The sequence below is a fragment of the Xanthomonas sp. LMG 12460 genome (assembly GCF_009192895.1).
In the GTDB taxonomy this organism is placed as follows: domain Bacteria; phylum Pseudomonadota; class Gammaproteobacteria; order Xanthomonadales; family Xanthomonadaceae; genus Xanthomonas_A; species Xanthomonas_A sontii.
In genome coordinates this window covers 1-42,594 of the sequence record NZ_NKUH01000029.1, presented here as the reverse complement: position 1 = coordinate 42,594, position 42,594 = coordinate 1, and the positions used below count along the sequence as shown (strand labels likewise).

Below are 42,594 nucleotides of genomic sequence, written 5' to 3'. Positions count from 1 at the left end.
GCGGCTTCAGCCGCGACAGGGTTCACCGGGAAAGCCGTCGCGGCTGAAGCCGCTCCTACCACGTCGCAGCCGCGGCGGCGCGCTTCAACGAATCTCCACTCCCCACTCCCCACTTCCCAATCCCGGCTACTCACCCAGATTGATCCACGTCGCCTTCATCTCCGTGTACTTGTCGAAGGCGTGCAGCGACTTGTCGCGGCCGTTGCCCGATTGCTTGTAGCCGCCGAACGGGGCGGTCATGTCGCCGCCGTCCCAGTAGTTCACCCACACGCTGCCGGCGCGCAGCTTGCGCGCCACGCGGTGCGCGCGGCCGATGTCGCGGGTCCACACGCCCGCCGCCAGGCCGTAGTCGCTGTCGTTGGCCATGCGCAGGGCGTGCGCCTCGTCGTCGAAGGCGATCACCGACAGCACCGGGCCGAAGATCTCCTCGCGGGCGATGGTGTGTTCGTGGCCGACCTCGTCGAAGATGGTCGGCTCCACGTAGCAGCCGCCGGGCACCACTTCCACGCGCTTGCCGCCGAGCAGCAGGCGCGCGCCTTCGGCGTTGCCGCGGGCGATGTAGTCGAGCACGCGGTGGGTCTGGGTCTCATCGACCAGCGCGCCCATCGCCGCGTCGTCGTCGAACGGATGCCGCGGCTGCAGCGCGCGGCCGGCGGCGACCACGCGCTCGACGAAGGCATCTTTGATCGAACGCTCCACCAGCAGCCGCGAGGCCGCGGTGCAGACCTCGCCCTGGTTGTAGAAGATCGCCGCGGCGGCCGCCTGCGCCGCCTGTTCCAGGTCCGGCGCATCGGCGAACACCAGGTTCGGGCTCTTGCCGCCGCATTCCATGTACGCGCGTTTCATGTTCGACAACCCGGCGCACTGCAGCAGGCGCCGGCCGACCGCGGTGGAGCCGGTGAACACCAGCCCGTCCACGTCCATGTGCAGCGCCAGCGGCTCGCCGGCGCCCTTGCCGAAGCCCGGCACCACGTTGAACACGCCGTCGGGAATACCCGCCTCGGCGACCAGTTCGGCCAGGCGCAACGCGCTCAGCGGCGATTTCTCCGACGGCTTCAGTACCACCGAGTTGCCGGCGGCCAGCGCCGGGGCAATCTTCCACGCCGCCATCAGCAGCGGGAAATTCCACGGCACGATCGCGCCGACCACGCCCAGCGGCTCGCGGGTGATCAGGCCCAGTTCGTCCTGTCCGGTCGGCGCCACTTCGCCGTACAGCTTGTCCACCGCCTCGGCGGTCCAGGACAGGCAGCGCACCGTCGCCGCCAGGTCGACCCGGCGCGCATCGCGCACCGGCTTGCCCATGTCCAGCGACTCCAGCAACGCCAGTTCGTCGGCATGGCGTTCGACCAGTTGGGCCAGCGCCAGCAGGGTCTTCTTGCGCTGCGCCGGCTTGGCCTGCGACCAGTGCCCGGCCTCGAAACTACGCCGCGCCGCGGCCACCGCGCGGTCGATATCCGCGGCCTCGCCTTCGGCCACGCGGCCGAGCAGGCGGCCGTCGATCGGGCTGATGCAGTCGAAGGTCTTGCCACTGGCGGCATCGACGTAGCGGCCGTCGATGAAGGCCTGGGTCCGCGGACGCAGCGTGTCGGCCAGCGCCTGCCAGGCGTCGCGGGTGCGGGGTGCGGTCATCGGAAACTCCTGCTGCGGCGGAAGGATCGGAAGCACGCGACGGCCGGCGGCGGCGCGGCGCGCATGCGAGTCAGAAGGTGGCCGGCGTATTGGCGCTGACCAGCACCGCCGTCTCGCGGCCGACGTTGCGGAAGCGGTGCGGCACCCGGCTTTCGAAATAGTAGCCCTCGCCCGCGCGCAGCACCCGCACCTGGCTGCCGACGGTGATCTCCACCTCGCCGGCCACCACCACCCCGCCCTCTTCGCCGTCGTGCACCAGCATCGCGCTGCCGGTGTCGCTGCCCGGCGGCATCACCTCGCGCAGGATGCACATCTGCCGCTGCGGGCGATGCCGGCCGACCAGGTAGTAGTGGATGCCGTCGCTGCCGACGTCGGGCAGTTCGTCGGCGCGGTAGAACGGCGCATCGGCCTCGCCCGGGTCCAGGTCCTGGGTGAAGAATTCGGCCAGCGAGATCGGGATGCCATCCAGCACCTTCTTCAGCGAACTCACCGATGGGCTGACCTTGTTCTGCTCGATCAGCGAGATGGTGCTGTTGGTCACGCCCACCCGCTTGGCCAACTCGCGCTGGCTCAGGCCGTGGGCGGTGCGAACCCGATGCAGGCGGGCGCCGATATCCATCGCGAATGGGAACGCCGGTGGCGGTGTTGCCGGATACTTTACACACCCGCCCCGGACGGTCAATTTCGGGCGGCGCGCCCGTGTTGCGGCGCAACCAGGAAAAGCCCGCCCGATTCGCGCGCACTGCGACACGCCGGGTCACACCCGGCGCAGCGGCATGGTGTAAAGTTTTTTCAACATCCCTCGCGTGGAGCCTGCGATGCGCCCTCAGCCGCCCCTCTCGTCCCAGGCGCTGTCCGACCATTACGCCGCGCAGGCCACCCGCGCGCCGGACACGCTGGAGGCGTTCTGGATGCCGTTCACCGCCAACCGCCAGTTCAAGGCGCGGCCGCGGCTGCTGGCCTCGGCCGAGGGCATGCACTATCGCAGCGTGGACGGGCGCCAGATCCTCGACGGCACCGCCGGCCTGTGGTGCTGCAACGCCGGCCACGCGCGGCCGCGTATCGTCGAGGCGGTGGCACGGCAGATCGCCACGCTGGATTTCGCGCCGACCTTCCAGATGGGCTCGCCGTTGCCGTTCGTGCTCGCCGAGCGGCTGGTGGAACTGGCGCCGCCGGGCCTGGACCACGTGTTCTACACCAATTCCGGCTCCGAGTCGGTGGACACCGCGCTGAAGATCGCACTCGCCTACCACCGCGCCCGCGGCGAGGGCCAGCGCACGCGCTTCATCGGCCGCGAGAAGGGCTACCACGGCGTCGGCTTCGGCGGCATTTCGGTCGGTGGCCTGCCGAACAACCGCAAGGCGTTCGGCCCGCTGCTGCCGGGCGTGGACCATCTGCGGCACACGCTCGACCTGGAGCGCAATGCGTTCTCGCGCGGCCTGCCGACCCATGGCGCGGAACTGGCCGAGGACCTGGAACGGCTGGTGACGCTGCACGATGCCTCCACCATCGCCGCGGTGATCATCGAGCCGATCTCCGGCTCGGCCGGGGTGGTGCTGCCGCCGCACGGCTACCTGCAGCGCATCCGCGAACTGTGCGACAAGCACGGCATCCTGCTGATCTTCGACGAGGTCATCACCGGCTACGGGCGCGTCGGCCACGCCTTCGCCGCGCAGCGCTTCGGCGTGACCCCGGACATGATCACCACCGCCAAGGGCCTGACCAACGGCTGCGTGCCGATGGGCGCGGTGTTCGTGTCCCACGCCATCCACGAGGCGTTCGCGCACGGTCCGGCCAACGCCATCGACCTGTTCCACGGCTATACCTACTCCGGCCATCCGCTGGCCTGCGCCGCCGCGCTGGCAACGCTGGACACCTATGCCGAGGAACAGTTGTTCGACAAGGCGATCGAGCTGGGTCCGGTGTGGGAGGAGGCGATTCATCGGCTGCGCGACCTGCCGCACGTCATCGACATCCGCAACTTCGGCCTGATCGGCGCGATCGAACTGGCGCCGCGCAAGGGCGCGCCCGGCGCGCGCGCCTACGAGATCTTCGAGCGCTGCTTCCATGAAGGCGACCTGCTGATCCGCGTCACCGGCGACACCATCGCGCTGTCGCCGCCGCTGATCGTGGAAGCCACGCACATCGAGCGCATCTTCGCGGTGCTGGCGGACATGATCCGCAGCACACCCTGACCCCTCCCTCACCCAACCCACCGCCCGCGCTCCCCACGCGCTGCGTCTGCCTGGAGAACCGCTCATGCTGGTCGGCGTTCCGAAAGAGATCAAGAACCACGAATACCGGATCGGGCTGACCCCGTCCGGAGTGCGCGAACTGGTGCTGCACGGCCACCAGGTGCTGGTGCAGCGCGGCGGCGGCCAGTCCATCGGCCTGACCGATGCCGAGTACGAGCGCGCCGGCGCACGCATCGCCGAGGATGCGGCCAGCGTGTTCGCGCAGGCCGAGATGATCGTCAAGGTCAAGGAACCGCAGCCGGAGGAGTGCGCGATGCTGCGCCCTGGGCAACTGCTGTTCACCTACCTGCACCTGGCGCCGGATCCGCAGCAGGCCGCGGCGCTGCAGCGCTCCGGCTGCACCGCCATCGCCTACGAGACCGTCACCGACGGCCACGGCGGCCTGCCGCTGCTGGCGCCGATGAGCGAGGTGGCCGGGCGCATGGCGATCCAGGCCGGCGCGCATGCGCTGGAGAAGGCGCAGGGCGGCTCGGGCGTGCTGCTCGGCGGCGTGCCCGGGGTCAAGCCGGCGCAGGTGCTGGTGATCGGCGGCGGCGTGGTCGGCATCAACGCCGCGCGCATGGCGATGGGCCTGCATGCGCGGGTGACCGTGCTGGACCGCTCGCTGGAGCGGCTCAAGTACCTGGACGAACTCTACGGCCAGCAACTGACCACGCTGTACTCCACCCGCGATGCGATCGAGCAGTGCCTGCCGCACACCGACCTGGTGATCGGTGCGGTGCTGATCCCCGGCGCCGCCGCGCCCAAGCTGGTGTCGCGCGAGCAACTGGCGCTGCTGCGGCCCGGCTCGGTGCTGGTGGACGTGGCGATCGACCAGGGCGGCTGCTTCGAGACCAGCCACCCGACCACGCACCAGCAGCCGACCTACGAGGTCGACGGCATCGTGCATTACTGCGTGGCCAACATGCCCGGCGGCGTCGCCCGCACCTCCACCTTCGCCCTGACCAACGCCACCCTGCCGTTCGTGCTGCTGCTGGCCGAACACGGGCTGCAGGCGCTGCGCGACGACCAGGACCTGCGCAACGGCCTCAACGTGCACGCCGGCAAGCTCACCCACCGCGCGGTGGCGCAGGCGCTGGGCCAGGAGTTCGTGCGGCCGCTGGACGCGCTGGGCTGACGCTGTCCATCCGAGGATCGAACACGATGCGCGACACCCTGTCCCACTACATCGACGGCCAGCCCGTCGCCTTCCGCGGCGACGAGCACGCCGAGGTCTTCGACCCGGCCACAGGCGCCGTCCAGCGCCACGTGCCGCTGGGCGCCGCGCATGCGGTGGAGATGGCGGTGCACGCCGCCAGTGCCGCCTTCCCCGGCTGGGCGGCGACGCCGCCGCTGCAGCGCGCGCGGGTGCTGTTCCGCTTCCGCGAGCTGCTGGAACGCCGTGCCGACGCCTTGGCCCGCTGCATCAGCGTCGAGCACGGCAAGACCGTGACCGACGCACGCGGCGAAGTGGTCCGCGGCATGGAAGTGGTGGAGTTCGCCTGCGGCATCCCGCACCTGCTCAAGGGCGAGCATTCGCACGACGTCGGCCGCGGCGTGGACGCCTGGAGCGAATACGCGCCGCTGGGCGTGGTGGCCGGCGTCACCCCGTTCAACTTCCCGGCGATGGTGCCGCTGTGGATGCTGCCGGTGGCATTGGCCTGCGGCAACAGCTTCGTGCTCAAGCCCTCCGAACACGCGCCCTCGGCGTCGCTGCTCCTGGCCGAATGGCTGCACGAGGCCGGGTTGCCGGCCGGCGTGTGCAACGTGGTGCACGGCGCCAAACCGGCGGTGGACGCACTGCTGGCGTACCCGCAGGTGCAGGCGCTGAGCTTCGTCGGCTCCACCGCGGTGGCCGCCGACCTGTACGCGCGCGGCAGTGCGCTGGGCAAGCGCGTGCAGGCGCTGGGCGGGGCCAAGAATCACCTGGTAGTGCTGCCCGACGCCGACCTGGACGATGTCGCCGACGCCCTGCTCGGGGCCGGCTACGGCTCGGCCGGCGAACGTTGCATGGCGATCTCGGTGGCGGTGTGCGTGGGCGACGCGCTGGCCGATGCGCTGGTGGCCAAACTGGCGCCGCGCGTGGCCGCGCTGCGCCTGGGCGCGGGCCAGGCCGACGCCGGCCGCGACGAGCCGGACATGGGCCCGCTGGTCAGCGCCGCGCACCGCGAGCGCGTGCTCGGCTACATCCACAGCGGCGTGGCCGAGGGCGCACGACTGGTCGTAGACGGCCGCCCGGCGAGCGCGGCCGACCACCCGGACGGCTTCTTCCTCGGCGGCAGCCTGTTCGACCACGTGCGCAGCGACATGCGCATCTACCGCGAAGAGATCTTCGGCCCGGTGCTGTGCGTGGTGCGGGTGGCCGACGCCGCCGCCGCGCTGCGCCTGATCGCCGACCACGACTACGGCAACGGCGCGGCGGTGTTCACCCGCGACGGCGGCGCGGCGCGTGCGTTCGCGCGGCAGGTGCAGGCCGGCATGGTCGGCATCAACGTACCGATCCCGGTGCCGATGGCGTTCCACAGCTTCGGCGGCTGGAAGCGCTCGCTGTTCGGTCCGCTGCATGTGCACGGCCCGGATGGAGTGCGCTTCTACACCCGGCTCAAGACCGTCACCGCGCGCTGGCCGGAGGCCGCGGCCGGCGCCGAGTTCGCGATGCCGACGATGCGGTAAAGGGCTGGGAATGGGGAATCGGGAATAGGGAATCGCAAAAGCGCCGCGGCGCCCGCATCGGGCAACCCGGCAACCGCATCACTTGCTGTTGCTCTTGCTGTTGCGATTCCCCAATCCCCATTCCCCATTCCCGGCCCTGCGCCCACCGCAGCGCAACACACGCCGACCATTCCCGGGTGTAGCCTTGCGCCACCCGGCGCCCGGCCGGGACCCACCGCCGCCACAGGAGCCGCTCCATGATCAAGGTCAGCGTGATGTACCCGTACACGCCAGGCGCCCGTTTCGACCATGCCTACTATCGCGATACGCACATGCCGCTGCTGCAGGCGCGCATGGGCGCCGCCTGCCTGCGCTACACCGTGGACAAGGGCCTGTCCGGCGGCACCCCCGGCAGCGACCCGACCTACGTCGGCATGTGCCACATCTTCAGCGAGTCGGTGGAGGCCTTCCAGGCCGGCTTCGGCCCGCATGCGGAGGAGATCCTCGGCGACATCAAGAACTACACCGACCTGACGCCGGTGATGCAGATCAGTGAGGTGGTGGTGGGGTGAAGCCGGGAATGGGCAATCGGGAGTAGGGAATCGGAAAGCGCCGCATGCGCGAACGACTCAGGCCATGCGGCCGCGACACGCGCTGTTGCCATTCCCGATTCCCCGTTCCCGATTCCCGGCCTCTACAATGCCGCCCCCGTCGCCACGCCGCACCGCCCGTTGATGAACATCGTTGTCAAAGAAGACCTCAAGGCCTATATCGATCCGCTGACCGCCGACGAATACGCTGCCCTGGAACGCAGCCTGCTGGCCGAGGGCTGCCGCGACGCGCTGGTGCTGTGGGGCGACATCCTGGTCGACGGGCACAACCGCTACGGCATCTGCCAGAAGCACGGCCTGCCGTTCCAGACTGTGCAGAACACCCGCTTCCAGTCGCTGCAGGACGTGCACCTGTGGATGATCGACCAGCACCTGGGCCGGCGCAGCGTCTCCGACTTCCAGCGCGGCGTGCTGGCGCTGCGCAAGCGCGAGATCCTCGCCGAGCGGCGCGCCAGCGCGGCTGCCGCAGAGGCGCCCGCAGCCGACGCCACTGACCCGGACGCGGCTGGCGAGACCGCCAACGACACCGACACCGACACGCCACCCTGGGCCGACGCACCGGCACCGCTCAGCCGCGCCGAACTGGCGCGCGTGGCGCGGCTCAGCAACAGCCAGGTGGTGCAGATCGAGAAGATCCAGAAGCAGGCCGCGGCCGAGGTGGTGGAAGCGGTCAAGTCCGGTGCGATCTCGATCAATGCCGCCGCGGCAGTGGCCAGCCTGCCCGAGGAGGAACAGCGCGCCGCGGCGATGGCCGGCAAGGACGAGCTGAAGCAGGCCGCCAAGCGCGCCCGCGAGTCCAAGCGCAAGCCCAAACCGGCGCCTGCGGACGCCGCCGAGGACGCGGCCCCGGCGGCGGATGCCGAGGGCGACACGGCGGCCACGCTGCGCCAGCGCGTGGCCGAACTCGAGGCCGAGAACCAGGCGCTGCGCGAGGAAGTGGCGGCGCTGCGCGCGCAGTTGCCGGGCTGATCCACGCGCACCGGCCATCCGTGCCGCGGCCGGATGACCTCGCCGCCGCGCATGCAACCGCGCTCACCGCGCACTGCGTAGACTCGGCCGCATGAGCGTGTCTTCCGCCCCTGCCCTGCCCCCCGATCCGCGCCGCGCGCAGCTGCGGCGCATGAAGCTGCTGGCGGCGCTGTTGCTGCTGGCGATGCTGTGCGGCTTCCTGCTCAGCCATGCCATGGGCCTGCACGGGGTGTGGGCCTGGGTCGGCGCGTTCTGCGAAGCGGCCACGGTCGGTGCGCTGGCCGACTGGTTCGCGGTGGTGGCGCTGTTCCGGCACCCGCTGGGCCTGCCGATTCCGCACACGGCGATCATCCCGCACGGCAAGGCGCGCATCGCCGACAGCCTGGCGGTGTTCGTGCGCGATCAGTTCCTGGAACCGGGCGCGCTGCTGGCCAAGCTCAGCGCGTTCGATCCCGCGGCGCGACTGGGCCAGTGGCTGGCCGAACCGGCGCAGTCCGCACGGCTGGCCGATCTGGCCCGCGGCTGGGCGTTACAGGCGCTGGACCTGCTGGACGAAGCCGCGGTGCGGCGCCGCATCCATGGTTTCGTGGTGGCGCGGCTGCGCGACTGGGACGCCGCCGCCACCGCCGGCGAACTGCTCGGCCTGCTCACCGCCGACGGCCGCCACCACGCACTGCTCGACGAAGCGCTGACCCGGCTCGGCCGGCACCTGGACGATGCCGCGGTCAAGCAGCGGGTGTCGGCGATGATCGTCAAGTACGCGCGCCGCGAGTGGCCCAAGCTGGTCGGCACCGTGGAATGGGTGAAGCCGGTGGAAGGCATCGCCGACACCCTCGCCGAGCGCCTGGCGCACGCGCTGCTGGACGAACTGCAGGAGGTGCTGTCGCAGCCGCAGCATCCGTTGCGCCAGGACTACGAGCGCTGGCTCGGCGGCTACGTGCAACGGCTGCGCGCCGATCCCGCCACCGCCGAGAAAGTGCAGGCGCTGAAGCAGCGGCTGATCGACCACCCCGGCGTACAGGCGTACGTGCAGGGCCTGTGGGATCAGATCCACAGCGCGCTGCGCGAGGACCTGTCGCGCCAGGACGGCGCGCTGGTGCAGCACCTGCAGCGCGCCCTCGGCGCGCTCGGCCAGTCGCTGGCGCAGGATCCCGCCCTGCGCGAGGCGCTCAACCAGCACCTGCTCGGCGGCGCCGAGCGGCTGACCCAGCGCCTGCGCAGCGGCGTCACCGAGCACATCGCGCAGACCGTGAAGGGCTGGGACGAACGCCACCTGGTCGAGCAACTGGAACTGAGCGTGGGCCGCGACCTGCAGTACATCCGCTTCAACGGCACCCTGGTCGGCGGATTGATCGGGCTGGCGCTGCACGCTGCCGTCACGCTGCTTGGCTGAGCGTGCATGACAAGGATGCACTGCGCCGCTGGAGCGGCCGGCCCGCTGCCGACGCACGATGCGACGCACGCACCCCACGACGGACCGCCGACCCGCGGCACCCGGTGCCATCCACGCAGCAAGGTGTAGACACGCCTCGACTCTTTGGACCGAAGGGCTGGCGCGACAGCCACGCCCGCGCTAGCGTTGGGGGACGACCTGCGGGGCCTGCGTCGCCGCTGTGAACGCCATCCCGCAACCGGTCGGGGGGAAGCCGATGCGCGTGCCGAACGCGCGTTCGCCAGAGGAAAGGGGAGCATGTCGAAGAAACGCCGGACACCCATCGCCGGCCCTGCGCGGCTTGCGCGGCTCGCCGCCCTGGCCGTGCTGGCCGTCGGGCTGCTCGCCGCGCTGCTGATCGCGCATGGCGTGCAGCAGCGCAACCGCGCGCAGGCGCAGGCGCGCTTCCAGCAACTGGTCTCGCACGTGGCCGGCGATCTGCGGCAGCGCCTGGACATGTACGAGCATGGCCTGCGCGGCGCGCGCGGTGCGGTGATCGCGGCCGGCGGCGACCGCATCTCGCGCGAGCGCTTCTCCCGCTACAGCGCCTCGCGCGACTATCTGCGCGAGTTTCCCGGGGTGCGCGGCTTCGGCTACATCCAGCGGGTGCCGCGCGCCGACGAGGCGGCGTTCCTGCAGCAGGCCCGCGCCGACGGCGCACCGTCGCTGCAGATCCGCGAACTGGCCCCGCACGAGGGCGATCGCTTCGTCATCGTCTACATCCAGCCGACGCAGTCCAACACGCCGGCACAGGGCTTCGACATCGCCTCCGAACCGGCGCGACGCGACGCGGCGATCGCCGCCGCGCACTCGGGCAAGCCCACCATCACCGCGCCGATCCGCCTGGTGCAGCGGCCGGGGCTGGGCAAGAGCGGCTTTCTGCTGTTGTTGCCGGTGTATCGCGAAGGCCTGCCGCTGCAGACCCCGGAACAGCGCTGGCAGGCCACCAGCGGCTGGGCATACGCCCCATTGAGCATCGCCGAGGTACTGGCCTCCTCCGACGACCACCGCAACGAACTGCAGCTGAGCCTGGCCGACAGCCTGAACCCTGGGCAGCCGTTCTATCGCGACGACGCCACACCGATCCTGGCCGGAGGCCCCACCGCCGAGCGCACCCTGGCGGTCTATGGACGCCAGTGGCGTATCGGTGCACGCGCCACGCCGGGCTTCGTGCGCTCGCTCGACCAGACCTCGCCGCTGTTCGCCGGCGCGCTGGCCGCCGGTATCGCGCTGCTGCTCGCCACCCTGCTGTACGTGTTCCTGACCAGCCTGCGCCGCCGCGACCTGATCCTCAGCGAGCAGAGCCAACTGGCCGCCCTGGTCGCCGGCACCAGCGAAGCGATCGTCGCCGAAGACCTGAACGGCCGCGTGACCCACTGGAATCCCGCGGCCAAGCGCATCTTCGGCTACACCCCGGAGCAGGCCATCGGCCAGCCGCTGCAGCGGTTGCTGGGCGCGCACGTCCGCGATCCCATCGACAGCGGCGACGGCGTCCGCGAGCTGCGCCACCGCGATGGTCACACCGTCAGCGTCCTGGCCAGCGTCTCGCCGATCGCCGGCACCCGCGGCGGCACCATCGGCCATTCGCACCTGCTGCACGACGTCACCGAACAGGTGCGCGCGCAGGCGCGGGTGCTGGAGCTCAACGCCACGCTGGAGCAGCAGGTGGCCGAGCGCACCAGCGAACTGGTGACCTATTCGGCGCTGCAGCGCGCGATCCTGGCCAATGCCGGCTACGCGATCGTCGCCACCGACCCGGACGGCGTCATCACCCTGTTCAATCCGGCCGCCGAACTGCTGCTCGGCTACGCCGCGCACGAGCTGATCGGGCGCAAGGCCACCGGCCTGTTCCTGGATCCGGAACAGCTGAGCGCACGCGCCGAGCGCATGGCCGCGCAATCGGGCATGCCGGTGCAGCCCTCGTTCGAGTCGGTGGCCGCGCTGTCCACGCTGGGACGCAGCGACACCCGCGAATGGACCTACCTGAGCAAGGATGGCCACGCCTTCCCGGTCTTGCTGACCCTGAGCACGCTGCGCGACGACGACGACCGGGTGATCGGCTACCTCGGCATCGCGGTCGACCTGACCGAGCAGAAGCGGCGCGAGCGCGAGCTGCGCCTGGCGATCGACGCGGCCGAAAGCGCCAACCAGTCCAAGAGCGATTTCCTGGCCAACATGAGCCACGAGATCCGCACGCCGATGAACGCGATCCTGGGCATGCTGTACCTGCTGCGGCACAGCGCGCTGTCGCAGGCGGCGCAGGACATGATCCAGAAGATCGAGCTGTCCGCACGCAACCTGCTGGAGATCATCAACGACATCCTCGACTTCTCCAAGATCGAGTCCGGACGCATCGACCTGGAATCGGCGCCGTTCGATCTCAACGAGTTGCTGGAGAACATCGCCGCGCTGATGACCTCGGCGAACAGCGCCAAGCCGGTGGAGATGATCGTCGAGCCGCTGCCGCCGGGCTGCCGCTGGTTGCGCGGCGACGCGCTGCGCTTGAACCAGGTGCTGATCAACCTGGTGGGCAACGCCATCAAGTTCACCGAACAGGGCGAGGTGGCGCTGTCGGTGCGCGCCTTCCCCGGCGCCGAACCCGGCAAGCTCAAGCTGCTGTTCTCGGTGCGCGACACCGGCATCGGCATCCCGCGCGAGAAGCAGAGCCTGATCTTCTCGCCGTTCCTGCAGGCCGACACCTCCACCAGCCGCCGCTACGGCGGCAGCGGCCTGGGCCTGACCATCAGCCGGCGCCTGGTGGAGCTGATGGGCGGGCAACTGGAAGTGCAGAGCGCCCCCGGTCAGGGCAGCGATTTCTACTTCGTCATTCCGTTCACGGTGGCGCCGGCACCGGCCGACGACGCCGAACCGGCGCAGGCGCGGCGGGTGCTGATCGCCGACGACCACGACCTGGTGCGGCGCAGCCTGACCGACATCGCCAACGGCTTCGGCTGGCAGGTGGAAGCGGTGTCCAGCGGCACCGCCGCCTTGGCCGCGGCCGCGCCGGAACGGGCCGAGTTCGACGTGATCCTGCTGGACTGGCGCATGCCCGACCTGGACGGGTTGAGCGTGGCCCAGCGCATCCGCGCGCAATCGGCACCGGACCGGCAGCCCATCATCGTCATGGTCACCGCTTACGAGCGGCGCATGATCCAGGAGCAGCAGCCTGGCGTCGCCGACGTGGATGCGGTGATGACCAAGCCGGTCACCGCCTCGGCCCTGCAGCGCACCATCGCCATGCTGCTGGCGCGTCGCAACGGCGAGCTGCCCGCGGCAGCGCCCGGCGACGGCGTCGCACGCCTGGCCGGGGCCCGCTTGCTGGTGGTCGACGACAGCGACATCAACCGCGAGGTCGCGCAGCGCATCCTCGAAGGCGAAGGCGCGCTGGTCGAGCTGGCGCAGGACGGCGCCCAGGCGCTGCAGCGGCTACGCCGCGATCCCGGCCGCTTCCACGTCGTGCTGATGGACGTGCAGATGCCGACCATGGACGGCTACGAAGCCACCCGGCAACTGCGTGCCGATCCGGACCTGGCCGCCGTGCCGGTGATCGCCCTCACCGCGGGCGCCTATCGCCAGCAGCAGGAGATGGCGCTGTCCAGCGGCATGAACGGCTTCATCGCCAAACCGTTCCAGGTCGAGGACCTGATCGCGATCATCCGGCGGTTCCTGCCGCCGAACCTGACCTCGCTGCCGCTGCTGCCGCTGGCGGTGCCACCGCCGGTGCTGCCGGCGGACGACTGGCCGGTCAGCGACCCTGCGTTGCTCGATACCGTCCAGGCGCAGCGGCTCTGGGGCGAACGCGAGCCGTATCGGCGCTATCTGCTGAAACTGTTGCAGGAACATCCCGACCCGGCGGCCAGCGTCCGCACCCTGGTGGAAGCGCAACGGCCGGCCGAGGCCATGTCGCTGGCGCACAAGTTGCGCGGCTCGGCCGGATCGCTGGCCTTGCCGGCGTTGAGCATCGCCAGCGCCGCCCTCGAAGAACGCTTGAGCACGGCGCCGACGCAGGCCGATGCCGAGATCGCCGCGCTGGCCGCGGCGATGGCCGACACCGCGGCCGAAGTGCTGCGCTTCGCCGACGCCACCCAGGGTGCGGCGCCACCCGCGGCAGCGAACCTCGCCGCGGTCGATCCGGCGACGCTGCAGGCGTCCTGGTATCAGGTGCTGCAGGTGCTGGACAGCGACGATCCGGACCGCATCGACCGCACGCTGCGGCAACTGGCGCCGGTCCTGCCGGCGGCACAGGCCGCCGAACTGCAACTGTTGCTGGAGAATTTTTCCTTCCGCGAAGCCGAGGCTCAAGTCAGGCGATGGCTGGCCGATGATCAAAATCATAAGAGTGCGCCGCCCGCGCAGCAGCGCGTATCAGACGGGAACACGCCATGACCCAGCCTTGCATCCTCTGTGTCGATGACGAACCCAGCAACCTGGCGCTGATCCGCCAGCTCCTGCGCGAGGACTACGCGCTGGTGTTTGCCAAGAACGGCGCCGAAGCCCTGCGCGGGGTGGCCAAGCACCGCCCGGCGCTGATCCTGCTGGATGTCGACCTGCCCGACATCGACGGCTACACCCTCGCCCGCACCCTGAAGGAAGATGCGCGCAGCGCGGCGATCCCGATCATCTTCGTCACCGGCAAGGACAAGGACACCGACGAGAGCATCGGGTTCGACGCCGGCGGCGTGGACTACATCACCAAGCCCTACTCGCCGAGCATCCTGCGCGCGCGGGTGCGCACCCACCTGTCGCTGGTCAGCGCCACCAGCCTGGCCGACAGCCATCGCGACGCGATCCAGATGCTGGGCATGGCCGGCCACTACAGCGACTCGGACACCGGCACGCATATCTGGCGCATGGCCGCCTACGCCCGCGCGCTCGCGCTGGCCGCCGGCTGGTCGTGCGAGGACGCCGATCTGCTGGAACAGGCCGCGCCGATGCACGACACCGGCAAGATCGGCATCCCCGATGCGGTGCTGAAGAAGCCCGGGCCGCTGGACGCCGACGAGTGGCAGGTCATGAAGCGGCACCCGCGGATCGGCTACGACATCCTCAGCCGCAGCAGCGCGCCGCTGTTCCGGCTCGCCGCCGAGGTCTCCCTGTACCACCACGAGCACTGGGACGGCGGCGGTTACCCGGCCGGCGTTTCAGGCACGCAGATTCCCGAATCGGCACGGATCGTGGCGCTGGCCGACGTGTTCGATGCGCTCACCTCACCGCGTCCGTACAAGGACGCATGGCCGCTGGAACAGGCGATGGCGCTGTTCCGCGACAAGGCCGGCAGCCAGTTCGAGCCGCGTCTGGTCGAGTTGTTCGAGGCGATCCTGCCGCAGATCCTGCAGATCCAGGCGTACTGGAACGAGCGCGAGACCGAGGATGACCCGCCGCCACGCGGCAAGGCGCAGGCCGCGCTGGGGCATCACGGCAGTTGATACAAGCCCCTCTCCCCCCGGGACAGGGGTTGGGGTGAGGGGACGGCGCGAAGCGACGCGCAGAGATCGAGGACACGCGGCGTCGCCCGTCCCCTCACCCGCCCCTTCGGGGCCCCTTCTCCCAGATGGAGAAGGAACAGCGCACTACGCTCCGCGATGGGCGTGACCGGTCACGCCCATCGCGGCTGAAGCCGCTCCTGCAGAAAGACACACGAGGCACCGCTTCTCAGCGCCGCTGCAGACGCCAGGCGCGGTGGATGCGCGGGTTGCGCTCGAAATCGACGTCGATGGTCTGCGCGCTGATCTCCTCGCACACCGCGAATTCGGCCAGCGCGCTCTCGTCCAGCTTGAAGCGGCGGAAGTTGTTGGAGAAGTACAGCACGCCCTCGGGCATCAGCCGCGCCACCGCCGCGCGCAACAGCCGCACGTGCTCGCGCTGGATGTCGAAATCCTCGGCACGCGCGGAATTGGAGAAGGTCGGCGGGTCGCAGAAGATCACGTCGTAGCGGTTCTTCTCCGCCTCCAGCCAGCTCAGCGCGTCGGCCTGCACCAGCCGGTGCTGGGCGCCGCCCTTGCCGTTGAAGGCCAGGTTGTCGGCGCACCACTGCAGGTAGGTGCCGGACAGGTCGACGCTGGTGGTGGAATCGGCGCCGGCCACCGCCGCCTGCACGCTGGCCACGCCGGTGTAGCAGAACAGGTTGAGGAAACGCTTGCCGCGCGCCTGCTGCGCCATCACCCCGCGCAGCGGGCGGTGGTCGAGGAACAGCCCGGTATCCAGGTAGTCGAACAGGTTCACCCGCAGCAGCGCGTCGTGCTCGCGCACCACCAGGAACTCGCCGCGCTGCTCGAAACGGCCGTACTTGCTGCCGCCCTTGCCGCGTTCGCGGGTCTTCAGCGCCACCTGCTCGGCCGGCACCGCGAACACCTCGCGCGCGGCCGCCAGCAGTTCGTTGCGGCGGCGGCGCACGTCCACGTCGGGAATGCTGTCCGGCGCCGCGTACTCCTGCACGTGCAGGAAGGTGCGCGCCTGGCCGCCGTCCTCCTGGTACACGTCGATCGCCGCCGCGTACTCGGGCAGATCGGCATCGTAGGCCCGGTAGCAGCCGATCCGCGCGCGCGCGCGCCAGGTCTTGAACTTGCGCAGGTTCTTGCGCAGGCGGTTGGCGACCATCTGCGCACCGTCGCTGAGCGCACGCGGCTCCTCCGCGGCGCCGGCCCGCGGCGCGACCGCGATCGGGTCGCAGACGATCAACGGGCACTCCAGCGCGCCGTTGAACATCTGGTACTTCTTGGCCGCGCGCAGGCCGGTGGCGTAGGCCAGTTCGTCGCTGCCGCACAGCAGGCTGGCGCGCCACTGCGGCACCGCGCGCTTGAGCGCATCGCCCAGGCGCCGGTACAGCGCCGCGTCGGCGGCCAGGCGCTCGTCGTAGGGGGGATTGCACACCACCGTGCCCAACGCCTGCGCCGGCGCGGGCAACGCCGCGACGTCGTGCGCGGCGAAGGCGATCGCCTCGACCACGCCGGCCGCCAGCGCGTTCTCGCGCGCTGCGCGCAGCGCATGCGGGTCGATGTCGCTGCCGTACAGCACCGGCCGCAACGCGGCGCGACCGACCTGGGCGCGCTGCCGCGCCTCGGCCAGCAGCGAACGCCAGGACGCCACGTCGAACCCCAGCCAGCGACTCGGCGCGGCATCGGCATCGTTGTCGCCGCGCTGCTGCGCCGCCAGTTCGCCGCGCAGCAGGCCCGGCGCGACATCGGCGGCCATCAGCGCGCCTTCGATCAGCAGCGTGCCGCTGCCGCACATCGGATCCAGCAGCCCACCGCCCTGCGCATACAGCGCCGGCCACTGCCCGCGCAGCAGCACCGCCGTGGCCAGGTTCTCCTTCAGCGGCGCCTCGTTCTGCGCCTGGCGCCAGCCGCGCCGGTGCAGCGAGCCGCCGCCCAGGTCCACCGACAGCGTCGCGCGCCCCTTGCGCAGCGACAGGTTCAGGCGCAGGTCCGGGTGCTCCACGTCCACCGACGGTCGCTCCAGGCCCTCGCCGCGCAGCGTGTCCACCACCGCATCCTTGACCCGCTGGGCGGCGAAGCGCGCATGGGTGATGCCGGTGCCGGACACATGCGCATCCACCGCCAGGGTGTGTTGCGGCGCCAGATGGCTGCGCCACGGCAGCGCGGCCACGCCGGCGTACAGTGCCGCCTCGTCGGGGCAGTCGAAGGACTGCAACGGCCACAGCACCCGGCTGGCCAGGCGCGACCACAGCACCGCGCGCTGCGCGTCCTGCAGGCTGCCTTCGGCATTGACCCCGGCGACGGTGGCGGTGGCCTGCGCCGCGCCGAGCGCGAGCAGTTCATCGACGAGCAGGTATTCCAGGCCCTTGGCGCAGGAGACGAAGAATTTCACGGAAGGCGGACCAGGACGGACGGGAGGGAGGCACGGCGGACGCCGCGCGCGTGGCGCATCGCAGCGCCGGATCCGGCGTTACCGCGGCCGCGGCCGCGGATCGAGGGATGGGCACGCGCACGCACCGCACCGGAACGGCGCGCAGAATACCACAGGGTCCGTGCGCCCCTGCCTGCTGCGCGGTGCCCTGGCGCAGGGTGCGCCGCGGCCGTCACTGGCCTCGTGTGACGGGCACAGCGACGTCGCCCGCCGGCGTTCGCTTCGCGACCACCCCGCGCCGTGGCAGATGAAGCTGGCGCTGCAGACGCGCCCTCCTGCCGCCTTGGTGCGCGACGCATCGCGCAATGCGAGGCCACGAATCCGGCGCCGGGCATGCCCGGCGGCAGACCCCGTCGACGGCAGCGCAGGCCACTCACCACGGCGTCAGCCGCCACGCTTCGGCATCCGCCTGCAAGCGCTGCTGCAGGCGCAGCGTGTCCAGGAACTCCGCATCGTGCGAGACCACCAGCAGCGCGCCGGGGTACTGCAGCAGCACCGCGCGCAAGGCGTCGCGGGCTTCGCGGTCCAGGTGGTTGTCCGGCTCGTCCAGCAACAGCAGTTCGGCCGGCGGCGTGCGGTAGAAGGCGCAGGCCAGCGCAGTCTTCAGCCGCTCGCCGCCGCTGAGCTGGCCGCAGGGCACGCCGATGCGCTGCGCGTCCAGGCCGAGCAAGGCCAGCCGCGTGCGCAGGTCGGCGAGTGCGATGCCGGGCGCTGCGGCCTGCACCTGCGCCAGCGCGGTGGCGTCCGGGTCCAGCGACACCAGCGACTGGTCCAGATAGGCGCTGGCGGCGCGTACCCGGCAGGTGCCGGACAGCGCCGCCACCTGCCCGGCCAGCAGCCGCAACAGGGTCGACTTGCCGCTGCCGTTGGCCCCGACCACGCCGATGCGTGCGCCGCCCTGCACCACCAGGTCCAGCGGCTGCCGCGTCGCCGGCGCGAACGGCAGCCGCAGCGCGTGCAGTTCGACCAGGCGCCGGGTGGCCGCATCGGCCGGCGGCGGCGCGAACAGCGCCACCGGTGCGTCGGGCTGTACCTGACGCGCGGCCTCGGCGATGCGCTCCAGGCTGCGCGCCTGCGTGACCTGATGATCGCGCACCCGCTTGCCGGCACTGTCCTGGCTGCGTTGCTTCTGCCGGCCGAGCAGGATCGGCGCCTGGTTGGCCGTGCCGGCCTGCTGCCGCCCGCGCGCACTGCGCCGCTGCTGTCGATCGTGCTGCGCCTGCCACGCAGCGTTGTCGCGCGCGTGCTGCAGCTTGTGCTGCGCCAGTTCGGCCTGCGCGGCCTCGCGCTCGCGCGCCCGGCGCTGCAGGTAGAACGCGTAGTCGCCGCCGTAGTCGCGCAGCCCGCCTGGCGACAGTTCCAGCGTGCGCTGCATGTCCTGCAGCAGCAGCGCATCGTGGCTGATCACCAGCAGGCCGCCCGGCCAGCGCTGCAGCGCCTCGCGCAGGCGCTGCCGCTGCGCCGCGTCCAGGTGCAGGGTCGGCTCGTCCAGGATCAGCGCATCGGCCTCGGCCAGCCAGGCGCCGATCAGCGCCACCCGCATCGCCTCGCCGCCGCTGAGCGTGGCCGCCAGGCGGTGCGGCTCCAGCGCGCCGAGATCGTGCGCGTGCAGCTGTGCCTGCAGGCGCTGGGCGATGTCCCAGCGCTCGCCCAGCGCGTCGAAATCCGCCACGTCGGCGCTGCCGGCCTCGATCCGCGCCAGCGCCCGCAACGCCGCGCCCACCCCGGCCAGATCGGCGACCGTGGCGTGCGGTGCCGGCGCGATCTGCTGCGGCACGTAATGCAGGCGGCCGTGGCGCACGCAGCGTCCGGCGCTGGGCGTCAGCTCGCCGGCGAGCAGGCGCGCGAACACGCTCTTGCCGACGCCATTGCGGCCGACCAGGCCGGTGCGGCGCGCATCGAGCGCGAAGTGCAGATCGGAGAACAGAATCCTGCCGTCGGGCAGAACATGGGTCGCGCTGTCCAGCGCAAGCAGCGGATGCGTCATGGGAACCTCCATGGATGCCGGTCGTGCCCGCCGATCGCTCGGCAGGTGGGACGAGGGCCGTCGCGAAGACGGCGGCATCAATGGCGCATCGGCGTGGATCCTCGATCGGAGTGGACGCGGGACGATGCTAACGCAACGCGGCCGCGACGGGCCACGGCGCGGCGCGCTGGCTCAGGCCGCGGACAGGAACGCCGGGTGGTAGGCCACCTCGGCCATCGGCGGCAGGCGCTCGCCGAAGGCCAACGCCTGGAAGGCCTCGACCGGCGCGCCCGGCAGCGTCAGCCCGGGTTCCGGATGGAAGCCGAAGCGCGCGTAGTAGGCCGGGTCGCCCAGCACCACGCAGCCGGCCGCACCCAGCGCCTGCAACTGCGCCAGCGCCTCGCGCACCAGCCGCGTGCCCAGGCCCTGGCGCTGGTGGCCCGGCCCCACCGACAGCGGTCCCAGCCCGTACCAGCCGCGGCTGCCGTCGGACAGGCTCACTGGCGACACCGCGACGTGGCCGACGATGTAGCCCTCGTGCTCGATCACCAGCGACAGGGTCAGCGCGCCGTCCGCGCGCAGCCGTTCGATGATGTCCTGCTCGTCGTGGCGGCTGTGCGCGACGCGGAAGAAGGCGACCAGGGTCAGCGCCTCGATCGCCGCCGCGTCGGCCGGCCGCTCGGCGCGCAACAGCATGTCGTCGGCTGCGCTCACAGGCGCTCCAGCAGCTCGGCGAAGGCCTGCGCCGAGGTCGCCACGTGCTCGCCCAGGCGGTGCGTGTCGTCGACCAGCAGCAGCCGCGCGGCACGCGCCTGCGCCCAGGCGATCACTTCACTGGCGGGAATCAGTTCGTCGCGCCAGGCATGCACCACCGAGGTCGGCACCGGTGCCGCATCCAGCGCCGGCATGTGCCCCATCCGCGTCGGCGGCACCATCAGGAACAGGCCGCGCACCGGCACGTGCAGCGACACCTGCGCGGCGATGTAGGCGCCGAGGCTGGAACCGGCCAGCACCAGCGGCCCGCGCTGCGCCGCCGCCTGCGCCTGTTCCAGCAGGCGCTGCAGGCGGGTCGGCACGTCGCCGAGCGGGCTGATGTCGCGGCGCGCGTCCAGGTCGGTGTAGTCCGGGCGCGAATGGCTCCAGCCCAGGCGCTCCGCCACCTCGGCCAATGCGGTCACCTTGATCGCGTCCGGCCCGCTCTCGAAGCCGTGCGAGAGGATGCAGTGGCCGCGGCTCACAGCGCCACCACCGCATCGCCCAGCCGCAGCGTGCCGCCCTGCACGATGCGTGCGCACAGGCCGCCGTGGCCACGCATGGCGTTGTAGCCGCCGGGCCCCAACGCCTGCTCCATGCGCGAGCACGGGTCGCACGGCGCGATGCCTTCCAGCTCGACCTCGCCGATGCGGAAACGGCGCCCCTTCAGCGCGATCAGCGGAATGCCCGACACCACCACGTTGCGCCGCAGGGTCGCCGGCGCCACCGCCGCATGGCCGGCCAGCGCGGCGATCGCCGGCAGGTGTTCGGCCTGGATCAGGGTCACGCCGCGCTTGCCGTTGCGGCCGGCGTAGCGGTCGCCGTGCAGGCCGCCCTCGGTCTGCGCCTCAGCGGCGTCGACCTCGTGCATCGGCACGTCGCGCGCCGGGCGCAGGCCGATCCATTCCACGCGTCCGGCGCGCGGCAGTGTGGCCAGCAGGGTCGCCAGCGGGCTTTCGGAATTCAGAGTCATCGGCGAATGCTAGCATCCGCGCATGTCGCCTACCCCGCCGTTGCCGATCCACGATGCGCCCCTGCCTTACGTCGGCCTGCTGCAGGAGCGCGCGCCGGACAGCATCACGCTGGCGGTGATCCACTGCACCGAGTTGCCGGACCTGGCCAGCGCGCGCCTGTACGGCGAGCGTGTGCTGTATCCGTCGGGCACCGGCAACAGCGGCCATTTCTACATCGACCGCGACGGCAGCGTGCATCGCTACGTGCCCGCGGAGCGCATCGCGCATCACGTGCGCGGCTACAACCGGCAATCGCTGGGCATCGAACTGGTCAACCGCGGACGCTATCCGCTGTGGCTGGATTCGCGCCACCAGGCGATGTGCGAGGACTACCCGCCGGCGCAAGTGCAGGCGCTGATCCGGCTGCTGCAGCAGTTGCGCGCGGAACTGCCGCAGCTGCGCCACATCGCCGGACACGAGGCGCTGGACCGCAGCCTGGAACCGGCCAGCGACGATCCGACGCGGCAGGTGCAGCGCAAGCTGGATCCGGGCCCGCGCTTTCCCTGGCCGCAGGTGCTGGAGGCGGTGACGCTGGCGCCGTATGCGCCGCCTGTGTGACCGCCTTGGAGGCGATGGATTGGAACGGCTGATTCGGGCCGCGATGGAGTATCAGACAGGGTCGCATTCGCACGCTCCCGTAGCAGCGGTTTCAGCCGCGCCCCGGCTTCACCGGGAACGGCCCGGTCGCGGCTGAAGCCGCTCCTGCGCGATTTTCCACGCGCGCTCAGTGCACGCCGACGTAGTTCTTCTCGCCGGCGGTCACCGCCACGTCCAGGCGATTGCCGACCGGCGCCAGCGGGCACACCACGTGCGGGGTGAACGCGCATGGCGGGTTCTGCGCCAGGTTGAAATCCAGCACGATGCGGTCGCCCTGCGGCGCCGGCACGAACAGATAACGGGCGCCGCCATAGCTCTCGCGGCCGCTGGTGCGGTCGGAGAACGGCAGGAACAGGCGCTGGCTGGCGCCGTCGCGCAGGATCTGCAGCTTGTAGCGCCGCCCCCGCAGCACGAACTCAGCGCTGCCGACCAGGGCCAGCGGCTGCGGCGTGCCGATCGAGGTCAGCAGCACCATCGCCCGCGGCGCCGGTACCGGATACCAGTCGGCCACCACCCGCCACTGCGGATCGATCGGGAAGTAGTCGATGCCGCGGAAGCGCGCGCGCGCCGGCGCCTGCGGATCGCGGAAGCGCCAGCCGAACAGGTTGCCGGTGCGCACCACGTAGAACTCCTGCGCCCCCAGCGCAAGGCGGGTCTGGGTGTCGTGCGCCGCGTCGGTCTCCAGGCGGCCACCGGCGAACGGCTGGCCGTTCACCTGCACCGCCGCGTCCGCCGCGGGCTGGAACTGCACGCCCTCCTGCGGATCCACCTGCAGCATGCCCAGATGCGCCGGGCCGGCCGGCAACTGCACATCGTTGTCGGGTGCGCTGCCGACCCGGTGCAGGCCACTGTGCAGACGCCCGGAGCCGGTGAAACTCAACCAGCCCGACGGCGCGCGCAATGTCGCCAGGCGCTGCGCACGATTGCGCTCCACCGCCTCGCGATAATGCGTGGCAGATTGCGCGCGTGGCGAGGCGTCGGCGCCATCGGCCGACGCGCGGCGGTCGCCGCAGGCGGCCAGGCCCAGCAGCATCGCCAGCCCGCAGGCCTCACGCCAGCGCATGGTGCCGCCCCTGTCGCGTGCCATCGTGCATGCGTTCCGTGTGGACCGGCGCCGGCCCTAGCCGATGGCGCGCGGCCGTGCCGGATCGGCGATCCAGCCGCTCCAGGAGCCGGCATACACGCGCGCACCGTGCAGGCCGGCATGCTCCAGCGCCAGCAGCAGATGGCAGGCGGTGACGCCCGATCCGCACATCAACACCACCTCGCGCGGATCGCGTCCCTGCAGCAGCGGCTGCAGTTCCGCGCGCAGTTCCTGCGCCGGGCGCAGGCGGCCGTCGCGCAGGTTCTGCGCCAGCGGCCGGTTGAGCGCGCCGGGCACGTGCCCGGGCAACGGGTCGATCGGCTCCACCTCGCCACGGAAGCGTTCGCCGGGGCGCGCATCCAGCAACCAGCCCGGCGCCTCGTGCAGGCGTGCGGCGACCTCCTCGGCGGAGACGATGCGCGCCGCATCGAAGACCTGCGGATACGGCGGCAATGGCGACGGCGCGGTGGCCGCGTCGGTTTCCGGCAGGCCGAGCCGGCGCCATTCGGCCAGGCCGCCGTCGAGCACGGCGACACGGCGATGGCCGAGCAGGCCCAGCATCCACCACAACCGCGCCGCGGCCATGCTGCCATCGCCGGCGTCGTACACCACCACCTGATGCTGCGGGCCGATGCCCCACTGTCCCAGGGTGCGCGCGAACGCCGCGTCGTCCGGCAACGGATGCCGGCCCAGGCCGGGACGGCCGAGATCGGACAGATCCGCGTTCAGATCGGCGTAGACCGCGCCGGGCAGGTGCGATTGCGCATAGGCCGCGCGCGCGGCCGCCGCCGCGGCGGGATCGAGCAGCGCCGCCGGCACGAACCGCGCATCGACCAGGCGCAGCGCGGGATCGTCGAGCGCGGCGGCCAGCGTCGGTGCCTCGACCAGGGTGTGCCATGCGGGGGACGTTGCGGTCATGCGGCTTGCTCCAGTCGGCGGCGCAGGTTGAGCAGGATCGCCGCGGTCGCGCCCCAGATCCGCTGGCCGGGCCAGCCGTACTCCAGCACGACGCGCGGGCGTCCACGGTAATCGGTCTCGATGCTGCGCAGGTTGTCCGGCGCCATCAGGTAGGCCAAGGGCACTTCGAACACCTCCGCCACCTCGCCCGGATGCGGCTGCGGCACGAAGCGCGGATCGATCGCCGCGACCACCGGCATCACCCGGAAGCCGCTGATGGTGACGAACGGATCCAGGTAGCCCAATGGCTCGGCCTGCGACGCCGCCAGTGCGATCTCCTCCTCGCTCTCGCGCAGCGCAGCGGCCACCGCATCGGCGTCGCTGGCCTCGATGCGGCCACCGGGAAAACTGACCTGGCCGCCGTGGTGACGCAGGCTGTCGGTGCGCCGGGTCAACAGCACATGGGTGCCGTCGGCGCGCGGCACCAGGCCGGCCAGCACCGCCGCTTCCACCGGCGCGCCGTCCGGCAGCAGATCCTGCAGTTCGTGGTGGTTCCAGCCCGGCCCCGCCGGCGGCTGCTGCAGCGGGTGCAGTGCGCGCAGCAGGTGCGCGCGTTCGGCCAGGCGCTGCCCCGGCGACGGCGACCAGCCGCGGCCCGGCAGCACCTCGTCCATGTAGCGGCGGCGTTCGGCGTCGCTCATGCCGCGCCAGCGTGCGATCTCGTCGCCGCTGCGCAGGCAGCCGGCGCAATAGCCCTGCGCATCGAGACGGCAGAGACCGATGCAGGGCGTGAGCAGGGCATGCGGAACGGGATCCATCGGATTCGACACCTTGCCAGCCTAGCGCGATTCGTCGGCGCCGTCGTTGCCTGCCCAAAAAAATTGCGCCGGCATCGCTGCCGGCGCAATCGTCGTGCACTGAACCAGCGTGCTTACTTGACGCTGACCAGCTTGATCTCGAACTGCACCGCCACGTTCGGCGGGAACGGCGTACGCGGGTCGGCACCGTAGGCCTTGTCCGGCGGCAGGGTCACTTCCCACTTGGAGCCGGCCGGCATCTGCAGCAGCGTGTCGCGCATGGCCTGCATCTCGACTTCGCTGACCTTGATCGCCGGGATCTGCTGCGCCGGACGCGCCTGCGCCGGACGCTGGCCGAACGGGTACGGACCGGCCACTTCCAGCTGCACGGTGCTGGCCTGGGTCGGCTTGGCACCCTTGCCGGCCTCGATCACGCGGTACTGCACGCCGCTGGGCAGCACCTGCACGCCAGGCTTGGCCTTGTTCTGGGCCATGAACTGGTCGCTCTTGGTCTTGTTCTCGGCAGCGGCCTTCTCGTAGTCGGCCTTGGCCTGCTGGGCGCGGGCCTGCTCGCGCTTCTGGAACGCTTCCACCGCCGGCTTCAGCTGGTCGGCGCTGACCGCCGGCTGCTTCTTGGCGTAGGCGTCCTGCAAGCCCTTCACCACCGCATTGATATCGAGCTGCTCGCCGCGGCCGGTGAGTTCGGCAAGGTTGTTGCCGTAGTCGTAGCCGAAGTAATAGCTCAGCTTGCCCTTCTCGGACGAGGTGTCCTGGGCGAACGCATTGCCGCTCAGGGCGAGGGCCGCGACAGCGACCGCAATAGAACGCAACTTCATCAAACAATTCTCCAGGGTGGTGGCACAGGGCGGCCCGTGCCGCCTGAGATGACGCGTTAGGATAGCCGCCGCGGCGCGTAACCGCTACCGACGACGCTGCTCTGACTGGTGCGGCCCGCCCAGAGTTCCCATTACCTTTTTTTAACAATCAGGAATGCACATGTCCGGCACGCCGGTCCTCGCCGATACCCAGGGTGCGATCCGCATCCTCACCGTGAATCGAGCCGACAAGCTCAACGCCTTGAATCGCCAGGTTTTGCAGGCGCTGGATGCGGCCTTCGCCGCGGCCGCGGACGACCCGCAGATCCGCGTGGTGGTGCTGACCGGCGCCGGCGAGAAAGCCTTCGTGGCCGGCGCCGACATCGCCGAGATGAACGAACTGACACCGGTGCAGGGCCGCGATTTCTCGCAATTGGGCCAGCGCCTGATGCGCCGGATCGAGCGCATGCCCAAGCCGGTGCTGGCGATGGTCAACGGCTTCGCCCTCGGCGGCGGGCTGGAACTGGCGATGGCCTGCCACCTGCGCGTGGCCGCCGACGGTGCGCGCCTGGGCCAGCCGGAGATCAATCTCGGGCTGATTCCCGGCTTCGGCGGCACCCAGCGCCTGCTGCGGCTGGTCGGCCGCGCCGCGGCGCTGGAACTGTGCCTGCTCGGCGCGCCGATCGACGCGGCGCGCGCACTGCAATTGGGCCTGGTCAACCGCGTGGTCGCCGCCGGCGAACTGCAGGCGACCACGCTGAAATTGGCGCAGCAACTGGCCGATGCCGCACCGCTGGCGCTGCGCGGCATCCTCGACGCGATCCAGATCGGTGGCGAAAGCGCGATCGAACAGGGGCTGGAATACGAGACCGCGCAGTTCGGCCTGCTGTTCTCCAGCGAGGACATGCGCGAAGGCACCCGCGCCTTCCTGGAGCGGCGCCCGCCGCAGTTCCGCAACCGCTGAGCCCGCACACGATGTCGCACGCCCCCGCTCTCGCCACGCCGCTGCAGTTGCTGCGCTGGATCCTGGACGACGATCTGGATGCCGCGATCGACGGCGGCCTGATGGACTACCGCGGCACCGATCCGGAGGACGATCGCCTGGACCCGGCGCATCCGCAGTTGCGCGCGCAGGTGCTGGCCGCGCAGCAGCGCCTGCGCGATGCGTGGGACGCGCGTGCGCGCTACCGGGCGCGCAGCGCGCGCCTGGAGCGACATGCCAATGCGCGCCAGGCGCGACGTGCGGCAGCGACACCGATCGCCTCGACGTCGACCACGGCCACACCGAGCGCGCCGGCCCTGCCGGCGGCCGCTGCGGCGATCCTGGCCCGCGCCAAGGCCAAGGCCGCGCAGCGAGGCGGCCAATGAGCGCGACCGCGAGCACGGGCGCAAGCACGCCTGCACGGCGCGGGCGCCTGCTGAGCAAGGACGAGATCCATGAGCTGTTCTCGCGCCTGTCCGAACTCAACCCCAGCCCGACCACCGAGCTGGAATACGACAGCCCGTTCGAACTGCTGATCGCGGTGATCCTCTCGGCGCAGGCCACCGACGTCGGCGTCAACAAGGCCACGCGGCGCCTGTATCCGGTGGCGAACACGCCGGCCGCGATCCTGGCGCTGGGCGAGGACGGCCTGAAGCGCTACATCTCCACCATCGGCCTGTTCAACGCCAAGGCCAAGAACGTCATCGCCACCTGCCGCATCCTGGTCGAGCAGCACGGCGGCGAGGTGCCGCGCTCGCGCGCCGCGCTGGAAGCGCTGCCCGGGGTCGGCCGCAAGACCGCCAACGTGGTGCTCAACACCGCCTTCGGCGAACCGACCATGGCGGTGGACACGCACATCTTCCGCGTCGCCAACCGCACCGGGCTGGCCCCGGGCAAGGACGTGCGCGCAGTCGAAGATTCGCTGCTCAAGCGGGTGCCGGCGCAGTTCCTGTACGACGCGCACCACTGGCTGATCCTGCACGGCCGCTACGTGTGCAAGGCACGCAAGCCCGACTGTCCGCAGTGCGCGATCCGCGACCTGTGCCGGTACAAGGACAAGACGCCGGGTTGAGCGGCGTGCCGCGGCGCCGGCCGGTACAGCACCGGGGATGTCGGCTTGGGCAACTTGCGCGGCGCATGTCGTCCGCCGCTGCGCCCGTCGCGGTTGAAACCGCTTCTACAGTTCTCCACGAGAGGCCACCTGGCCGCTGTAGCAGCGACTATCGTCCACGGTCGTCGACGCGAACCGTGAAAGGCGCCCCGGCCCGCGCCCCATCGCGCGCCGCGGCGATCGCGCCGTAAAAAAGAAAGGCGGCGCAATGCGCCGCCTTTCGTTCCACGTGCGGGAATCTCCGCGAATCAGAACGACAGGTCGCCCCAGACGCCGAATTCCTTGGTTTCCACGTCGGTCTTCCTGCTGGCGTTGTCCTGGTGCGTGTACTTGTACACGGTGGCCAGCTTCAGGTTCTTCAGCACCGGGAACTCGACGCCGACGTTCCAGTACTTGTCGGCCAGGGTCGGGTCGATGGTCTTGCTCAGGTCGGTCTTGTCGTAGCGGGCGAAGGCGTTGATGCCGCCGTCGGTCAGCGCCACGCTGCCCCACACCGACCAGCCACTGGACTTGTCGGTGGCCGGGGTCAGCACGTTGTTGAGGTTCTTGGCCTGGAAGTACTCGCCGCCCAGACGGAAGTTGGAATCGGCGTAGGCGACCATCGCATCGGCGCGGGTGTAGTCGTGCTGCGCGTCGAGGATGTCGGTTTCCTTGCCCAGCTTGCCCGAGTAGGCGCCGACGGCGATGGCCAGGTTCTGCATCGGCATGTAGGCGACGCGGCCTTCCACGTCCATGCCCTTGCCGCGGGTCGGGTTCTTGTAGCCGGCACCGTTGACCACCGACATCGCGTAGTTGACCTGCGAGCCCAGGTCGCCGAAGGCGTGCAGGCCCCAGTCGGAGGAGTTGGCGTACTTCAGGCGGTCGGTCAGGGTGTTCTCGACGTAGCGGTAGCCGTAGAACTTCTCGACGAACGGCACCCACGGCATGTCGGCGGCACCGATGCGCAGGGCGAAGGCGTCGTCGAACTTGCCCTGCACGTAGGCCTTCTTGACGAACAGCTGAGTGTTGGACAGCGCCGAGCTGTACTGGAAGTCGGTGGTCAGGTTGGCCGACCAGATCTCGTTGAAGCTGTGGTCGACGGTCAGGTAGAAGCGCTTGACGTCCAGACCGGTGCCGCTGGCGGCGGTCTTGGCGCCGCCGCTGGTGCGGTCGATGTTGGTCAGGTCGAAGAACATGCGGCCGCCGATCTTGTTGTCGTTGACCAGCTTGGCGAGCTTGTCGACCTTGGCGGCGCTGGCCTGCGCCGTTTCGGTCGCCTGGGCCTGCACGACATTCACTTCCGACTGCGCGTCGGACTGCGCCTGCAGGGCTTCCGACTGCGCCTGCAGCTGCTGGACCTGGGTCTGCAGCGCTTCGATCTGGGCCTGCAGCTGCTGCAGCTGGGCAGCGCTGACGGCGGGCGGGTTGCTGCTGGCCTTGGCCTTCGCCGCGAACGCCTGCGGCGCCGACACGAGGCCGAGGCTGGCGAGGATCGCCGTGGCGAGAAGATGGGAACGCATTAGAATCTCTCCGATGGGTGGTGGCAGGGTGGTATGGGTGCGGTGCGGCCCCAGTGCGATGGCCCGACCATTTGTAAAGATTCCGTCAAAGACATGACGGTTTTGAGTCAGCTTCGTTTCGAAACGAAGGCACCCCCGTCCGGGAAGGCTGTCACCGGACTGACATCTGATTTTCTTCAGACGTTCATGAAAAAGTCTTGGAATGCAGCCGATGCCGGCCGGGGTGCCGGCATTCCACCTATTTCAGGAGTTCTCCCGATGCGTTCCCTCAAGCTCCGACTGCTGGCAGCCGCCGCGGTCGCTACGTTTTCGCTCGCGGCGCAAGCCACCGACGTCACTGGCGCAGGCTCCAGCTTCGTCTACCCGGTGCTGTCGAAGTGGTCGGCTGCCTATGCTGAGAAAAGCGGCAACCGCGTCAACTACCAGTCGATCGGTTCCGGCGGCGGCATCGCGCAGATCCAGGCGGCCACGGTCGATTTCGGCGCCTCCGACAAGCCGCTGAGCGGCGCGGATCTGGAAAAGTTCGGCCTGGGCCAGTTCCCGGTCGTGATCGGCGGCATCGTGCCGGTGTTCAACGTGGCGGGCGTGGCCCCGGGTGCGATGAAGCTCGACGGCACCGTGCTGGCCAACATCTTCCTCGGCAAGATCACCAAGTGGAACGACCCGGCGATCGCCGCGCTGAACCCGGGCCTGACCCTGCCCGACCTGAAGATCACCATCGTGCACCGCTCCGACGGTTCGGGCACCAGCTTCAACTTCACCAACTACCTGTCCAAGGTCAGCCCGGAGTGGAAGAGCAAGGTCGGCGAAGGCACCGCCGTGCAGTGGCCGGCCGGCATCGGCGGCAAGGGCAACGAAGGCGTGGCCGCCTACGTCAAGCAGATCCGCGGCGGCATCGGCTATGTCGAGTACGCCTACGCGCTGCAGAACAAGCTCAGCTACGCCGGCATGAAGAACGCCGCCGGCCGTTTCGTGATGCCGGACGACAAGACCTTCTCCGCTGCCGCCGCCACCGCGGACTGGAAGTCGGCCAAGGACTTCAACCTGATCATGACCAACGCGCCGGGCCAGGACGCGTGGCCGATCACCGCCACCACCTGGGCCATCATGTACAAGAAGGCCAAGAAGCCGGCGTCGTCGAAGGCCGCGCTGGACTTCTTCAAGTGGTCGTTCGAGCAGGGCCAGCCGCAGGCCAAGGCGCTGGACTACGTGCCGCTGCCGGAGCCGCTGGTCAAGCAGATCGAAGCCTACTGGGCGCAGAACATGAAGTAAGCCGGCGTCTCGCCCGTCCGGCGCTCGCGCGCCGGCACGGCGATGTCCCGAAGGCGCGGACCGCAGGGTCCGCGTCTTTTTTTGTCCCCGCTGGCGGAGCCGTGCGCAGGCCCAGCGGGGGCACGCCGCCCTGCCCTGCCACGGTTCCGGAAGGCGGCGCGAGCGCCGCATCCGGTGATGGCGTCCGCCAACCAGTCCGCAAGTCATCTCGCTGTAACAAAAATATCATTTCATAGCGAGCATCCGCCGGATGTCCCGGCGCTCTTCGCTACGGAGTGACCCCCATGAAACTGCAGCCGGCGCGCATTGCCGTCCTGTCCCTCGCCCTGGCCTTCGCCGTCACCGCCTGCCAGCCCGGCAACGGCGACAAGCAGGGCGCCGCCGATGCGGCAGGTGGGACGCCCGCTGCCGCGCCGGCCGCCGGCGCCAAGACCGCGGCGGAGATTTCCGGCGCCGGTGCCTCCTTCATCTACCCGCTGATCTCCAAGTGGTCGGCCGACTACAACGCGGCCACCGGCAACAAGATCAACTACCAGTCGATCGGTTCCGGCGGCGGCATCGCCCAGATCAAGGCCGGCACGGTCGATTTCGGCTCTTCCGACAAGCCGCTGGACAGCGCCGAGCTGGCCGCGGCCGGTCTCGGCCAGTTCCCCTCGGCGATTGGGGGGGTGGTGCCGGTGGTCAACCTGGACGGCATGGACGCGGGCAAGCTGCGGCTGACCGGCCCGGTGCTGGCGGACATCTTCCTGGGCAAGATCAGCAAGTGGAACGACCCGGCGCTGACCGCGCTGAACCCGGGCGTGACCCTGCCCGACACCAAGATCAACCTGGTGCACCGCTCCGACGGCTCGGGCACCAGCTTCAACTTCACCAACTACCTGTCCAAGGTCAGCCCGGAGTGGAAGGGCAAGGTCGGCGAAGGCACCTCGGTGCAGTGGCCGGGCGGCGTCGGCGGCAAGGGCAACGAAGGCGTGGCCTCGTACGTGCAGCAGATCAAGGGCTCGATCGGCTACGTCGAACTGGCCTACGCGCTGCAGAACAAGATGCCGTACGCGTCGATGCAGAACGCCGCCGGCAACTGGGTGCAGCCCAATGCCGAGAGCTTCGCCGCGGCCGCCGCGTCGGCCGACTGGGCCAACGCCAAGGACTTCAACCTGGTCATCACCAACGCCTCGGGCGCGCAGGCGTGGCCGATCACCGCCACCAACTTCATGCTGATGCACAAGCAGGCCAAGGACCCGGCGCGCAGCAAGGCGACCCTGGACTTCTTCAAGTGGGCCTTCGAGAAGGGCCAGCCGCAGGCCGACGCCCTGCACTACGTGCCGCTGCCGCCGGAACTGGTGCAGCAGATCGAGTCCTACTGGAGCAAGGAATTCAAGTAAGCGCCACCGCGGTGCGCACTGCGCGCAGCGCGGCGGCAACCGGCGACCGGCGGTGCAGTCCAGGCGCCGCCGGTCGCCGTCTCGGCTACTTGTGATCCGGACTTTCGGGTTCCCGCCTGTGCGGGAGCGATGCAACCACCCACCGCGCGCGGTCATCCCCGCCGCGGCCACGATCGGAGCGCGCAGGCGCGTGCTCCGGCGACGACCGAGCCCATGAACAGCACTGTCCTTCCCGAAGCGATGTCGGCGCCACGCGGACGCGACCTGCGTGACGCCCGCGCCGACCGATTGTTCCGCTGGATCCTCACCGCCACCGTCGTTTTGGTACTCGTCGCCCTGGGCAGCGCTGCGCTGTCGATGCTGTGGGGCGGCCGTCATGCCCTGCAGCTGCAGGGCATGAGCTTCTTCTACTCCAGCGAGTGGAACCCGGTCGAGAACAAGTACGGCGCACTGGCGCCGATCTACGGCACCCTGGTGACTGCGTTGATCGCGATGCTGATCGCGGTGCCGGTGAGCTTCGGCATCGCCTTCTTCCTGACCGAAGTGGCGCCACGCTGGCTACGCGGCCCGGTCGGGACCGCGATCGAACTGCTGGCCGGCATCCCGTCGATCATCTACGGCATGTGGGGCCTGTTCGTGCTGATCCCGATCATGTCCGAGTACGTCACACCCTGGCTCAACGACCACCTCGGCACGTTGCCGGTGATCGGCCCGATCTTCCAGGGCCCCCCGATCGGCATCGGCCTGCTCACCGCCGGCTTCGTGCTGGCGATCATGGTGATTCCCTTCATCTCTTCGGTGATGCGCGAAGTGTTCCTGACCGTGCCGACCCGTCTCAAGGAGTCGGCCTACGCGCTCGGCTCCACGCGCTGGGAGGTGAGCTGGGACATCGTGCTGCCCTACACCCGCTCGGCGGTGATCGGCGGCATCTTCCTGGGCCTGGGCCGCGCGCTCGGCGAGACCATGGCGGTGGCCTTCGTGGTCGGCAACACGGTGCGCCTGTCGCCCTCGCTGCTGGAGCCGGGCACCACCATCGCCGCGCTGATCGCCAACGACTTCGGCGAAGCCACCGGCGATTACCGCTCGGCACTGCTGCTGCTGGGCTTCGTCCTGTTCCTGGTGACCTTCGTCGTGCTGGCGATCGCCCGCCTGATGCTGGCGCAACTGTCGCGCAAGGAGGGCAACTGAGATGGCCGCCGACATCGCACACCGCCTGTACAACCGCCGCCGCGTGGTCAACTTCGTGGCGCTCACCCTGTCCTGCCTGACCGCGCTGTTCGGGCTGGTGTTCCTGGCCTGGATCCTGTGGACCCTGCTGGCCAAGGGCATCTCCGGCATCAACCTGGACCTGTTCACGCGCATGACCCCGCCGCCCGGCGAGGACGGCGGCCTGGCCAACGCGTTCTTCGGCAGCGCGGTGATGTGCGGCCTGGCGCTGCTGATCGGCACGCCGCTGGGCGTGGCCGCCGGCACCTGGCTGGCCGAGTACGGCAACGCGCGCAAGACCGGTCAGGTGGTGCGCTTCGTCAACGACATCCTGCTGTCGGCGCCGTCGATCGTGCTCGGCCTGTTCGTCTACACCCTGTACGTGATGCAGACCGGCGGCAATTTCTCGGCGCTGGCCGGCGCGCTGTCGCTGGCCTTCATCGTGCTGCCGGTGGTGGTCCGCACCACCGACGAGATGCTGCGGCTGGTGCCGGCGCAGATGCGCGAGGCCGCGCTGTCGCTGGGCATCCCGCAATGGAAGGTGACCATCCAGGTGCTGTACCGCAGCGCCTCGGCCGGCATCGTCACCGGCGTGATGCTGGCGCTGGCGCGCATCAGCGGCGAGACCGCACCGCTGCTGTTCACCTCCTTCGGCAACCTGTACTGGAACAACAACATCCTCAAGCCGATGGCCAGCGTGCCGGTGGTGATGAACAACTTCGCCGGCAGCCCCTACCCGACCTGGCAGCAACTGGCCTGGTCCGGCGCGCTGGTGCTCACCGTCTTCGTCCTGCTGGTCAGCCTCGGCGCGCGCGCCCTGCTGGTGCGCAACAAGATCTCCAACGATTGATTCCCCTATGGACCCGGCCATGAACGATCACCACAACGCCGCCCCGATGCACCGCATCGCCATGCCCAACGGGCACACCGCGCTGGCGCCGTCGCCGGTCAAGATCGCCGCGCGCGGCTTGGACTTCTACTACGACAAGTACCACGCGCTGAAGGGCATCAACCTGGAAGTGCCGGAGAAGCGCGTCACCGCACTGATCGGCCCCTCCGGCTGCGGCAAGTCCACCCTGCTGCGCATCTTCAACCGGATCTATGCGCTGTACCCGAAGCTGGAAGCGCGCGGCGAGGTGCTGCTGGACGGCGAGAACATCCTCTCGCCGAAGTACCCGATGAACCGGCTGCGCAGCAAGGTCGGCATGGTGTTCCAGAAGCCGGTGCCGTTCCCGATGACCATCTTCGAGAACGTCGCCTACGGCATCCGCCACCACGAGAAGCTGTCCAAGGCCGACATGGCCGACCGCGTCGAGCAGGCGCTGCGCCAGGGCGCGCTGTGGGACGAGGTCAAGGACAAGCTCGGGCAGAGCGCGCTGGGCCTGTCCGGCGGCCAGCAGCAGCGCCTGTGCATCGCCCGCGCGGTGGCGCTGCGTCCGGACGTGCTGCTGCTCGACGAGCCGACCTCGGCGCTGGACCCGATCTCGACCAGCCGCATCGAGCAGCTGGTGGAAGAGCTGAAGAACGACTACACCATCGTCATCGTCACCCACAACATGCAACAGGCCGCGCGCGTGTCCGACTACACCGCCTTCATGTACCTGGGCGACCTGATCGAGCACGACCGCACCGAAATCATCTTCTCGCAGCCGAACAAGCAGCAGACCGAAGACTACATCACCGGCCGTTTCGGCTGAGCCGCTGCAGCCGCCGCTGCCTCGTCGGAGCGGCCGCGCCCGCCGCCCCACGGGCGGGCGCCCGGCGACGCCAGCACCGCACCGCCAGGCATGGCCGCGGCGACACCAACGCACCTATTGGACCTACGACATGAACACTCAGCCCAACGAGCACATCGTGAAGAGCTACGACGAAGAACAGCATCGCCTCGCCGCCGAGATCGTGCGCATGGGCGAAACCGCGGTGGCGCAGTTGGAAGCGGCGCTGGACGTGGTCGAACGCCGCGACGACAACGCCGCGCTGCGCATCGTCGTCAACGACGAAGCGATCGACGCGCTCGAGCACTCCATCAGCCACGACGTCATGCGCCTGGCGCTGCGCGGACCGATGGCGCGCGACCTGCGCGAGATCCTGGCCGGCCTGCGCATTCCCGCCGACGTCGAACGCATCGGCGACTACGCCGCCAACGTCGCCAAGCGCTCGATCGCGCTGAACATGTCCCCGCCGATGCCGCAGACCCTGGGCCTGCGCCAGCTCGGCAAGCTCGCCGCCGAACAGGTGCGCGCGGCGCTGGCCGCCTACCAGAACAACGACGCCGACGCCGCGCTGCTGGTGCGCCAGGGCGACGCGCAGCTCGATGCGCAGTACACCGCGCTGTTCCGCGAGCTGCTGACCTACATGATGGAAGACCCGCGCAACATCACCCCGTGCACGCATCTGCTGTTCATGGCCAAGAACCTGGAGCGGATCGGCGACCACGCCACCAACATCGCCGAGAACGTGTGGTTCCTGGTGCACGGCGACGAGCCGCTGCCGCCGCGCGACAAGCGCGACGAGACCAGCTCCACCAGCGGCATCTGATCCCCGGCGTGCGGACCGGCCATGCGCCGTTCCGCCGCCGCTGGCGTCCCCGGGCTCCGTGCGCAACGGAGCCTTTTTTGTCGCCACGCACCGCCGCATGCAACGCGGTGCGGCAGCGGGTAGGCTTGGCGCACTGCCGGACATCCCGACCGGCACCCGTCCATCGCCAGGAGCCTGCGCATGTCCACGTCGTCCCGTCCGTCCTCTGCCCTCGCCGGTGCGGTCCTGCTTGGCGGGATCGGCCTGTCCGCCTCCGCGCTGGCCATGACCGACCTCGCCCAGGGCTATGCGCTGGGCGCGCAGGCTGCCGTCACCCCGCCGCAAAACACCGAGGCGACCACGCCTGCAACGCCGACGCCCGCGCCGCCGGCGCAGGCCAAGCAGGCCGCCGATCCGGCCAAGGCCAGCGAAGGCGGCTGCGGTGCCAAGGCCGGCGACGGCAGCTGCGGTGCGCACGCCCCGGCGGCGCCACCGGCCAAGCCCGCGGCGGCCGGGAGCGCCGCCACGCCCCAGGCCAAGCACGACGACAAGGCCATGGCCGAAGGCAAGTGCGGCGAGGGCAAATGCGGTGGCAGCCTCTGAACCACCCCGGTACGACGCCCGGCCGCTGGCCGCGGCCAGCGCCGGTCTCGGGCTGCGCCGCGGCCTGCTGCAGGACCTGCTGCAGGCGCCGGCGGATGCGTTCGACTTCCTCGAATGCGCACCGGACAACTGGATCGGCGTCGGCGGCCGCCCCGGGGAACTGCTGCAGACGCTGAGCGCGCGGCATCCGCTCAGCTGCCACGGCCTGTCGCTGTCGCTGGGCGGTGTGGCGGCGCTGGACACCACCCTGCTGCAGCAGACCCGGCAGTTCCTCGACCGGCACCGGGTCGCGCTGTACAGCGAACACCTCAGCTACAGCGCCGACGACGGCCACCTCTACGAACTGCTGCCGCTGCCGTTCACCGACGAGGCGGTGCGCCACGTCGGCGCGCGCATCGCCCAGGTGCAGGACGCGCTGGGCCGGCGCATCGCGGTGGAAAACGTCTCCTACTACGCCGCACCTAGCCAGACGATGAGCGAAGCCGCCTTCGTGACCGCAGTGCTGGCCGAGGCCGACTGCGACCTGCTGCTGGACGTCAACAACGTGCACGTCAACGCCAGCAACCACGGCGACGACGCGCTGGCCTTCCTCGCCGCTCTGCCCAGCGCACGCATCGCCTCGTACCACGTCGCCGGCCACCGCGACGACCAAGCCAGCGGGCTGAAGATCGACACCCACGCCGCGCCGGTGGCCGACCCGGTGTGGACCCTGCTCGCCGCCGCCTACCGCCTGCACGGCGTGCGTCCCACCGTGCTTGAGCGCGACGGCCAGTTCCCGCCGCTGGGCGAGCTGCTCGACGAAGTGCAGTGCATTCGCGCCGCGCAGGCGCATGCGCAGTCGCCCGACGCATGAGCGATACCCTGCGCGCGCAGCAATTCGCGCTGACCCGGCACCTGCGCGATCCGCAGCGCTACCCGGCGCCGGCCGATATCCCGCCGCAGCGCCTGGCGGTGTACCGCGCCCTGTTCTTCGACAATCTGGCGCAGCTGCTGAGCGGCCAGTTCCCGGTGCTGCGCGCCACCCTCGGCGATGCCGACTGGACGGCGCTGCTGCGCGCGTTCTGCGCCGAACACCGCGCTCGCACGCCACTGTTCCCGCGCCTGGGCGAGGAACTGGTGGCGTTCCTGGCGCAGCGCGCGCCCGATCCGCAACGCCCCTGGATGGCCGAACTGGCTCACTACGAAACCGTGGAACTGCAGGTGCAGATCGACGATGCGGCGCTGCCGCCGCACGATCCGCGCGGCGACCTGCTCGACGGCATCCCGCTGCTGTCGCCGTGGCTACGCCTGTTGCGCTACCGCTGGCCGGTGCAGCGCATCGGCCCGGCCTGGCAGCCGGACACGGCGCCGGCGCAGCCGACCTGTCTGCTGGCGCGGCGCGAGGCCGACGGCCAGGTGCGCTTCGCCGAACTGGCGCCGCTGGCCTATGCCGTGCTGGCGGCGCTGCAGTCCGGCACGCGCAGCGGACGCGCACTGCTGCTGGATCTGGCCGCCGCGCACGGCCTTGCGCCTGCTGCCCTGCTGGACGAGGGCGCGGCCCTGCTGGAACGGCTGCGCGCGCAGGGCAGCGTGCTCGGCACACGTTTGCCCGAGTGACGCCGCGGCGGCCGGCGGCCGCGCTCTGCTAACCTTGGCGGATGAACGATTCGGTCGACAGTCCCTCGCAACCCCTGGTCATCACCCCGATGTCGCGGCGTTTCCGCGGCTATCTGCCCGTGGTGGTGGACGTGGAAACCGGCGGTTTCGACTGGAACAAGCATGCGCTGCTGGAGATCGCGGTGGTGCCGATCGAGATGGACGATTTCGGTCAGTTGTATCCCGGCGTCACCGCCAGCGCGCACGTGGTGCCGGCGCCCGGCACCCTGATCGATCCGAAGTCGCTGGAGGTCACCGGCATCGTCCTGGACCATCCGTTCCGCTTCGCCAAGCCCGAACGCGAGGCGCTGGACCATGTGTTCGCGCCGGTGCGCGCGGCGGTGAAGAAGTACGGGTGCCAGCGCGCCATCCTGGTCGGCCACAACGCCCATTTCGATCTCAACTTCCTCAACGCCACGGTCGCCCGCTGCGGCCACAAGCGCAATCCGTTCCATCCCTTCAGCGTGTTCGACACCGTCACCCTCGCCGGCATCGCCTACGGCCAGACCGTGCTGGCGCGCGCGGTGCAGGCCGCCGGCTTCGACTGGAACGCCGCCGACGCGCACAGCGCGGTCTACGACACCGAGCAGACCGCGCGCCTGTTCTGCAAGATTGCCAACGCCTGGCCGGCCCCACCGGTCGGCGCAGCGCCATAGCCGCGGCATGGATTGCAAGGCACGCGCGCGCCGCCAGCCGCTCGCATGACCCGCCACCTGCTGTTCGTCTGCAGCCGCAACCGGCTGCGCAGCCCCACCGCCGAACAGGTGTTCGCCACCTGGCCCGGCGTGGACACCGCCTCGGCCGGCGTCGACCACGACGCGGACACCCCAATCACCCCGGAACTGCTGGAGTGGGCGGACATCGTCTTCGTCATGGAACCGGCGCATCGCAACAAGCTGTCGCGGCGGTTCAAGCGCCATCTCGGCCGCGCACGCATCGTCTGCCTCGACATCCCCGACGACTACGACTACATGGATCCGGCGCTGGTGCAGCTGCTGACCGCGAAGGTGTCGCGGCACCTGCCTGCGCGCTGATCCTGTGCTCGCCCGCCGCATCCAGCGCGCGGGCATTGGCACTCCGCACGTGTACAAGGCCTCTCGCCTGCACACGACGACGCGCATCATGACGAACATGACCCCACAAACGATCACCCTCCTAGTGAACAAGACCGACGCCCTGACCTTCCTGCGCGCGCAGCAACCGCTGCCCGACGACGACCAGCTCAGCCAGGACTTGATCGACGCCTACGACGCGGCGAGACGGCTGTTTGTCGCCGATCCCGATCGCGCCGCGCTCTCGCTGTTCCTGCGCTCCTTCGGCAACGGCGATGGCTGGGGTGTCTACCCGCTGGTCGAGGACGTGTTCCATGCCTGCGACCGCAGCGATACCGTCGCCGCGATCCGGGAGGCGCTGGAAGATCCCACGCTCCCTGGCGGTAGCCGCTACTGGGTTACGCAGTTGGCCGCCGCCTTTGCGGATCCGACCTTGCGCGCGGGGCTGGCCCTGTCGTTGCGGTCGGAACGTCCAGACACCCGTGAGGCGGCGGAGATGGCGCTGGAGATGCTGGACCAACACGCCGCACGCTGAAACGCTCGCGTCTGCGATCACGCGACAAGGTAGAACGACAGCACTCGATCCGCATGCCCGGACGCATGCACTCAGCCCACGCACACCCGATCGCGCCCCATGCCCTTGGCCCGGTACAGCGCGCCATCGGCGCGCTCCAGCCACTGGCTCGGCGTGTCGTCCGGGCGCAGCGCGACCAGGCCGGCGCTGAAGGTGACGCGCAGCGCCGGCGCCTCGGGCGCCCACTGCAGGCGTGCATGGAACAGGTCGCGCAGGCGCGTGGCCAGGCGCTCGGCGTCGGCCAGCGGCGTGTCGCCGAGCAGCACCGCGAACTCTTCGCCACCCAGGCGCGCCGGCAGGTCGGAGGCGCGGCAGGCGCTCAGCAGCAGTTGCCCGACTTCGCGCAGCACCGCATCGCCGGTGGCATGCGAGTAGCCGTCGTTGATCTGCTTGAAGCGGTCGATGTCCATCACCAATAGGCACAGCGGCGCGCCACTGCGCTGCGCGCGTTGCATGCTGTGCACCAGCACCTCGTCGAAGTGACGCCGGTTGGGCAACGCGGTCAGCGCATCCTCGTGCGCCAGGCGCTCGAACGCGGTGGCCTGGCGCTGCAGTTCCGCCAGCAACTGGCTCTTCTCGGCATCGGCCTGCAGCAGGCGCTCGGTCTGCAGCCGCAGCGCGCTGGTGCGCCGCGCCACCAGCCGCTCCAGGCGCAGGGCACGACGCTTGTAGCGCGCGATCAGGTAACGGTACAGCAACACCAGCGCCAGCAGCAGCGCCACCGCGGCCGCCGCATGGACGCTGTGCCGCTGCCACCACAGCGGCGCCACGCTGAAGCGCCACACGGCTTCGCGAGTGCTCCAGGCGCCGTCCGGATGCGCCGCGGCCACGTGCAGGGTGTAGTCGCCCGGCGGCAGCCCGATGAACTCCACGCTGCGCTGGTTGCCACGATCGATCCAACCGGTGTCCAGGCCGTCGAGCCGGGTGCGGTAGCGGATGCGCTCGGGCAGCAGATAGCTGAGGCCGACATAGGACACGGTGATGCGCTTGGCGCCGGGCAGTTGCGACGTGTTCTGCCACGGGAAGGGCTGGCCATCCAGCAACACGCTCTCGATCGCCGCCGGCGGCGGCAGGCGATCGCGGAAGCGCGCCAGGCGCCGCGGATCGACCATGCTGACGCCACCGGCGGTGACCAGCCACACCGTGCCGTCGTGGCGCAGGATCATCGACGGCCCGGAGCTGCCATTGCCCTGGGCGTTGGACATGCCGTCGATCTCGTCGTAACGGCTCACCTGCAACCGCGCCTGGCGGCCGTCGGCGACCGCGTCCAGCGCCGCCGCGGTGGTCCGCAGCACGCCGCGGTTGCTGCTGATCCAGACGTTGCCGAGGTGGTCGCGCACCAGTTGGAACACCGTGTCCACCGGCATGCCCTGCTCCAGCCCCACCCGCGCCAGCTGGCCGTCGCGGTCGCGGTGCAAGCCGCGGTCGGTGGAAATCCACACATCGCGGCCCAGCGCCTGGAATCCGAACACGGTGCGCGCGCCGCCCAGCGGTTCCAGCGCCAGCTTCCGCACCCGGCCGTCACGCAGTACCGCCGCGCCTTCGACCGAGCCGATCCACAGTGCGCCGTCGACGCTGGCCAGGGCGGTGATCAGGCCGTGCGGCAAGCCGGGCACGTCCGGCACCGACAGCCGGTCGCCGTCGATGCGCATCACCCCGCTGCGCGTGCCGATCCAGACCGTCCCAGCGGCATCGACGCTGAGCGCACGCACCTGCCCGCTAGGCAAGCCTTCGTTGGTTCCGTAGTGGCGCACGACGCGGCCGTCGCGCAGGCGGAACACGCCGTCGGCGTAGGTGCCCATCCACAGGTCGCCGTCGCGGCCGCGCGCCAGGCTCAGGACCGATGGCGCGTCGCGCAGCGCAACCGGGGCGATGCGGCCATCCGGCGCCATCCGGTCCAGCCCGGCGGCGCTGCCGATCCACAGCGCGCCGTCCGGCGTCTCCAGCAGCGCGCGCACGTAGTCGCCGCTGAGTCCGTCGCGGCGGGTGTAGCCGGCGAACAAGGTCTCGCGCAGGCGGAACAGGCCGCCGTTGGCGCCGATCCAGATGCTGCCCTCGGCGTCCTGCAACAGGCTGACGATGCGCCCGTTGGGCAGCACGTCGCCCGGCAGCATGCGCTCGATGCCGTGCACACTGATCCGCAGCAGTCCCTGGTTCTCGGTGCCCAGCCAGATCGCGCCATCGCGGTCGCGCAGCATCGAGGTGAAATGGCCGTAGCCCGGCAGGTGCTGCACCAGCACCGCCTGCTCGCCCTGCAGTCGGTACAGGTTCTCGCCGGCCACCAGCCACAGCGAGCCGTCCGGTGCCCGATACGGCCAGGCCAGCCCCGGCGGCAGGCCGAACGCGGCCGGCGCGCGCCGCAGCACGCCCTGCGGGTCGCGATACAGCAGGCCATCGAGACTGCCGATCCAGATCCGCCCCTGGTCGTCGGCGGCCATGTGCGGGAAGCTCGCCGCCAACGGCAGGTCGCGCGGCGCCGGCTGGTAATCGAAGCGACCGTCCGGCCACAGGCAGCCCAGGCCGTTGCCTTCGAACAGCAGCCACATGCGGCCGTCGCGGTCCTGGGTCATGGCGTGGATCAGCGCATGCGGCCAGCCCGGCGGCTGCCGCCAGAAGCGCCAGTTGCCGGCCGCATCGTGGCGGCCGAGATTGCCGCGCGAATCGCTCAGCCACAGCGCGCCGGCGCGGTCCACGTACAGCGAGCCCACGCCGTTGTCGGGCAGGCCAGGCCGGGTGCTGCGGTCGATGACGGCGAAGTCCAGGCCGTTGTAGCGCACCAGCCCTTCCCAGGTGGCGAACCACAGGCGGCCGTCCGGGGTCTGCGCCAGATCGCGCAGGGAGTTGTGCGGCAGGCCGTTGCGCGAGGTCCAGGAATCGATCGCGTAGTCGCGTAGCGGCGGCACCCCGTCTGCGCCACCATCGGCGGCCACGGCGCGCCAGGCCACGCCCAATGCCAGCAGCAAGAACAGCAGCACCGGCCACGCGCGCCCGCAGTTGCGTGCGAACGCCGTCTCCCCCCTCCCCCTGGCGACGTTCACTGTCCCGACCCGATCCGACGCAGGCGGGGCGCGACAGGACCCTGGCGCGGGGGTCCAGCGTCAAGGGGACGGGGGCGACACAGACTCATTACCGGAGCGGAACACGGGACGAGCGCCCATGGTAGGCAAAAAAGCGTCGCTGCGGGTGGAGGCCGTAGCAGCCTGCGGGAAAAGGACGCGTGAAGATTGCGCGGCGGTTAAGCCGGAGCGGTCTTCGCAGAGCGGAGCACCAACAACATCCCATCGCAGCACCCTCCCTTCTCCCACCGGGAGAAGGTGCCCCGCAGGGGCGGATGAGGGTACGGGCGCAGCCTGGGAAGACATCGATCGCAGCGGCGACAAGGGTGCGGGCGAAGCCTGGTGCTGTCCTGATGCGCGAAGGCTTCGCCCCGTACCCTCACCCCAACC

The 42,594-nt window shown here is 70.5% G+C and carries 37 protein-coding genes; 24 read left to right on the top strand and 13 right to left on the bottom strand.

The features are described 5' to 3' along the window. Positions 1 to 126 precede the first annotated feature (126 nt). Complete coding sequence (locus tag CEK66_RS07215) at positions 127 to 1,629, bottom strand: aldehyde dehydrogenase (RefSeq protein WP_152236406.1); 1,503 nt, start codon at positions 1,627 to 1,629, stop codon at positions 127 to 129. Positions 1,630 to 1,699: 70 nt separating this feature from the next. After that, positions 1,700 to 2,248, bottom strand: a complete 549-nt coding sequence (locus CEK66_RS07210) for a cupin domain-containing protein (RefSeq protein WP_017909934.1) — start codon at positions 2,246 to 2,248, stop codon at positions 1,700 to 1,702. A gap of 199 nt (positions 2,249 to 2,447) precedes the next feature. On the opposite strand from CEK66_RS07210, the gene CEK66_RS07205 reads away from it, so the two are divergent. The 8 genes from CEK66_RS07205 (at position 2,448) to CEK66_RS07170 (ending at position 14,953) form a co-directional block, all read left to right on the top strand. Further along, positions 2,448 to 3,824 (top strand): aspartate aminotransferase family protein, encoded by a 1,377-nt coding sequence (locus CEK66_RS07205; RefSeq protein WP_167521989.1) that lies wholly within the window; start codon positions 2,448 to 2,450, stop codon positions 3,822 to 3,824. 64 nt (positions 3,825 to 3,888) lie between these two features. Then, positions 3,889 to 5,001, top strand: coding sequence for an alanine dehydrogenase (gene ald, locus CEK66_RS07200; RefSeq protein WP_017912338.1), 1,113 nt, complete (start codon positions 3,889 to 3,891; stop codon positions 4,999 to 5,001). Positions 5,002 to 5,027: 26 nt separating this feature from the next. Beyond that, on the top strand, positions 5,028 to 6,536 hold the full coding sequence (locus CEK66_RS07195) for a CoA-acylating methylmalonate-semialdehyde dehydrogenase (protein WP_152236405.1): 1,509 nt from the start codon (positions 5,028 to 5,030) through the stop codon (positions 6,534 to 6,536). A gap of 236 nt (positions 6,537 to 6,772) precedes the next feature. Further along, positions 6,773 to 7,087 (top strand): EthD family reductase, encoded by a 315-nt coding sequence (locus CEK66_RS07190; protein WP_017908811.1) that lies wholly within the window; start codon positions 6,773 to 6,775, stop codon positions 7,085 to 7,087. Positions 7,088 to 7,249: 162 nt separating this feature from the next. Further along, entirely contained in the window at positions 7,250 to 8,095 is an 846-nt protein-coding gene (locus CEK66_RS07185; RefSeq protein ID WP_152236404.1) for a plasmid replication/partition related protein, read from the top strand. Positions 8,096 to 8,246: 151 nt separating this feature from the next. Further along, the gene (locus tag CEK66_RS07180) at positions 8,247 to 9,488 is read left to right on the top strand and encodes a DUF445 family protein (protein WP_152236410.1); all 1,242 of its coding nucleotides are present in this window, start codon (positions 8,247 to 8,249) and stop codon (positions 9,486 to 9,488) included. Between the two features lie 297 nt (positions 9,489 to 9,785). After that, positions 9,786 to 13,913, top strand: coding sequence for a CHASE domain-containing protein (locus CEK66_RS07175; protein ID WP_226978526.1), 4,128 nt, complete (start codon positions 9,786 to 9,788; stop codon positions 13,911 to 13,913). Next, a complete protein-coding gene (locus CEK66_RS07170; protein WP_017914776.1) occupies positions 13,910 to 14,953 on the top strand; it encodes an HD domain-containing phosphohydrolase in 1,044 nt (347 codons plus the stop codon). The genes CEK66_RS07175 and CEK66_RS07170 overlap by 4 nt, the downstream gene beginning before the upstream one ends. A gap of 226 nt (positions 14,954 to 15,179) precedes the next feature. On the opposite strand, the gene rlmKL is transcribed toward CEK66_RS07170, so the two are convergent. From rlmKL to CEK66_RS07145, 5 genes are all read right to left on the bottom strand, one after another. After that, the gene (rlmKL, locus tag CEK66_RS07165; RefSeq protein WP_152236403.1) at positions 15,180 to 17,354 is read right to left on the bottom strand and encodes a bifunctional 23S rRNA (guanine(2069)-N(7))-methyltransferase RlmK/23S rRNA (guanine(2445)-N(2))-methyltransferase RlmL; all 2,175 of its coding nucleotides are present in this window, start codon (positions 17,352 to 17,354) and stop codon (positions 15,180 to 15,182) included. Between the two features lie 412 nt (positions 17,355 to 17,766). Further along, positions 17,767 to 19,380 (bottom strand): ABC-F family ATP-binding cassette domain-containing protein, encoded by a 1,614-nt coding sequence (locus CEK66_RS07160; protein ID WP_043092415.1) that lies wholly within the window; start codon positions 19,378 to 19,380, stop codon positions 17,767 to 17,769. A 171-nt stretch (positions 19,381 to 19,551) separates the two neighbouring features. After that, positions 19,552 to 20,055 (bottom strand): N-acetyltransferase, encoded by a 504-nt coding sequence (locus CEK66_RS07155; protein ID WP_193312595.1) that lies wholly within the window; start codon positions 20,053 to 20,055, stop codon positions 19,552 to 19,554. 14 nt (positions 20,056 to 20,069) lie between these two features. Continuing rightward, a complete protein-coding gene (locus CEK66_RS07150; protein ID WP_152236401.1) occupies positions 20,070 to 20,597 on the bottom strand; it encodes an alpha/beta fold hydrolase in 528 nt (175 codons plus the stop codon). After that, positions 20,594 to 21,085, bottom strand: coding sequence for an MOSC domain-containing protein (locus CEK66_RS07145; RefSeq protein WP_017913757.1), 492 nt, complete (start codon positions 21,083 to 21,085; stop codon positions 20,594 to 20,596). Before CEK66_RS07145 ends, CEK66_RS07150 begins: the two co-directional genes overlap by 4 nt. Before the next feature lie 22 nt (positions 21,086 to 21,107). Here CEK66_RS07145 and CEK66_RS07140 point away from each other — a divergent pair, with 22 nt between their 5' ends. Continuing rightward, positions 21,108 to 21,683 carry an N-acetylmuramoyl-L-alanine amidase gene (locus CEK66_RS07140; RefSeq protein ID WP_152181776.1) on the top strand — a complete coding sequence of 192 codons (576 nt, stop codon included), beginning with the start codon at positions 21,108 to 21,110 and terminating at the stop codon, positions 21,681 to 21,683. A 166-nt stretch (positions 21,684 to 21,849) separates the two neighbouring features. On the opposite strand, the gene CEK66_RS07135 is transcribed toward CEK66_RS07140, so the two are convergent. The 4 genes from CEK66_RS07135 to CEK66_RS07120 form a co-directional block, all read right to left on the bottom strand. After that, entirely contained in the window at positions 21,850 to 22,785 is a 936-nt protein-coding gene (locus CEK66_RS07135; RefSeq protein ID WP_193312594.1) for a DUF1684 domain-containing protein, read from the bottom strand. Positions 22,786 to 22,842: 57 nt separating this feature from the next. Continuing rightward, entirely contained in the window at positions 22,843 to 23,724 is an 882-nt protein-coding gene (locus CEK66_RS07130) for a sulfurtransferase (protein ID WP_152236400.1), read from the bottom strand. After that, on the bottom strand, positions 23,721 to 24,521 hold the full coding sequence (locus CEK66_RS07125) for a DUF1289 domain-containing protein (RefSeq protein ID WP_017913753.1): 801 nt from the start codon (positions 24,519 to 24,521) through the stop codon (positions 23,721 to 23,723). The genes CEK66_RS07130 and CEK66_RS07125 overlap by 4 nt, the downstream gene beginning before the upstream one ends. Positions 24,522 to 24,634: 113 nt before the next feature. Next, a complete protein-coding gene (locus CEK66_RS07120) occupies positions 24,635 to 25,336 on the bottom strand; it encodes an FKBP-type peptidyl-prolyl cis-trans isomerase (protein ID WP_017908716.1) in 702 nt (233 codons plus the stop codon). Positions 25,337 to 25,496: 160 nt separating this feature from the next. Here CEK66_RS07120 and CEK66_RS07115 point away from each other — a divergent pair, with 160 nt between their 5' ends. Genes CEK66_RS07115 through nth form a run of 3 tightly spaced genes read left to right on the top strand, consistent with a single transcriptional unit; the run spans position 25,497 to position 27,369 of the window. Continuing rightward, positions 25,497 to 26,279, top strand: coding sequence for an enoyl-CoA hydratase-related protein (locus CEK66_RS07115; RefSeq protein ID WP_043091231.1), 783 nt, complete (start codon positions 25,497 to 25,499; stop codon positions 26,277 to 26,279). A gap of 11 nt (positions 26,280 to 26,290) precedes the next feature. After that, a complete protein-coding gene (locus CEK66_RS07110; protein ID WP_152236399.1) occupies positions 26,291 to 26,683 on the top strand; it encodes a hypothetical protein in 393 nt (130 codons plus the stop codon). Beyond that, on the top strand, positions 26,680 to 27,369 hold the full coding sequence (nth, locus tag CEK66_RS07105) for an endonuclease III (RefSeq protein WP_017910157.1): 690 nt from the start codon (positions 26,680 to 26,682) through the stop codon (positions 27,367 to 27,369). The genes CEK66_RS07110 and nth overlap by 4 nt, the downstream gene beginning before the upstream one ends. 287 nt (positions 27,370 to 27,656) lie before the next feature. Here the strand turns inward: nth and CEK66_RS07100 are convergent, their stop codons facing one another. After that, positions 27,657 to 28,907 (bottom strand): porin, encoded by a 1,251-nt coding sequence (locus CEK66_RS07100; protein WP_152236398.1) that lies wholly within the window; start codon positions 28,905 to 28,907, stop codon positions 27,657 to 27,659. Positions 28,908 to 29,165: 258 nt separating this feature from the next. On the opposite strand from CEK66_RS07100, the gene pstS (CEK66_RS07095) reads away from it, so the two are divergent. The 12 genes from pstS (CEK66_RS07095) to CEK66_RS07040 all read left to right on the top strand — a co-directional run bounded on the left by pstS (CEK66_RS07095) (position 29,166) and on the right by CEK66_RS07040 (position 39,109). Next, positions 29,166 to 30,179: a phosphate ABC transporter substrate-binding protein PstS gene (gene pstS / locus CEK66_RS07095; protein WP_017910159.1), complete on the top strand. Its 1,014-nt coding sequence runs from the start codon at positions 29,166 to 29,168 to the stop codon at positions 30,177 to 30,179. A gap of 284 nt (positions 30,180 to 30,463) precedes the next feature. Beyond that, positions 30,464 to 31,561 carry a phosphate ABC transporter substrate-binding protein PstS gene (gene pstS, locus CEK66_RS07090; RefSeq protein ID WP_148828066.1) on the top strand — a complete coding sequence of 366 codons (1,098 nt, stop codon included), beginning with the start codon at positions 30,464 to 30,466 and terminating at the stop codon, positions 31,559 to 31,561. Between the two features lie 213 nt (positions 31,562 to 31,774). Continuing rightward, complete coding sequence (gene pstC, locus CEK66_RS07085) at positions 31,775 to 32,749, top strand: phosphate ABC transporter permease subunit PstC (protein WP_026143658.1); 975 nt, start codon at positions 31,775 to 31,777, stop codon at positions 32,747 to 32,749. A 1-nt stretch (position 32,750) separates the two neighbouring features. Next, complete coding sequence (pstA, locus tag CEK66_RS07080) at positions 32,751 to 33,617, top strand: phosphate ABC transporter permease PstA (protein WP_017910162.1); 867 nt, start codon at positions 32,751 to 32,753, stop codon at positions 33,615 to 33,617. A 19-nt stretch (positions 33,618 to 33,636) separates the two neighbouring features. Beyond that, positions 33,637 to 34,464 carry a phosphate ABC transporter ATP-binding protein PstB gene (pstB, locus tag CEK66_RS07075; protein WP_010343978.1) on the top strand — a complete coding sequence of 276 codons (828 nt, stop codon included), beginning with the start codon at positions 33,637 to 33,639 and terminating at the stop codon, positions 34,462 to 34,464. 130 nt (positions 34,465 to 34,594) lie between these two features. Further along, complete coding sequence (gene phoU / locus CEK66_RS07070; RefSeq protein WP_017914020.1) at positions 34,595 to 35,305, top strand: phosphate signaling complex protein PhoU; 711 nt, start codon at positions 34,595 to 34,597, stop codon at positions 35,303 to 35,305. A gap of 180 nt (positions 35,306 to 35,485) precedes the next feature. After that, positions 35,486 to 35,887 carry a hypothetical protein gene (locus tag CEK66_RS07065; RefSeq protein WP_148828065.1) on the top strand — a complete coding sequence of 134 codons (402 nt, stop codon included), beginning with the start codon at positions 35,486 to 35,488 and terminating at the stop codon, positions 35,885 to 35,887. Continuing rightward, a complete protein-coding gene (locus CEK66_RS07060; protein WP_148828064.1) occupies positions 35,874 to 36,740 on the top strand; it encodes a DUF692 domain-containing protein in 867 nt (288 codons plus the stop codon). The genes CEK66_RS07065 and CEK66_RS07060 overlap by 14 nt, the downstream gene beginning before the upstream one ends. Then, entirely contained in the window at positions 36,737 to 37,483 is a 747-nt protein-coding gene (locus CEK66_RS07055; RefSeq protein ID WP_152236397.1) for a putative DNA-binding domain-containing protein, read from the top strand. The genes CEK66_RS07060 and CEK66_RS07055 overlap by 4 nt, the downstream gene beginning before the upstream one ends. A 41-nt stretch (positions 37,484 to 37,524) precedes the next feature. Beyond that, complete coding sequence (rnt, locus tag CEK66_RS07050) at positions 37,525 to 38,178, top strand: ribonuclease T (RefSeq protein WP_017911007.1); 654 nt, start codon at positions 37,525 to 37,527, stop codon at positions 38,176 to 38,178. A 45-nt stretch (positions 38,179 to 38,223) separates the two neighbouring features. Further along, positions 38,224 to 38,556 carry a low molecular weight protein tyrosine phosphatase family protein gene (locus CEK66_RS07045; RefSeq protein ID WP_152236396.1) on the top strand — a complete coding sequence of 111 codons (333 nt, stop codon included), beginning with the start codon at positions 38,224 to 38,226 and terminating at the stop codon, positions 38,554 to 38,556. A 4-nt stretch (positions 38,557 to 38,560) separates the two neighbouring features. Next, positions 38,561 to 39,109 (top strand): hypothetical protein, encoded by a 549-nt coding sequence (locus CEK66_RS07040; RefSeq protein WP_226978525.1) that lies wholly within the window; start codon positions 38,561 to 38,563, stop codon positions 39,107 to 39,109. Positions 39,110 to 39,180: 71 nt separating this feature from the next. Here CEK66_RS07040 and CEK66_RS07035 read toward each other — a convergent pair whose 3' ends face one another. Continuing rightward, positions 39,181 to 42,093 carry a ligand-binding sensor domain-containing diguanylate cyclase gene (locus tag CEK66_RS07035; protein WP_226978527.1) on the bottom strand — a complete coding sequence of 971 codons (2,913 nt, stop codon included), beginning with the start codon at positions 42,091 to 42,093 and terminating at the stop codon, positions 39,181 to 39,183. Between the last annotated feature and the right edge of the window lie 501 nt (positions 42,094 to 42,594).

Bases quoted from the DNA above. Each gene is read 5' to 3' on its own strand.
- CEK66_RS07215 (WP_152236406.1), bottom strand. From the start codon at position 1,629: ATGACCGCACCCCGCACCCGCGACGCCTGGCAGGCGCTGGCCGACACG.
- CEK66_RS07210 (WP_017909934.1), bottom strand. From the start codon at position 2,248: ATGGATATCGGCGCCCGCCTGCATCGGGTTCGCACCGCCCACGGCCTG.
- CEK66_RS07205 (WP_167521989.1), top strand. From the start codon at position 2,448: ATGCGCCCTCAGCCGCCCCTCTCGTCCCAGGCGCTGTCCGACCATTAC.
- ald (WP_017912338.1), top strand. From the start codon at position 3,889: ATGCTGGTCGGCGTTCCGAAAGAGATCAAGAACCACGAATACCGGATC.
- CEK66_RS07195 (WP_152236405.1), top strand. From the start codon at position 5,028: ATGCGCGACACCCTGTCCCACTACATCGACGGCCAGCCCGTCGCCTTC.
- CEK66_RS07190 (WP_017908811.1), top strand. From the start codon at position 6,773: ATGATCAAGGTCAGCGTGATGTACCCGTACACGCCAGGCGCCCGTTTC.
- CEK66_RS07185 (WP_152236404.1), top strand. From the start codon at position 7,250: ATGAACATCGTTGTCAAAGAAGACCTCAAGGCCTATATCGATCCGCTG.
- CEK66_RS07180 (WP_152236410.1), top strand. From the start codon at position 8,247: ATGAAGCTGCTGGCGGCGCTGTTGCTGCTGGCGATGCTGTGCGGCTTC.
- CEK66_RS07175 (WP_226978526.1), top strand. From the start codon at position 9,786: ATGTCGAAGAAACGCCGGACACCCATCGCCGGCCCTGCGCGGCTTGCG.
- CEK66_RS07170 (WP_017914776.1), top strand. From the start codon at position 13,910: ATGACCCAGCCTTGCATCCTCTGTGTCGATGACGAACCCAGCAACCTG.
- CEK66_RS07160 (WP_043092415.1), bottom strand. From the start codon at position 19,380: ATGACGCATCCGCTGCTTGCGCTGGACAGCGCGACCCATGTTCTGCCC.
- CEK66_RS07155 (WP_193312595.1), bottom strand. From the start codon at position 20,055: ATGCTGTTGCGCGCCGAGCGGCCGGCCGACGCGGCGGCGATCGAGGCG.
- CEK66_RS07145 (WP_017913757.1), bottom strand. From the start codon at position 21,085: ATGACTCTGAATTCCGAAAGCCCGCTGGCGACCCTGCTGGCCACACTG.
- CEK66_RS07140 (WP_152181776.1), top strand. From the start codon at position 21,108: ATGTCGCCTACCCCGCCGTTGCCGATCCACGATGCGCCCCTGCCTTAC.
- CEK66_RS07135 (WP_193312594.1), bottom strand. From the start codon at position 22,785: ATGCGCTGGCGTGAGGCCTGCGGGCTGGCGATGCTGCTGGGCCTGGCC.
- CEK66_RS07130 (WP_152236400.1), bottom strand. From the start codon at position 23,724: ATGACCGCAACGTCCCCCGCATGGCACACCCTGGTCGAGGCACCGACG.
- CEK66_RS07125 (WP_017913753.1), bottom strand. From the start codon at position 24,521: ATGGATCCCGTTCCGCATGCCCTGCTCACGCCCTGCATCGGTCTCTGC.
- CEK66_RS07120 (WP_017908716.1), bottom strand. From the start codon at position 25,336: ATGAAGTTGCGTTCTATTGCGGTCGCTGTCGCGGCCCTCGCCCTGAGC.
- CEK66_RS07115 (WP_043091231.1), top strand. From the start codon at position 25,497: ATGTCCGGCACGCCGGTCCTCGCCGATACCCAGGGTGCGATCCGCATC.
- CEK66_RS07110 (WP_152236399.1), top strand. From the start codon at position 26,291: ATGTCGCACGCCCCCGCTCTCGCCACGCCGCTGCAGTTGCTGCGCTGG.
- nth (WP_017910157.1), top strand. From the start codon at position 26,680: ATGAGCGCGACCGCGAGCACGGGCGCAAGCACGCCTGCACGGCGCGGG.
- CEK66_RS07100 (WP_152236398.1), bottom strand. From the start codon at position 28,907: ATGCGTTCCCATCTTCTCGCCACGGCGATCCTCGCCAGCCTCGGCCTC.
- pstS (WP_017910159.1), top strand. From the start codon at position 29,166: ATGCGTTCCCTCAAGCTCCGACTGCTGGCAGCCGCCGCGGTCGCTACG.
- pstS (WP_148828066.1), top strand. From the start codon at position 30,464: ATGAAACTGCAGCCGGCGCGCATTGCCGTCCTGTCCCTCGCCCTGGCC.
- pstC (WP_026143658.1), top strand. From the start codon at position 31,775: ATGAACAGCACTGTCCTTCCCGAAGCGATGTCGGCGCCACGCGGACGC.
- pstA (WP_017910162.1), top strand. From the start codon at position 32,751: ATGGCCGCCGACATCGCACACCGCCTGTACAACCGCCGCCGCGTGGTC.
- pstB (WP_010343978.1), top strand. From the start codon at position 33,637: ATGAACGATCACCACAACGCCGCCCCGATGCACCGCATCGCCATGCCC.
- phoU (WP_017914020.1), top strand. From the start codon at position 34,595: ATGAACACTCAGCCCAACGAGCACATCGTGAAGAGCTACGACGAAGAA.
- CEK66_RS07065 (WP_148828065.1), top strand. From the start codon at position 35,486: ATGTCCACGTCGTCCCGTCCGTCCTCTGCCCTCGCCGGTGCGGTCCTG.
- CEK66_RS07055 (WP_152236397.1), top strand. From the start codon at position 36,737: ATGAGCGATACCCTGCGCGCGCAGCAATTCGCGCTGACCCGGCACCTG.
- rnt (WP_017911007.1), top strand. From the start codon at position 37,525: ATGAACGATTCGGTCGACAGTCCCTCGCAACCCCTGGTCATCACCCCG.
- CEK66_RS07045 (WP_152236396.1), top strand. From the start codon at position 38,224: ATGACCCGCCACCTGCTGTTCGTCTGCAGCCGCAACCGGCTGCGCAGC.